General features: G+C 73.1%; 51 protein-coding genes (2 of these 51 running past the window's edge). 30 read left to right on the forward strand and 21 right to left on the reverse strand.

The features are described 5' to 3' along the window. The 3 genes in view from G5B56_RS07260 to G5B56_RS07270 are tightly spaced (each overlapping or abutting the next) and all read left to right on the forward strand, a layout consistent with a single transcriptional unit that may run on beyond the window. On the forward strand, positions 1–126 hold the 3' end of the coding sequence (locus G5B56_RS07260) for an ABC transporter ATP-binding protein (RefSeq protein ID WP_164962770.1). It extends 522 nt beyond the left edge of the window; the window shows 126 of its 648 coding nt (coding positions 523–648); its start codon lies beyond the left edge, outside the window; the stop codon is at positions 124–126. Then, positions 123–2,627, forward strand: a complete 2,505-nt coding sequence (locus G5B56_RS07265; protein ID WP_164962771.1) for an FtsX-like permease family protein — start codon at positions 123–125, stop codon at positions 2,625–2,627. The genes G5B56_RS07260 and G5B56_RS07265 overlap by 4 nt, the downstream gene beginning before the upstream one ends. Then, complete coding sequence (locus G5B56_RS07270) at positions 2,627–3,691, forward strand: lipocalin-like domain-containing protein (protein WP_164962772.1); 1,065 nt, start codon at positions 2,627–2,629, stop codon at positions 3,689–3,691. The genes G5B56_RS07265 and G5B56_RS07270 overlap by 1 nt, the downstream gene beginning before the upstream one ends. Here the strand turns inward: G5B56_RS07270 and G5B56_RS07275 are convergent, their stop codons facing one another. Next, positions 3,692–4,489: a GGDEF domain-containing protein gene (locus G5B56_RS07275; RefSeq protein ID WP_240920674.1), complete on the reverse strand. Its 798-nt coding sequence runs from the start codon at positions 4,487–4,489 to the stop codon at positions 3,692–3,694. It lies immediately after the preceding gene. Positions 4,490–4,652: 163 nt separating this feature from the next. On the opposite strand from G5B56_RS07275, the gene G5B56_RS07280 reads away from it, so the two are divergent. The 6 genes from G5B56_RS07280 to G5B56_RS07305 all read left to right on the forward strand — a co-directional run bounded on the left by G5B56_RS07280 (position 4,653) and on the right by G5B56_RS07305 (position 15,058). Then, complete coding sequence (locus tag G5B56_RS07280; protein WP_164962773.1) at positions 4,653–6,773, forward strand: acetyl-CoA hydrolase/transferase C-terminal domain-containing protein; 2,121 nt, start codon at positions 4,653–4,655, stop codon at positions 6,771–6,773. A 51-nt stretch (positions 6,774–6,824) separates the two neighbouring features. Then, positions 6,825–8,648 carry an ABC transporter transmembrane domain-containing protein gene (locus tag G5B56_RS07285; protein WP_009858124.1) on the forward strand — a complete coding sequence of 608 codons (1,824 nt, stop codon included), beginning with the start codon at positions 6,825–6,827 and terminating at the stop codon, positions 8,646–8,648. Positions 8,649–8,802: 154 nt separating this feature from the next. Then, positions 8,803–9,981 carry an HD-GYP domain-containing protein gene (locus G5B56_RS07290; protein ID WP_009858125.1) on the forward strand — a complete coding sequence of 393 codons (1,179 nt, stop codon included), beginning with the start codon at positions 8,803–8,805 and terminating at the stop codon, positions 9,979–9,981. Then, entirely contained in the window at positions 9,971–13,699 is a 3,729-nt protein-coding gene (locus G5B56_RS07295; protein ID WP_164962774.1) for a PAS domain-containing sensor histidine kinase, read from the forward strand. Before G5B56_RS07290 ends, G5B56_RS07295 begins: the two co-directional genes overlap by 11 nt. A 37-nt stretch (positions 13,700–13,736) precedes the next feature. Continuing rightward, a complete protein-coding gene (locus G5B56_RS07300; RefSeq protein ID WP_164962775.1) occupies positions 13,737–14,558 on the forward strand; it encodes a thymidylate synthase in 822 nt (273 codons plus the stop codon). A gap of 2 nt (positions 14,559–14,560) precedes the next feature. Continuing rightward, positions 14,561–15,058, forward strand: a complete 498-nt coding sequence (locus tag G5B56_RS07305; protein WP_009858128.1) for a dihydrofolate reductase — start codon at positions 14,561–14,563, stop codon at positions 15,056–15,058. A 191-nt stretch (positions 15,059–15,249) separates the two neighbouring features. On the opposite strand, the gene xth is transcribed toward G5B56_RS07305, so the two are convergent. The 11 genes from xth to G5B56_RS07360 all read right to left on the reverse strand — a co-directional run bounded on the left by xth (position 15,250) and on the right by G5B56_RS07360 (position 27,024). Then, complete coding sequence (gene xth / locus G5B56_RS07310; protein ID WP_206023493.1) at positions 15,250–16,026, reverse strand: exodeoxyribonuclease III; 777 nt, start codon at positions 16,024–16,026, stop codon at positions 15,250–15,252. A 47-nt stretch (positions 16,027–16,073) separates the two neighbouring features. After that, positions 16,074–16,967, reverse strand: coding sequence for a hypothetical protein (locus G5B56_RS07315; protein ID WP_164962889.1), 894 nt, complete (start codon positions 16,965–16,967; stop codon positions 16,074–16,076). 5 nt (positions 16,968–16,972) lie between these two features. Further along, the gene (locus G5B56_RS07320) at positions 16,973–18,499 is read right to left on the reverse strand and encodes a WG repeat-containing protein (protein ID WP_164962776.1); all 1,527 of its coding nucleotides are present in this window, start codon (positions 18,497–18,499) and stop codon (positions 16,973–16,975) included. Between the two features lie 57 nt (positions 18,500–18,556). After that, a complete protein-coding gene (locus tag G5B56_RS07325) occupies positions 18,557–19,279 on the reverse strand; it encodes a hypothetical protein (protein ID WP_164962777.1) in 723 nt (240 codons plus the stop codon). 315 nt (positions 19,280–19,594) lie between these two features. Next, positions 19,595–21,064: a nitrogen regulation protein NR(I) gene (gene ntrC / locus G5B56_RS07330; RefSeq protein ID WP_009858578.1), complete on the reverse strand. Its 1,470-nt coding sequence runs from the start codon at positions 21,062–21,064 to the stop codon at positions 19,595–19,597. Between the two features lie 132 nt (positions 21,065–21,196). Beyond that, positions 21,197–22,222, reverse strand: a complete 1,026-nt coding sequence (gene glnL / locus G5B56_RS07335; protein WP_206026560.1) for a nitrogen regulation protein NR(II) — start codon at positions 22,220–22,222, stop codon at positions 21,197–21,199. A 53-nt stretch (positions 22,223–22,275) separates the two neighbouring features. Next, complete coding sequence (locus tag G5B56_RS07340) at positions 22,276–22,773, reverse strand: hypothetical protein (protein WP_009858576.1); 498 nt, start codon at positions 22,771–22,773, stop codon at positions 22,276–22,278. Positions 22,774–22,872: 99 nt separating this feature from the next. Then, positions 22,873–24,288, reverse strand: coding sequence for a type I glutamate--ammonia ligase (gene glnA, locus G5B56_RS07345; RefSeq protein ID WP_164962778.1), 1,416 nt, complete (start codon positions 24,286–24,288; stop codon positions 22,873–22,875). A 222-nt stretch (positions 24,289–24,510) separates the two neighbouring features. After that, positions 24,511–25,305, reverse strand: coding sequence for a molybdopterin-binding protein (locus G5B56_RS07350; RefSeq protein WP_009858574.1), 795 nt, complete (start codon positions 25,303–25,305; stop codon positions 24,511–24,513). Continuing rightward, on the reverse strand, positions 25,302–26,165 hold the full coding sequence (locus G5B56_RS07355) for an EI24 domain-containing protein (protein ID WP_009858573.1): 864 nt from the start codon (positions 26,163–26,165) through the stop codon (positions 25,302–25,304). Before G5B56_RS07355 ends, G5B56_RS07350 begins: the two co-directional genes overlap by 4 nt. A 43-nt stretch (positions 26,166–26,208) precedes the next feature. Continuing rightward, positions 26,209–27,024: a TIGR00266 family protein gene (locus G5B56_RS07360; protein ID WP_029718753.1), complete on the reverse strand. Its 816-nt coding sequence runs from the start codon at positions 27,022–27,024 to the stop codon at positions 26,209–26,211. Positions 27,025–27,166: 142 nt separating this feature from the next. On the opposite strand from G5B56_RS07360, the gene crcB reads away from it, so the two are divergent. Then, entirely contained in the window at positions 27,167–27,538 is a 372-nt protein-coding gene (gene crcB / locus G5B56_RS07365; RefSeq protein ID WP_009858571.1) for a fluoride efflux transporter CrcB, read from the forward strand. 16 nt (positions 27,539–27,554) lie between these two features. Here crcB and gshA read toward each other — a convergent pair whose 3' ends face one another. Both gshA and aroQ read right to left on the reverse strand, forming a co-directional pair. Beyond that, the gene (gshA, locus tag G5B56_RS07370) at positions 27,555–29,066 is read right to left on the reverse strand and encodes a glutamate--cysteine ligase (RefSeq protein WP_029718755.1); all 1,512 of its coding nucleotides are present in this window, start codon (positions 29,064–29,066) and stop codon (positions 27,555–27,557) included. Between the two features lie 122 nt (positions 29,067–29,188). Further along, a complete protein-coding gene (gene aroQ / locus G5B56_RS07375; RefSeq protein ID WP_009858569.1) occupies positions 29,189–29,641 on the reverse strand; it encodes a type II 3-dehydroquinate dehydratase in 453 nt (150 codons plus the stop codon). A 48-nt stretch (positions 29,642–29,689) separates the two neighbouring features. On the opposite strand from aroQ, the gene G5B56_RS07380 reads away from it, so the two are divergent. Beyond that, entirely contained in the window at positions 29,690–30,214 is a 525-nt protein-coding gene (locus tag G5B56_RS07380) for a hypothetical protein (RefSeq protein WP_009858568.1), read from the forward strand. Positions 30,215–30,286: 72 nt separating this feature from the next. After that, positions 30,287–31,513: an MFS transporter gene (locus G5B56_RS07385; RefSeq protein ID WP_164962779.1), complete on the forward strand. Its 1,227-nt coding sequence runs from the start codon at positions 30,287–30,289 to the stop codon at positions 31,511–31,513. Positions 31,514–31,516: 3 nt separating this feature from the next. On the opposite strand, the gene G5B56_RS07390 is transcribed toward G5B56_RS07385, so the two are convergent. Both G5B56_RS07390 and rsgA read right to left on the reverse strand, forming a co-directional pair. Continuing rightward, on the reverse strand, positions 31,517–32,755 hold the full coding sequence (locus G5B56_RS07390; protein ID WP_164962780.1) for an alpha/beta hydrolase: 1,239 nt from the start codon (positions 32,753–32,755) through the stop codon (positions 31,517–31,519). A 62-nt stretch (positions 32,756–32,817) separates the two neighbouring features. Beyond that, entirely contained in the window at positions 32,818–33,897 is a 1,080-nt protein-coding gene (gene rsgA / locus G5B56_RS07395) for a ribosome small subunit-dependent GTPase A (RefSeq protein ID WP_164962781.1), read from the reverse strand. A 341-nt stretch (positions 33,898–34,238) separates the two neighbouring features. On the opposite strand from rsgA, the gene G5B56_RS07400 reads away from it, so the two are divergent. After that, the gene (locus G5B56_RS07400) at positions 34,239–34,871 is read left to right on the forward strand and encodes a pseudouridine synthase (protein WP_009858564.1); all 633 of its coding nucleotides are present in this window, start codon (positions 34,239–34,241) and stop codon (positions 34,869–34,871) included. Between the two features lie 11 nt (positions 34,872–34,882). Continuing rightward, positions 34,883–35,455: a flavin reductase family protein gene (locus G5B56_RS07405; protein WP_164962782.1), complete on the forward strand. Its 573-nt coding sequence runs from the start codon at positions 34,883–34,885 to the stop codon at positions 35,453–35,455. Here the strand turns inward: G5B56_RS07405 and G5B56_RS07410 are convergent. Continuing rightward, positions 35,415–36,131, reverse strand: a complete 717-nt coding sequence (locus G5B56_RS07410; protein WP_164962783.1) for a hypothetical protein — start codon at positions 36,129–36,131, stop codon at positions 35,415–35,417. The two genes, G5B56_RS07405 and G5B56_RS07410, sit on opposite strands and share 41 nt — an antisense overlap. A gap of 13 nt (positions 36,132–36,144) precedes the next feature. On the opposite strand from G5B56_RS07410, the gene G5B56_RS07415 reads away from it, so the two are divergent. After that, positions 36,145–36,894, forward strand: coding sequence for an SDR family NAD(P)-dependent oxidoreductase (locus G5B56_RS07415; protein ID WP_164962890.1), 750 nt, complete (start codon positions 36,145–36,147; stop codon positions 36,892–36,894). Between the two features lie 139 nt (positions 36,895–37,033). Further along, positions 37,034–37,510, forward strand: coding sequence for a cupin domain-containing protein (locus G5B56_RS07420; protein WP_164962784.1), 477 nt, complete (start codon positions 37,034–37,036; stop codon positions 37,508–37,510). Here the strand turns inward: G5B56_RS07420 and G5B56_RS07425 are convergent, their stop codons facing one another. Then, a complete protein-coding gene (locus G5B56_RS07425; protein WP_009858559.1) occupies positions 37,511–38,575 on the reverse strand; it encodes a 6-phosphofructokinase in 1,065 nt (354 codons plus the stop codon). A gap of 7 nt (positions 38,576–38,582) precedes the next feature. Then, the gene (locus G5B56_RS07430) at positions 38,583–40,070 is read right to left on the reverse strand and encodes a S10 family peptidase (protein WP_164962785.1); all 1,488 of its coding nucleotides are present in this window, start codon (positions 40,068–40,070) and stop codon (positions 38,583–38,585) included. Positions 40,071–40,327: 257 nt separating this feature from the next. Between G5B56_RS07430 and G5B56_RS07435 the strand changes: the two genes are divergently transcribed. From G5B56_RS07435 to G5B56_RS07465, 7 genes are all read left to right on the forward strand, one after another. Beyond that, entirely contained in the window at positions 40,328–40,561 is a 234-nt protein-coding gene (locus tag G5B56_RS07435) for a hypothetical protein (protein WP_009858557.1), read from the forward strand. 64 nt (positions 40,562–40,625) lie between these two features. Then, positions 40,626–41,780 (forward strand): lipopolysaccharide assembly protein LapB, encoded by a 1,155-nt coding sequence (locus tag G5B56_RS07440; protein WP_164962786.1) that lies wholly within the window; start codon positions 40,626–40,628, stop codon positions 41,778–41,780. Positions 41,781–41,875: 95 nt separating this feature from the next. After that, complete coding sequence (locus G5B56_RS07445; RefSeq protein ID WP_009858555.1) at positions 41,876–43,090, forward strand: Coenzyme F420 hydrogenase/dehydrogenase, beta subunit C-terminal domain; 1,215 nt, start codon at positions 41,876–41,878, stop codon at positions 43,088–43,090. 48 nt (positions 43,091–43,138) lie between these two features. Further along, complete coding sequence (locus G5B56_RS07450) at positions 43,139–43,696, forward strand: hypothetical protein (protein WP_240920675.1); 558 nt, start codon at positions 43,139–43,141, stop codon at positions 43,694–43,696. Then, positions 43,666–45,963, forward strand: coding sequence for an ATP-binding protein (locus tag G5B56_RS07455; RefSeq protein ID WP_240920676.1), 2,298 nt, complete (start codon positions 43,666–43,668; stop codon positions 45,961–45,963). Before G5B56_RS07450 ends, G5B56_RS07455 begins: the two co-directional genes overlap by 31 nt. A 209-nt stretch (positions 45,964–46,172) precedes the next feature. Next, positions 46,173–46,541 carry a hypothetical protein gene (locus tag G5B56_RS07460; RefSeq protein ID WP_009858552.1) on the forward strand — a complete coding sequence of 123 codons (369 nt, stop codon included), beginning with the start codon at positions 46,173–46,175 and terminating at the stop codon, positions 46,539–46,541. Continuing rightward, positions 46,538–47,410: a ZIP family metal transporter gene (locus G5B56_RS07465; protein WP_164962787.1), complete on the forward strand. Its 873-nt coding sequence runs from the start codon at positions 46,538–46,540 to the stop codon at positions 47,408–47,410. The genes G5B56_RS07460 and G5B56_RS07465 overlap by 4 nt, the downstream gene beginning before the upstream one ends. Positions 47,411–47,422: 12 nt before the next feature. Here G5B56_RS07465 and murB read toward each other — a convergent pair whose 3' ends face one another. Further along, positions 47,423–48,460, reverse strand: coding sequence for a UDP-N-acetylmuramate dehydrogenase (gene murB, locus G5B56_RS07470; protein ID WP_206023494.1), 1,038 nt, complete (start codon positions 48,458–48,460; stop codon positions 47,423–47,425). Between the two features lie 14 nt (positions 48,461–48,474). Here murB and G5B56_RS07475 point away from each other — a divergent pair, with 14 nt between their 5' ends. From G5B56_RS07475 to G5B56_RS07505, 7 genes are all read left to right on the forward strand, one after another. Beyond that, positions 48,475–48,978 carry a YajQ family cyclic di-GMP-binding protein gene (locus G5B56_RS07475; RefSeq protein WP_009858549.1) on the forward strand — a complete coding sequence of 168 codons (504 nt, stop codon included), beginning with the start codon at positions 48,475–48,477 and terminating at the stop codon, positions 48,976–48,978. Beyond that, complete coding sequence (locus G5B56_RS07480) at positions 48,978–49,637, forward strand: TIGR02281 family clan AA aspartic protease (RefSeq protein WP_164962788.1); 660 nt, start codon at positions 48,978–48,980, stop codon at positions 49,635–49,637. Before G5B56_RS07475 ends, G5B56_RS07480 begins: the two co-directional genes overlap by 1 nt. A gap of 96 nt (positions 49,638–49,733) precedes the next feature. Continuing rightward, positions 49,734–50,906 carry an acyl-CoA dehydrogenase family protein gene (locus tag G5B56_RS07485; protein ID WP_164962789.1) on the forward strand — a complete coding sequence of 391 codons (1,173 nt, stop codon included), beginning with the start codon at positions 49,734–49,736 and terminating at the stop codon, positions 50,904–50,906. A gap of 5 nt (positions 50,907–50,911) precedes the next feature. After that, positions 50,912–52,039 carry an acyl-CoA dehydrogenase family protein gene (locus tag G5B56_RS07490; protein ID WP_164962790.1) on the forward strand — a complete coding sequence of 376 codons (1,128 nt, stop codon included), beginning with the start codon at positions 50,912–50,914 and terminating at the stop codon, positions 52,037–52,039. A 40-nt stretch (positions 52,040–52,079) separates the two neighbouring features. Then, positions 52,080–53,057, forward strand: a complete 978-nt coding sequence (locus tag G5B56_RS07495) for a P1 family peptidase (RefSeq protein WP_164962791.1) — start codon at positions 52,080–52,082, stop codon at positions 53,055–53,057. Then, the gene (locus tag G5B56_RS07500; RefSeq protein ID WP_164962792.1) at positions 53,057–53,755 is read left to right on the forward strand and encodes a 16S rRNA pseudouridine(516) synthase; all 699 of its coding nucleotides are present in this window, start codon (positions 53,057–53,059) and stop codon (positions 53,753–53,755) included. The genes G5B56_RS07495 and G5B56_RS07500 overlap by 1 nt, the downstream gene beginning before the upstream one ends. 16 nt (positions 53,756–53,771) lie before the next feature. Further along, positions 53,772–54,734 (forward strand): bifunctional riboflavin kinase/FAD synthetase, encoded by a 963-nt coding sequence (locus G5B56_RS07505; RefSeq protein ID WP_009858543.1) that lies wholly within the window; start codon positions 53,772–53,774, stop codon positions 54,732–54,734. A 1-nt stretch (position 54,735) separates the two neighbouring features. Here G5B56_RS07505 and G5B56_RS07510 read toward each other — a convergent pair whose 3' ends face one another. Beyond that, a protein-coding gene (locus tag G5B56_RS07510; protein ID WP_164962793.1) for a MipA/OmpV family protein crosses the window boundary here: on the reverse strand, positions 54,736–55,407 show its 3' portion. Its footprint extends 186 nt past the window's final position; 672 of the gene's 858 nt are visible here — the last part of the coding sequence; its start codon lies beyond the right edge, outside the window; the stop codon is at positions 54,736–54,738.

The raw sequence follows: 55,407 nt of genomic DNA on the forward strand, positions 1-55,407 counted from the left end.
GGCGTGCTGCTCGCGCAGGTGCGCGAGGCCGGCGCCGCCTGCCTGCTGGTGACGCACTCCGAAGCCGCCGCGGCGCGCGCCGACCGCGTGCTGCGCCTCACCGCGCACGGCATCGTGGCGCGATGAACCGCCACCTGCTGGCCAGCCTGCTGTGGCGCGAGTGGCGCCACCACCCCTGGCGCCACGGCGTCGCGCTGCTGGCGGTGGCGCTGGGTGTCGCGCTGGCGTACTCGGTGCATCTGATCAACACCTCGGCGCTGGCGGAGTTCTCGGCCGCGGTGCGTGCCGCCAACGGCGAGCCCGACCTGACGATCCGCGGCCAGCGCGAGGGTTTCGACGACGCGCTGTTCGACCGTGTCGCGACCGACGCCGCGGTCGAGCTCGCCAGCCCGGTGGTCGAGTTCGAGACCTACGCCACCGCCGCCGACGGCCGGCGTGTCGCGCTGCGCATCGTCGGCCTGGACGTGCTGCGCATCGCGCCGGTGGCCGCGACGCTGCTGCCGCGCCCGGCCGACGACAGCCGCCCGATGGCCGGGCTCGACCCGTCGCTGGTCTTCCTCAACAGCGCGGCGCGCCAGCAGACCGGCGCCGCCGACGGCGCGGTGCTGGCGCTGCAGTCGGGCACCGCGTGGCAGCGCTTCGAGGTCGCCGGCAGCGTCGCCGCCGGCGGCCTGGCGATGGCGGTGATGGACGTCGCCGCGGCGCAGACGCGTTTCGGCTACGACGGCCGGCTGACGCGCATCGACCTGCGGCTGGCACCGGGCACGGACCGCGCGGCGCTGGTCGCGCGGCTGGCGCTGCCGGCCGGTGTCGAGGCCGTCGCGCCGGGCGAAGCCGAGCAGCGCATCTCCAACCTGTCGCGTGCCTACCGCGTCAACCTGACGGTGCTGGCGCTGGTAGCGCTGTTCGTCGGCGCCTTCCTCGTGTTCTCGGTCGTCTCGCTGTCGGTGGCGCAGCGCACGCCGAGCTTCGCGCTGTTGGGCGTGCTCGGGCTCACCGCCGGCGAGCGCCGCGGCCTGGTGCTGGCCGAATGCGCAGTGCTGGGTGCCGCCGGCAGCGCGGCCGGGCTGGTGATGGGCGCCGGCATGGCGGTGCTGGCGCTGCGCTGGATGTCGGGCGACCTGGGCGGCGGTTACTTCCCCGGCATCGCGCCGACGGTGCGTTTCGGCGTCGGCGGCGCGCTGGCCTTCCTGGCGCTGGGCACGGTGTCGGCGCTGATCGGCGGCTGGTGGCCGGCGAAACAGGCCGAACGCCTGGCGCCGGCGATGGCGCTCAAGGGCCTGGGCGCGCCGCACCAGCCGGCGCCGCCGGCCCTGCCCGGCCTCTTGCTGCTGGCCGCCGGCGTGGCGCTGGCCTTCGCGCCGCCGATCGCCGGGCTGCCGCTGGCGGCTTACGTCGCCGTCGCGGCGCTGCTGTTCGGCGGTGTCGCGCTGGTGCCGGCGGTCGTGCACGCGCTGCTCGGGGGGATCGCCACACCGCGTTCGGCGCTGGCGCTGCTGGCCCTGCAGCGGGCGCGGTTCCAGCGTGCCACCGCGACGGCCGCGGTGTCGGGCGTCGTCGCCAGCCTGGCGCTGTCGGTGGCGCTGACGGTGATGGTGGCCAGCTTCCGCGACGGCGTCTCGCAGTGGCTGGACGCGATGCTGCCGGCCGACCTGTACGCGCGCAGCGCCGCCACCGGCGGCACCACCGACCAGGCCTGGCTGCCGCCGGACTTCCTCGCCGCCGCGGCCAGCGTGCCCGGCGTCGCCCGCGTGGCGGCGACGCGCCACCGCGCGCTGCAGATGGCCGAAGGCCGGCCAGCGGTGATGCTGATGGCGCGGCCGGTGGCCGACGCGGCCGGCGAGTTGCCGCTGGTCGGTACGGCGCTGCCGCCGCGGGCGGGCGAGACCGGCGTCTGGGTCAGCGAGGCCATGGTCGACCTCTACGGCGCCCGGGTCGGCGGCACGCTGGTGCTGCCGCTGGCCGGCGGCACGACGGTGCGTGTGCTCGGCGTCTGGCGCGACTACGCACGCCAGTTCGGCAGTCTGGTGATGGACGCCGCCGACTACCGCCGCCTCACCGGCGACGAACGCATCAACGATCTGGCGCTGTGGCTAGCGCCCGGCGCCGAGATCGCCGCGGTGCAGACGCGGCTGCGCGCGCTGCTGCCCGACCCGGCGATGCTGGAGTTCGCCGCCACCGGCGAGCTGCGTGTGATGTCGCTGCGCATCTTCGACCGCAGCTTCGCCGTCACCTACTACCTGCAGGCGGTGGCGATCGGCATCGGCCTGGTCGGCATCGCCGCCAGCCTGTCGGCGCAGGTGCTGGCGCGGCGCAAGGAGTTCGGCCTGCTGGCGCACCTGGGGCTGACACGCGGCGAGGTGATCGCCATCGTCGCCGGTGAAGGCGCGGCCTGGCTGGCCGCCGGTGTCGTCGTCGGGCTGGCGTTGGGGCTGGCGGTGAGCGCGGTGCTGGTCTTCGTCGTCAACCCGCAGAGCTTTCACTGGACGATGGAACTCGTCGTGCCGACGGTGCGGCTGGCGGCGCTGGCCGCGGCGGTGTTCGCCGCCGGCATCGCCACCGCGGCGTTCAGCGCGCGCAGCGCCGCCGGGCGTTCCGCCGTGATGTCGGTGAAGGAGGACTGGTGATGCGCCGCCGCCATCTGCTGTGGCTCGCCGGCGCCGCCGCGCTGCCGGTGCAGGCCGAGATCCGCCGCCGGCCGCTGGTCTTCCCGCGCGACCACGGCGCGCACCCGGACACCCGCACCGAGTGGTGGTACGCCACCGGCTGGGCCGGCACGCCGGAGGCGCCGCGCTGGGGTTACCAGCTGACCTTCTTCCGCAGCCGAACCGGACTGGCCGAGGATCTGCAGAGCCGCTTCGCGCCGCGCCAGATCCTGTTCGCGCACGCCGCGCTGACCGACCTGGACGCCCGCCGCCACCACCACGCGCAGCGCATCGCGCGCTGGTCGGGCGACACGGCCGAAGGCCCGGCCTGGGCCAGGACCGACGACGTCGGCGTGCGCCTGGGCGACTGGTGGCTGGAACGTTCCGGCCCCGGCTACCGCGCCCGGCTGCCGGCAGCCGGCTTCGGCCTCGACCTGACGCTGGCGCCGACGCAGCCGCTGCTGCTGCAGGGCGACGCCGGTTTCTCGCGCAAAGGCCCGGAGGAACGCCAGGCCAGCCACTACGTGAGCGAGCCCCAACTCGCGGCAACGTGCCGGTTCAACGCCGACGGCCGCCCGGTCGAGGCGCGCGGCGTCGCCTGGATGGACCACGAGTGGAGCGACGAGATCCTGCACCCCGAGGCCGTCGGCTGGGACTGGATCGGCATCAACCTGTTCGACGGCGGCGCGCTGACCGCCTTCCGTCTGCGCCGCGCCGACGGGAGCGCGCTGTGGGCTGGCGGCAGCTGGCGCAAGGCCGGTGGCGCGGCCGCGGCCTTCGCGCCCGCCGACGTGGTCTTCACGCCAGGCCGGCGCTGGGCGAGCCCGGCGACCCGCGCCGAGTACCCGGTCGAATGGCAGGTCGACACGCCGGCCGGGCGCTGGCGCGTGCGCGCGCTGCTCGACGGCCAGGAACTCGACAGCCGCGGCGGCACCGGCGCGGTCTACTGGGAAGGCCTGAGCGAGCTGCTCGACGAACGCGGGCGCCGCGTCGGCCTGGGTTACCTGGAGATGACGGGCTACGCCAGCCGGCTGCGGTTGGGCTGATCAGGGCGGCGGCGCGTCGGCGCGGCGGCGGCGCAGGTCCACCGGCGCGGCACGCACGCAGTTGCCGCCGGCCTGCTGGGCGGCGGCCAGCGCGGCGTCGACGTCGTCGATCAGCGCCGACAGGTTCTGGTGCGCCAGCCGCAGCGCGGCGACGCCGACACTCACCGTGACGCGCAGCGGGTGCGCGCCGCAGGGGATCTCCATCTGCTCGGAGCGCTCGCGGATGCGCTCGGCGACGTCGAGCGCGCCGGTCGGGTCGGCATGCACCAGCCAGACGGCGAACTGGGTGTCGCCGAAACGGGCGATCAGGTCGCCGCCGCGCAGCGTCTGCTCGGTGTCGCGCGCCAGCGCGCGCAGCACGGTCTCGGCGGCGGCGATGCCGCGGCCCTCGACCAGGCGCGCGACCTGGTCGACCTCGACGACCAGCAGCGCCGCGCCAGTGCCGTAGCGCCGCGCCCGCGACCATTCGCGCTCGGCCGAGGCCAGGAAGTTGGGGCGGTTGGTGATGCCGGTGGCCGGGTCGACGGTCTCCAGCCGCGCCAGCGCGGCGCGCGTGCAGTCCAGCGCCCGCAGCAGGTGCAGCAGCCACAGCACCAGCGGCACGCCGACGCCGGCGGCGGCCAGCGCCGCAGCCGCCGGCGCGGCCAGCGGCCCGAGGCCGCCGAACAGCCGCGCCAGCCCCCAGCCGGCGGCGGCCATCGACACGACCAGCAGCACGCCGAGCGCCACCCCGGTCGCCAGCCGGCGACGCGGGGGCAGCGTCTCGTCGGGAATGGGGATCGTCGGAACGTTCAGCATCGGCGCACCGCCGCCGGTATTCGACCACAACCGGGGACGACTGAAGCAGGGGCTCGTGACCCCCTAGACAGCGGGCCCTTGGCGCTTGCTCTGCGTCAAGCGACCAGCCCGAACCACGGTCGATGCTGGTCAGCACAAGACAGACCACACGATGGAGACAGACATGGGTGCGCCGAAGTTCGTCGACTCGATCGAGGCCGCGGTCGACCTGGTGCTGGACACGGTCGAAGGCGACATCGTGCTCGGCATCCCGCTGGGCGTCGGCAAGCCCAACCCCTTCGTCAACGCGCTGTACCGCCGGCTGCGCGACGACCCGTCGCGGCGGCTGCGCATCGTCACCGCGCTGTCGCTGCAGAAGCCGGTCGGCAAGTCCGACATCGAGCGCCACTTCCTCGAGCCGCTGGTGGCGCGTGTCTTCGAGGACTACCCTGACCTGGACTACGTCGTCGACCTGCGCGCCGGCCGGCTGCCGAGCAACGTCGAGGTGCGCGAGTTCTTCATGAAGACCGGCGACTACCTCGGCAACGCCACGGCGCAGCAGAACTACATCTCGACCAACTACACCTTCGTCGCGCGCGACATGGCGGTGCAGGGCATGAACGTCATCGCCCAGGCGGTGGCCGCACGCGGCACCGGCGCGGCGATGCGGCTGTCGCTGTCGTCCAACCCCGACGTCAGCGCCGAGATCATCGAGCGTGTGCACGCCAGCGGCCGCAAGGTGATGACGGTCGGCGTCGTCAACCAGAAGATGCCGTTCATGCCCAACGGCGCCGAGGTCGACCCGGGGCTGTTCGACCTCGTCGTCACCGACCCGCGCGGCACGCACGCCGTGTTCGCGCCGCCGAACAACAAGGTCTCGTTCGCCGACTACGCGATCGGCCTGCACGCGTCGAGCTTCGTCGTCGACGGCGGCACGCTGCAGATCGGCATCGGCTCGCTGGGCGACGCGATCGCGCAGGCGCTGATCGTGCGCGACCGCCACGGCAGCGAGTACCGCCGCATCCTCGAGTCGCTGACCGGCGGCGACCTGTCCGGGCGCGAGACCGGGCGTTTCGACACCGGGCTCTACGGCTGCTCGGAGATGTTCGTCAACGGCTTCCTGAAGCTCATCGAGGCCGGCATCGTGCGCCGCGAGGTCTACGCCGACGCGGTGCTGCAGCGCCTGCTCAACGAGGGCCGCATCGCCGACGCGACGGTGCGCCCGCAGACCCTGGCCGCGCTGCTGGAGGCCGGCCGCGTGCGCGCGCCGCTGGACGCGCGTGACCTGGCCTTCCTGCAGAGGTTCGGCGTGCTGCGCGCCGAGGTGCGGCTGGACGGCAGCGACCTCGTCTGCGGCGAGCGCCGCTGCAGCGCCGACCTGCGCGACGCCGCCGCCCTCGACACCGTCTGCACGGCGATGCTCGGGCCGCGGCTGCTCGGCGGCGTGTTCATGCACGGCGGCTTCTTCATCGGCCCGCGCGACTTCTACGAGCGCCTGCGCACGATGCCGCCGCAGGAGCTGGCGAAGATCGACATGACGCGCATCGACTTCATCAACCAGCTCTACGGCGACGACGAGTTGAAGCGCCAGCAGCGCCGCCGCGCGCGTTTCATGAACACGACGATGGTCGTCACGCTGCTCGGTGCGGCGGCCAGCGACGCGCTGGAGAACGGGCAGGTGGTCAGCGGCGTCGGCGGCCAGTACAACTTCGTCGCGATGTCGCACGCCCTGCCCGACGCGCGCCTGGTGATGATGCTGCGCTCGACGCACGCCACGAAACAGGGCCTGACCAGCAGCATCGTCTGGAGCTACGGCAACGTGACGATCCCGCGCCATCTGCGCGACATCGTCGTCACCGAGTACGGCGTCGCCGACCTGCGCGGGCAGTCCGACGGCGAGGTCGTCAAGCGGCTGATCGCGGTGGCCGACTCGCGCTTCCAGGACGAACTGGTGCGCCAGGCGCAGGCCCACGGCAAGCTCGAGGCCGGCTACGCCGTGCCCGAGCACCAGCGCCACAACCTGCCGCAGAGGCTGGAAGACCAGCTTCAGCCCTGGGCCACGGCCGGTCTGCTGCCCGAGTTCCCGTTCGGCACCGACCTCACCGACGACGAGATCCGCATCGTGCGTGCGCTGAAGAAGCTCAAGCACGCCAGCGAACACCCGGCCGAGCTGCTGCAGATGACGCTCAAGAGCCTCTGGGAAGGCCGCGAGGCACCGCGCCCCTACCTCGAACGCCTGGGCCTGGCCGACGCACACGGCCTGCGCGACCTGCTGGTGCGCCGGCTGCTGGCCAACAACCTGTAGCGCCGCCCCGCCGCGAGCGCCGTTCGGCGGCGCTGCCTACACTGCGCGGCGATGGCTTCCACCCCCACCTCCCCGGCGGCGCGTGCCGCCGACGACGCGGCGCCGGCGCGCCGCGTGCGTTCGCTCTCCGGGCTGCTGCCCTTCGTGCGGCCGTACCGCGGCCGCGTCGCGCTCGCCGGGCTGTTCCTGGTGCTCGCCGCGGCCAGCACGCTGGCCTTCCCGGTGGCGCTGAAGTCGCTGATCGACCAGGGGCTGGTCGCCGCGGACCCCGGTGAACGCGTGATGGCGCTGCGCGGGCACTTCCTGGCGCTGTTCGCCGTCGGCGGCGCGCTGGGGCTGTTCTCGGCGCTGCGTTTCTACATGGTCACCTGGCTGGGCGAACGCATCACCGCCGACCTGCGCAACGCGGTCTACGCCCACGTCGTGCGCCAGAGCCCCGAGTTCTTCGAGACCACCCAGACCGGCGAGGTGCTCAGCCGCCTGACGACCGACACGACGCTGGTGCAGACCGTCGTCGGCTCCAGCCTCAGCCTGGGCCTGCGCAACACGGTGATGGGGCTGGGCGCGCTGACCGCGCTGGTCGTCACCAACCCCTGGGTCATGACCCAGGTGCTGGGCATCCTGGTGCTGGTCGTGCTGCCGTCGATCTACTTCGGCCGCCGCGTGCGCAAGTTGAGCCGCGCCAGCCAGGACCGCGTCGCCGACTCCAGCGCCATCGCCGCCGAGGTGCTGAACGCGATCCCCGTCGTGCAGGGCTACGTGCAGGAGCGGCGCGAGTCGGCGCGTTTCGACGCCGCCACCGAGAGCGCCTTCGACACCGCGCGCCGGCGCACCGTCGTGCGCTCGCTGCTCGTCGGCTTCATGATCACCGCGACCTTCGGCGCGCTGGTCTGGGGCCTGTACCAGGGCACGCAGGCGGTCATCGAAGGCCGCATCAGCGCCGGCCACCTCGGCCAGACGGTGGTTTTCGTCATCATCTTCGTCGGCGCGGTGGCGGTGCTGTCCGAGGTCTGGGGCGAGCTGCTGCGCGCCGCCGGCGCGACCGAGCGGCTGATGGAGCTGCTGGCGGCGCGTTCGCCGGTCGCCGACCCGCCGCGGCCGCGTGCGCTTCCGCCGACCTCGGGCGGCTCGGCGGTGCGGCTGGACGGCGTCACCTTCTGCTACCCGTCGCGGCCCGGCCAGCCCTCGCTGGCGGAGTTCTCGCTGGACGTGCGGCCCGGCGAGACGGTGGCCCTGGTCGGCCCCAGCGGCGCCGGCAAGAGCACGGTGCTGCAGCTGCTGCTGCGTTTCTACGACGCCCAGGCCGGGCGCGTGTCGGTCGACGGCGTCGACGTGCGCGAGGCGGCGCTGGCCGATCTGCGCGGGCGCATCGGCATCGTGCCGCAGGACAGCACGGTGTTCTCGGCGTCGGCGCTGGAGAACATCCGCTATGGCCGCCCCGACGCCAGCGACGCCGAGGTCATCGCCGCGGCGCGCGCCGCGCACGCCCACGAGTTCATCGAGCGCCTGCCCGAGGGTTACGCCAGCTTCCTCGGCGAACGCGGCGTGCGCCTGTCCGGCGGCCAGCGCCAGCGCGTGGCGATCGCACGCGCGATGCTGAAGAACCCGCCGCTGCTGCTGCTCGACGAGGCGACCAGCGCGCTGGACGCCGAGAGCGAGCGCATGGTGCAGGCGGCGCTGGAGACGGCGATGGCCGGGCGCACGACGATCGTCATCGCCCACCGCCTGGCCACCGTGCTGCGCGCCGACCGCATCGTGGTGATGGACGGCGGGCGCATCGTCGACGTCGGCACGCACGCCGAGCTGGTGGCGCGCGGCGGGCTGTACGCGCGGCTGGCGGCGATGCAGTTCGAACTGGCGCCGGCCTCGGTCTGATGGAGGGGGAACGCCGGTTGCGGACGGACGCCGCCAGGGCAAGAATGCGGCGAGCTCCCGAAACGCAGGTCTTTTGCCCCGACCGGCAGCGACCGTTAGCCCCTAAGCTGCCGGCAGTGCCCGCACCGAGCGCCCTGCCCGAGAGGAATCCGACTTGCCTGCCGCCCTGTCCCCGCCGTCCGGCCCGGAGACGATCCTCATCGTCGACGACGAGCCGGCCAACCTGAAGATCCTGGCCACGATCCTCGGCGACAAGGGTTACCGCGTCATCGCGGCGTCCAACGGCGAGACCGCGCTGCGCCTGGCCGAGCGCCCGCCGCTGCCGTCGCTGATCCTGCTCGACGTGATGATGCCGGACATGAGCGGCATGGTCGTGCTCGAGAAGCTGCGCGAGAACCCGGCCACACGCGCCATTCCGGTCGTGATGGTCACCGCGCTGGGCAAGGAGCGCGACGAGGAAACCGGCCTGAAGGCCGGCGCCTCCGACTACATCAAGAAGCCCTTCAGCCCGCTGATCCTGCTGGCGCGCGTGCGCTCGCAGCTCGACGCGGCGCGCCTGCGCGGCCTGCTGCGCGACGAGCTGCAGCGCGAGAAGCAGCTGCGCGACCTGGAAGGCGACCTGATGCAGACGGTCGTCATCCGCGCGCTGGCCCACCTGGCCGAGACCCGCGACCTGGAGACCGGCAACCACATCCTGCGCACCCAGAAGTACGTGCGCGTGCTCGCCGAGGACCTGCGCAGCCACGGCTGGGACCTGTCGGACTCGACGATCTCGCTGCTGGAGCGCTCGGCACCGCTGCACGACATCGGCAAGGTCGGCATCCCCGACGAGGTGCTGCTGAAGAAGGGCAAGCTGACGCCGGACGAGTGGGTGACGATGAAGCGGCATGCCGCCATCGGCGCCGACGCGATCACGCGCGCCGAGGAAGACGTGCAGCAGGAGGTGCGCCAGCGCTGGCAGGACGGCGAGATCGACGACAAGACACGCAACCTGCTCGACTGCCTGCGCATCGCCAAGGAGATCGCCCACCGCCACCACGAGCGCTGGGACGGCAGCGGCTACCCCGACGGCCTGGCCGGCGAGCAGATCCCGCGTTCGGCGCGGCTGATGGCGCTGGCCGACGTCTTCGACGCGCTGATCTCCAAGCGCTGCTACAAGGACGCTTGGGACTACGGCCAGGCGCGCGCGGTGATCCTCGAAGGCCGCGGCACGCACTTCGACCCGGCGGTCGTCGAGGCTTTCGAGCGCTGCTACGACGAGTTCTGCCGCATCGCGACGACCTTCGCCGACCCGAAGGACGCTCAGGACGAAGCCGCGGATCGTGCCCCCTGAAGGTTCCGGGATCGCCGGCGCGCGGCGCCGCTCGCGCGTGACGGCGCTGCGCACCGCGCTCGTCTACGCCGGGCTGGCCTCGCTGTGGATCCTGCTGTCGGACCGCTGGGTCGAGCGCCTGATGTCCGACCCCGAGGCCCGCACGCTGGCCAGCATCACCAAGGGCTGGGTCTTCGTCGCCGTCACCTCGCTGCTGCTGTACGTGCTGGTGCGGCGGCTCGCGCCGGCCGGAGACACCCGGCGCCCGCCCGGCAGCCGGGGCGATCGCCGGCTCGCGCTGATCGTCGGGGCGACCGTCGCGGTGCTCGCCGCGGCCGGCCTGGCGCTGTCGCTGCGGCAGCAGCAGCACGCCGCCGTGCAGGCCCTGCACTCGGTCGCCGAACTGCGCAGCGCCCAGGCCGCGACCTGGGCCGCGGCGCGTCTGGCCGACGGCGACCGGGTGCGCGAGATGCAGCCGTCCCGGCTGAAGGAACGGCTGAAGCTGCTGCAGGAGGAACGCGGCTACGTGGCCGCCGCGCTGCTGGACCCGCAGTGGCGTGTCGTCTGGAGCTCCGGCGCGACGCCGGACGCGCCGCAGGACACGCCGGCCGCAACACAAGACCGCCCACGGCTGCTGGGTCCTCAGCTGGACGCCGAGGGCGGGCCGCACCTGACGCTGCTGGTGCCGCTGGCGCCCGGCCAGGCCCCGCCGGGCGGCTTCGCGATGCTGCAGCTGGCCGCAGCCGACCTGCCGCCGCTGGCCCTGGGCACCGGCAGCACGTCGGCGGACGGCATCTCGACGGTGCTGGTGCGCCGCGACGGCGCCGACCTGGTCTATTTCGGCTCGCCGTCGCGCAAGGGCTTCTCCGTCTGGCGGCGCCCGGCCGAGGCCGGCGCGATCGCGGCGGCCCCGGTGCCCGCCGGGACTGTGCTGGAGGGCAGCGACGAACGCGGCTCGCCCGCGCTGGGACTGCTCGCGCCGATCGCCGGAACCCCGTGGAGCCTGCTGACGCGGCTGGACCGCACGACGCTCGAGCGCCAGCGCTGGCAGGCGGCCTCGGGCGTCCTGCTGGCCGCACTGCTGGCCGGCTTCGGCGCCGCGGCACTGCTGGCGCTGCGGCGCCAGCGCGAGGCCCTCGAACGCCACGAGTCCGAACGCCGCCGCCAGGCCGAACGCATGGAGGCGCTGGCCGTCGTCGAGGCGATCACCGACAGCTCGCCCGACATGATCTTCGCCAAGGACCTGCAGGGGCGTTACCTGCTGTTCAACCGCGCCGCCGAGCGCCTGACCGGCCACGCCCGCGAGCAGGTGCTGGGGCGCGACGACTCGGTCGTGTTCCCGCCCGAGGTCGTCGACCGCCTGCAGGCCGACGACCGGCGCGCCCACCAGGGGCCCATCGAGTTCGACGAGGTCCTGCCGACGGTGCAGGGACCGCGCGAGATGACCGTCACCAAGGGCCCGCTGCGCAACCGCGGCGGCGAGCTGATCGGCGTGTTCGGGATCACGCGCGACATCACCGAGCTGAAGAAGGACCGCGCGCTGCTGGCCGAGAGCAGCCGCATCGCGCGCATCGGCGGCTGGAGCTACGACGGCGACAGCCGGTCCATCATCTGGACCGACGAGATCCGGCACATCGCCGAGGTCGACGGCGACATCCCGCCCGACCTCGCGTTCACGATGCAGTTCCTGGGCACCGAGGCGCGCGAGCAGCTCGAGGCCGCGCTGACGGCCAACCGCGACCGCGGCACGCCCTTCGACGTCGAGCTGCCGGTGCGCACCGCGCGCGGCCGCGAGCGCTGGGTGCGCATCGTCGGCCAGCCCGAGTTCGACGGCCGGCGCGTGCTGGCGGCACAGGGCTTCGTGCAGGACATCACCGAGGCCAAGACACTGCGGCTGGAGCTGGACCGCCACCGTGCCGAGCTCGAACGCCAGGTGCACGAGCGCACCGCCGACCTGGAGATCGCACGCGCCCGCGCCGAGGCCGGCATGCGCGCGCGCGACGCCTTCATCCGCATCATCAGCCACGAGCTGCGCACGCCGCTGCACCAGATCCTGAACCTGGCGCCGCACCTGCACCGTGGCGACGGCAGCCCCGAGGAGCCCTTCGTCGAGGCCGCCGACCGCCTGGCCGAGATCCTGGAGGACGTGCTGACGCTGTCGGAGCTGGAGGCCGGCGGCGTCGTGCCGCGCGTGCAGGACTTCGAGCTCGGCGCGCTGCTGCACCAGACACGCGAGCAGGTCGAGGCCGAGGCGCGGCGCAAGGGCCTGGCGCTGACGGTGGACGCCGGCAGCGCGCCGCTGTGGCTGCGCGGCGACCCGGCGATGCTCGGCCGGGCGCTGGGCAACTACGTCAAGAACGCGGTCAAGTTCACCGCCGAGGGCAGCGTGCAGGTCGTCGCGCGCCGTGTCGCCGAGGACGCCGAGGGCGTGACGCTGCTGCTGGAGGTGCGCGACACCGGCCCGGGCATCGACGCGGCGCTGCAGCCGCGGCTGTTCGGGGCCTTCGAGCCCGGCGACGTCTCGATGACGCGCCGCCACGGCGGCGCCGGCCTGGGGCTGGCGCTGACGCGGCGCCTGGCCGAGTTGATGAAGGGCCAGGTCGGCGTCAACAGCCGGCCCGGCAAGGGCAGCCGCTTCTGGCTGCGCCTGCACCTGCCGCGTGGCCGCGACGCCAGCGCACGGCCGGTCGGGCAGCTGTCGGTCGAGGCCATGCTGCGCGCCCGCCACGCCGGCGCGAAGGTGCTGGTGGTCGACGACGACCCGGTCAACCGCGAGAGCGCCTCGGCGCTGCTCGGCGCCGTCGGCCTGCAGGTGCTGCTGGCCGAGAACGGCCGCGAGGCGGTGGAACGCACGCTGGCCGACAGGCCGGCGCTGGTGCTGCTGGACCTGCAGATGCCCGAGGTCGACGGCCTCAGCGCGGCGCGCGAGATCCGCCGCCGCGGCGCGACGATGCCGATCCTGGCGCTGACCGCCTCCGACGTCGAGGACACGCTGGCCGAGTGCCTGGCCGCCGGCATGGATCACCACGTGCACAAGCCGGTCGAGCCGCGGACGCTGTACGCCACCCTGCTGCACTGGCTGGGCAGCGGCGGGCCGGTGGCCGCGGCGGCGGCGGCGAGCGCTGCGGCAGGCGACGGCGACGCGGCGGCGACACCGCCGGACTCCTGGCCGCTGCTGCCGGGTGTCGACGGCCCCGACGCGCTGGAGCGCTGCGGCGGCAACGTCGGGCGTGCGCTGTCGCTGCTGCGGCTGTTCGTGCGCACGCACGCCGACGACGCCGAGCGGCTGCAGGCCCTGTGCGAGGCCGGCCGCTGGTCCGAGCTGCGCCAGCTGTCGCACGCGCTGCGCGGCGCGGCGGGCAACGTCGGCGCACGCGACGTCCACCTGAGCGCGACCCGGCTGGAGAGCCTGCTCGACGAACGCGCCCCGGTGGCGGCGCGGGGCGACGCGACCCGCGGGCTCGCCGACGCGCTGCGGACGCTGGTCGCCGGCGTGCGCGCCGTGCCCGACGCGGCCGCCGCACCGCCACCGCCGCCGCCGACGTTCGACTCGGCGATCGCCGTGTCCGGGCTGGCGCTGCTGCTGGCCTCGGGCGACACGGCCTGCGCCGGCTACATGGCCGAGCACGAAGCCGAGCTGCGCCAGTCGCTGGGCGCCGAGTTCGACCGCCTGGCCGACCTCGTCGAGACCTTCCGCTTCGACGAGGCGGCGACGCTGCTGGCCCAGCGGGCGAACTGAGCCAGGCGCCGCGGCCGCGGCGCGGATAATCGGCGCCATGACCGTCAAGACCCAGCGCCCGGTGCGCTCCCAGTACGAGGATTTCATGCGCCACGTCGACACGACGGGCGTGCACAAGAGCGACCGCACCGGCACCGGCACGAAGAGCGTCTTCGGCCACCAGATGCGTTTCGACCTGTCCGAAGGCTTCCCGCTGGTGACGACCAAGAAGGTCCACCTGAAGAGCATCATCCTCGAGCTGCTGTGGTTCCTGCGCGGCGACGGCAACGCGCGCTGGCTGCAGGAGCGCGGCGTGACGATCTGGGACGAGTGGGCGCGCGAGGACGGCGACCTGGGGCCGGTCTACGGCGTGCAGTGGCGCAGCTGGCCGACGGCCGACGGCGGCACCATCGACCAGATCGCCGAGGCCGTGCGGCTGCTGAAGACCGACCCGGACTCGCGCCGCATCGTCGTCAGCGCCTGGAACGTCGCCGAGCTGCCGAAGATGGCGCTGATGCCCTGCCACGCCTTCTTCCAGTTCTACGTCGCCGACGGCCGGCTCAGCTGCCAGCTCTACCAGCGCAGCGCCGACATCTTCCTCGGCGTGCCGTTCAACATCGCCAGCTACGCGCTGCTGACGATGATGATGGCCCAGCAGTGCGACCTGCAGCTCGGCGACTTCATCTGGACCGGCGGCGACTGCCACCTCTACAGCAACCACGCCGAGCAGGTGCGGACCCAGCTCGCGCGCACGCCCTTCCCCTACCCGACGATGGAGATCCGCCGCCGCCCGGCGTCGATCTTCGACTACGAGTACGAGGACTTCGTGCTGCACGACTACCAGCACCATCCCGCCATCAAGGCACCGGTCGCGGTCTGACGATGACGACGCTGGTTCTGGTCGCCGCCGTCGCGCGCAACGGCGTCATCGGCCGCGACGGCGTGATGCCCTGGCATCTGCCCGAGGATCTGGCGCATTTCCGGCGCACGACGCAGGGGCTGCCGGTGCTGATGGGCCGGCGCACCTGGGAGTCGCTGCCGGAGCGGTTCCGCCCGCTGCCGGGGCGGCGCAACATCGTCGTCACGCGCCAGGCCGGCTGGGTGGCGCCGGGTGCTGAAGTGGCGGCGTCGCCCGAGGCAGCGCTGGCGCTGATGGCCGACGCGCCGCGGGCCTGTGTCATCGGCGGCGGCGAGCTGTACGCGGCGCTGCTGCCGCGCGTAGACGAGCTGGTGCTGACCGAGATCGACGCCGACTTCGACGGCGACACCCGGCTGCCCGCGACGCTGCGCGACGGCTTCACCGAGGTCGCGCGCGAGGCGCACCAGGCGGCGGCACCGAACGACTTCGGCTACGCCTTCGTCACCTACCGCCGCGGCTGAGGCATGCGGGGAATGCTGGGGTCAGGTCTCGCAAGGAATGCTGGGGTCAGGTCTCGCAAGACCTGACCCCGTCTTTACGGCGGCGGAGGAAAGCTGAGACCTCTCGAAAGCTGGGGTCAGAAAGCTGGAGAAAGCTGGGGTCAGGTCTCTCGAGACCTGACCCCGCCTTCGCTGCCCCCGCCTTCGCGCCGTCAGCCGAGCTCGACCCAGACCGGCGCGTGGTCGCTGGGCTTTTCGCGGCCGCGGATGAAGCGGTCGACCTCGGCGGCCTTGAGCCGCGCGGTGGCCGGCGCGTTGAGCAGCAGGTGGTCGATGCGCAGTCCGGCGTTGCGCTCCCAGCGCTGGCGGAAGTAGTCCCAGTAGGTGTACATCGCCGCGTCGCCGTGCAGCGTGGCCAGGGCGTCGGTGAAACCCAGTTCCAGCAGGCGCTGGTACGCCTGGCGCGACTCGGGCTGCAGCAGCGCGTCGTTCTGCCAGCCCTTGGGCGAATAGATGTCGCGCACCGCGTCGGTCGGCACGACGTTGTAGTCGCCGGCCAGCACCACCGGCGCGTCCAGGCTCACGAGCGTCGCCGCGTGCTCGTGCAGGCGCTGCATCCACTTCAGCTTGTAGTCGAACTTCGGCCCCGGCTGCGGGTTGCCGTTGGGCAGGTAGAGCGCACCGACGATCAACTCGCCGACCTGGGCCTCCAGGTAGCGGCTGTGCGTGTCGTCAGGGTCGCCGGGCAGGCCGCGAAGGCGCTCGACCGGCTGCTGCCCGCGCGCCAGGACGGCGACGCCGTTGAAGCCCTTCTGGCCATGCCAGATCGCGCCATAGCCGGCGGCCTCGATCGCCTGCAGCGGAAAGGTCTCGTCGGAGGTCTTCAGTTCCTGCAGACAGGCGACGTCGGGGGCGGACTCGGCCAGCCATTCGAGCAGCCGCGGCAGGCGCGCGGTGATGCCGTTGACGTTGAACGTGGCGATCTTCATGCGGGCGATCGTAGCGAGTCCGCGCCACGCGCGTCCGCGCAGCGACGTCAGCGTGCCGGTGCCGAGGCCTTCAGCCAGCGCCGCGCCGCCTCGGCGTCGGGCCCCTGCGCGCCGGCCTGCTTCAGGTAGGCCTGCAGCCTGGCGCGGCCGTCCGCGGTGCGGCCGGCCTTCATCAGGCTCAGGCCCCAGCGGTAGGTGAAGACCGCGGGCAGCGGCTCGCCGACGGCGGCGATCTTCTCGAACAGCGGCAGCGCGCCGGCATGGTCCTCGGCCAGCAGCCGGGCCTTCAGTTCCTCGCGATAGACGGCGAGGCGCGCGGCCGGGGCCATCCAGCGCGGCGTGCGCGCGGCCAGCGCCGCGAACTGCTCCGGGCTCGGCTTGATGCCGGCCGGCCCGTCGGCGCGCGGCAGGGTCAGCACCAGACGCACGGTGGCCGGCTGCGGCGTGCCCTCGGGCAGGCGCTCCAGCAGCGGCAGCAGCGCCACCGAGACCGTGCCGCCGCGCACTGGCACGACGGTGGCGACGCTGGCGATCGTCGCGCCGGCCGCGTCCAGCGCCTGCAGCGAAGCCGGCGCATCGAAGCTCTCGGAGCTCGCCACCGACTGCCAGCGCGTGCGCCCGGTCGGCTCCTCCTCGTAGCGCGTGCGGCCCAGGTCGGGGATCCGCGGGCGGTCGCCGCTGCAGCCGCCGTCCGGCGCGTTGCAGGTCCATTCGAAGCGGTAGCGCGTGCGCTCGGACTCCTGCTCCAGCCGCCTCTCGACGACGACGGCCGACACCGTGTCGCCGTCCAGGTGACGCCGGTCCAGCGCCAGCGGATACGGGCCCTTCACGGCCTCCCAGCGGCTCTCGGTGCCCTTGGGCACCCACATCGGCAGGTAGTCGGCGGCCACCGCCGGTGCGGCGGCGGCCAGCAGGATCAGCGGCGACAGCAGGCGACGCATCGTCTTCACCGGCTCAGGCAGAACTCGCCGCGTTCGGTCCAGGTCCGAACGGTGCGCAGCTCGCGGCCCTGGCGGTCGATCTCGAGCTGCTCCCAGTCCTCGCGGTAGCTGTCGCAGCGCCCGCTGCGGCCGGCCAGCCGCGTCACGCGTGCGACGCCGGCGGCGAACGGCTCGGCACGCCGGTAGCGTGCCGGCACCACGACCCGGCCCTGGGCATCGACATACCCCCAGGCACCACGTTCCGCGAACGCGGCCAGACCGTCGGAGAACTCCGCCAGGTCGTCGTAGCGCGGCGCGAGCACCCAGCGGCCGTCGGCGTCGACCAGGCCCCAGCGCTCGCCGTCGCTGGCCGGCGCCAGGCCCTCGGCAAAGCGGCGCAGCGCCTTCCAGCGGCCTTCGCCGACGATCTGCCCGTCGCGGTCGACGAGCCGCCAGACCTTGCCGTCGTGCACGCCGCCGCGGCCGTCGGCGAAGGGCAGCACGGCCTGCCAGCGCGGCTCGACTCGGGTCTCGCCCGACGGAGCGCGGTAGCCCCAGCGGCCGCTCGCGGCATCGCGGAAGGCCTCCAGGCGGCCGACGCAGCGCTGCGCCGTTGCCAGCGCCGCCGCCGCGGCGGCAGCGAAGCTCGCACCACCGGAGTCGAGGTCGCGTGCGCCCGCGCAGCGCAGGCGCTCGACCTGCTGCCGACGGGCCTCGGCGCGTTCGGCCTGCTGGCGGTCGGCGGCATCGTCGCGTTCGCGCGCCACCGCCTGGCGGCGCGGCAGCACCTCGGCGTCGACCTCGTCGAACATCGCGCTCATCGGGTCGGCGGCGGCAGCAGCGCGGCGCCCCTGGCGGCGGCGCTCCAGCTCGCGCGCCTCCTCGTCGGCCAGCACGCGTTCATCGAAGGCCCGCAACGCATCGACGTCCAGCGTCAGCCGCAGGGTGTCGAGCTGATGGGCGCTGGCGCGCAAGGTCGTGCCAGGGTCGGCCAGGAAACGGCGCGCTTCGTCGGCCGGCAGCCAGTGGTCGGCGCCTTGCAGCGCCTTGTCGCCGTCGAGCCCCGGCACGCGGTTCAGCAGCAGGCGCCCCCACGGCGGACTGCCGGGCACGTTGAACGACGGCCGCGGGTCACCCTCGGGGTAGGCGGCGCCGATGTCGCAGACGATCCAGGCCGTGTCGACGCGGCCACCGCCCAGCCGTCGGTCCAGCGGCACGACGAAGCGTGCCTCGGTGAGCGCGACACGCTTCCAGGCGGCCGCCGGCGTGTTGGAGCGGATGTGGTCGAAGACGCGGTCACCGCTGCGCGGCGTCTTCAGCTGCACGGTGCCGAGCTTCCAGGTGGCCGTGCAGAAGACCACCGGTTCGCCCATCAGCGTCCAGACGCGCGCGTTCAGGTCCAGGCGCACCGTCGCCCAGCTGCCGTCGTCCAGCCGCGGCGCGAGCTCCAGGCGCCAGCTGCGCTCGAGGTCGACGACGGGGCCGGTGGGTGCGGCGGAGGCGGCAGCACCGCAGCTCAGCAGGGTCAGCAGCAAGGCCAGGCGCGGGCGCATGGCCGGATTCTTCGCACCCGGCCGGCGCGGCGCCCTGACCTGCCGCAGGCCGGGGCGTCAGCGAGGCTCGGGAATCAGCGCGAGCGCGCTGAGCGCGTCGGCCATCGACTTGTCGATCCGACGCAGCAGCCCCAGCCGGATCCCCTCGCGTTGCTCGGCGCTGTAGTACTCCAGCCCCGGGAGGAAGGGCAACTGCGGCGTCTCGCCGTACTCGCACGGGAAGTCGCCGCCCCACTCCCAGGCGATCTCCTGGCCGGTCTTCACGTCCAGGACGTCGATGCGATAGGCCGCGTAGACGCAGCGCCGCATCAGGTTGAGGAACGAGCGCTCCATCATCCCGTAGCCGGGCGCGAAGAGGACACGCTCCTGCGACGTGGCGGTGCCCGGACGGATGACCAGCAGGCGATCGACACCCTGGCGCGCGGCGATCGCCAGCAGTTGCTGCGGGCCGTCGACCCGCAGGCGCTCGATGACGAGGTCGCGACGGTCCAGCGCCGTGGCTTCGAATCTCGACCGCTGACGCAGCAGCTCGATGGCCTTGTCGGTGGCGTACGCATCGATCTGCCACTCGGGAACCTTGACGCTGTAGCGCGCGTTCTGGAACACCGTCGTGCCGATGCGCAGGCCATGGAACTCGTCGCCCAGCAGCGAGACGACACCGATGCGCCGAGTCTGGGTCAGGTCCTCTCCGGAGACGGGGCGCTTGCCGCCGAGTGCGGCGCAGCCGGAAAGAAGCGAGACGAGAGCCCAGCAGGCAAGCAGTTGCAGCGAGCGACGCATGGCGGCGTGACGAGTGAGATGCCGAGGAGGCCGGCATGATCGCCTCCCGAACGGTCCTGCCGATCGCGGGGTGGCGACGGCATCCACCGCCGGACGGACCCCGCCGCTGACCTCGCGCGTGAAATCGCGCTCGGGCCTGAATGAGGCGTAGCAGGCCTTCCGGCCATCAGCATTCAGCCCTCGCGCGTGAAATCGCGCTCGGGCCTGAATGAGGCGTAGCAGGCCTTCCGGCCGTCAGCATTCAGCCCTCGCGCGTGAAATCGCGCTCGGGCCTGAATGAGGCGTAGCAGGCCTTCCGGCCTGCTACGTCCTCATTCAGTCCTCCAGGCCGAGTTCCTGGATCTTGCGGGTGATCGTGTTGCGGCCGATGCCCAGCTTCTGCGCCGCCTCGATGCGGCGGCCGCGCGTGAGGTCCAGCGCGGTCTGGATCAGCCGGCCCTCGAACTGGCGCGTCAGCACGTCCCAGACCTCGGGTTCGCCGGACTCGAGCCGGCGGCGCGCCTCGCGCTCCAGGTCGGCCAGCCAGCCCGGCGTCGTGGCCTCGACGACCGGCGGCGCGGCCGTGGGCACCGGTGCCGCCGGCACGGCCCCGTCAGGAGCCACCGCCGCCACCACCGCGGACCGCAGATCGGGGCCGGCCAGCAGCTCCGGCGGCAGGTCCTTGGCCTCGACGACCTGCGCCGGCGCCATCACCGTCAGCCAGTGGCAGACGTTCTCGAGCTGGCGCACGTTGCCGGGGAAGTCGAACCCCTGCAGCCGCGCCACCGCCGAGTCGGTGATGCGCTTGGCCTCGACGCCGAGTTCACGCGCGCTCTTCTGCAGGAAGAAGCGGGTGAGCATCGGGATGTCCTCGCGGCGCTCGCGCAGCGCCGGCAGGCGCAGCCGGATGACGTTCAGGCGGTGGTAGAGGTCTTCGCGGAAGACGCCGTCCTTGACGCGCTGCTCGAGGTTCTGGTGCGTCGCGGCGATCACGCGCACGTTGGTCTTCAGCGGCTGGTGGCCGCCGACGCGGTAGAACTGGCCGTCCGACAGCACGCGCAAGAGCCGCGTCTGCAGGTCGAACGGCATGTCGCCGATCTCGTCGAGGAACAGCGTGCCGCCGTCGGCCTGCTCGAAGCGGCCGCGGCGCATGGTCTGCGCGCCGGTGAAGGCGCCGCGTTCGTGGCCGAAGAGCTCGCTTTCCAGCAGGTCCTTGGGGATGGCCGCGGTGTTGATCGCGACGAACGGACCCTGGCCGCGCGGGCTGTGCTTGTGCAGCGCGCGCGCCACCAGCTCCTTGCCCGAGCCGCTCTCGCCGGTGATCAGCACCGTGACGTTGCTCTGGCTGAGCCGGCCGATGGCGCGGAACACGTCCTGCATCGCCGGCGCCTGGCCCAGCATCTCGGGCACGGCCTTGTCCACCGTCTCGCGGACCTCGTCGCGCAGGCTCTCGTCGACGGCGCGGCGGATCAGCTCGACGGCCTTGGTCAGGTCGAAGGGCTTGGGCAGGTACTCGAAGGCGCCGCCCTGGAAGGCCGAGACGGCGCTGTCCAGGTCGGAGTAGGCGGTCATGATGATGACCGGCAGCCCGGGCAGCCGCGCCTTCACCTTGGACAGCAGGTCGATGCCCGAGCCGCCGGGCATGCGGATGTCGCTGACCAGGACCTGCGGCTCGTCGTCGTCGAGCGCGGCGAGCACGTCGCGTGCGCCGCAGAAGCTGCGCACGGCGAACTGCTCGCGCACCAGCGCCTTCTCCAGCACGAAGCGGATCGACTGGTCGTCGTCCACGATCCAGATCGGTTTCATAGACCCCCCCGTAGCGCCTTCGGCGCCCCCCCCCCGAGGGGGGGCGCCGCCAGCGGACCGGCGGAGCCGGATCCGCGGCGGCAGCTTGACCACGTGACATGCGTGAGACGGGCAAGGATCATCGAGTCGGACTCAGGGCAGAGGAATCAGCAGCTTGAACACGGTCCGGCCCGGAACGCTGTCGCATTCGATCGTGCCCTGATGCTGCTGCACGAAGGTCTGCGCCAGCGTCAGCCCGAGGCCGGAGCCGTTCTCGCGTCCCGACACCAGCGGGTGGAAGATGCGATCGCGGATGTCCTCGGGCACGCCCGGCCCGTTGTCCTGGATATGCAATTCGAGTGCCAGCCGGAAGCGCTTGCGCCCGAAGGTGACCTGGCGCGCGACGCGGGTGCGCAGCACGATCTCGGCGTCGCCGGCGGCGATGCGCTCGGCCAGCGCCTGCGTCGCGTTGTGGGCGATGTTCAGCACCGCCTGGATCAGCTGCTCGCGGTCGCCGCGGAACTCGGGGATCGAGGTGTCGTAGTCGCGCTCGACGGTCAGCCCGCGGGGGTACTCGGCCATCACCAGCGAGCGCACGCGCTCGCAGATCTCGTGGATGTTGACGTCGCCGACGACGTGCGGCCGGCGGTGCGGCGCGAGCAGCCGGTCGACGAGCGCCTGCAGCCGGTCGGCCTCGTGGATGATGACCTGGGTGTACTCGGTCAGCTCCCTGGACTGCACGTCCATCGCCAGCAGCTGCGCCGCGCCGCGGATGCCGCCCAGCGGGTTCTTGATCTCGTGCGCCAGGTTGCGCACCAGTTCCTTGTTGGCCTGCGCCAGCCCGTGGGCACGCTCCTCGCGGTCCAGCCGGGTCTGCTGCTCGACCTCGATCAGCTCGATCAGCACGCGCTCGGCATGGTCCATCTGGCCGACGATGACGTGCACCGGCAGCTCGGCCGCCGGCCCCAGCGAGGCCGGACGCTTGAGCACGGCGTCGAAGCGGCCGCAGGAGACCTCGCCGCGCACCACCGACTCCAGCGTCTCGCGCAGCCGCGTCGGGTCGACGAGCCAGTCGAAGACGCTGCCGCGGCGCAGCGTGCGCCGCGACTGGCCGATCAGGTTCTCCAGCGTCGAGTTGACGAACAGGCAGCGGCCGTCGGCCGCGCCGATGCCGACCATCGTCGCCAGGTAGTCGAAGGCATCGAAGCCTTCGAGCGCCTCGTGCTCGCCGCTCACGGCAGCGAGACCTTGTTGAGCTCGCGCCGGATCGCCGCGAGGTCTTCTTCCTTGCGCTCGATCTGGGCCTTCAGCGAAGCGGTGCGGTCCAGGTACTTCTGGTAGTTGCGCTCGTCGCCGCGGCGCTCGGGCTGGCCGTCGTTGTATTCCTTGCGCAGCTCGGCCAGGCGCTGCTCCTCGCGCTGCAGTTCCTCCTGCAGGATGCGGCGCGCGTCGCTGTCGCGGGCGCGCTGCTCGGCGGGGTCGACGCGGCTGTCGGCCGGCCGGGCGGTGGACGCCGCCGCCGCGGGCGCGGGCCGGCGGGTCTGCACGATCGTGATCGGCGAGCCGTCGATCGTGCGGCAGCCACGGTCCTTGGCCTGCTGCGGCGTCAGCATGTTGGTGTAGCTCTCGGGATTGCCGGGGCAGCGGTAGACGGGGCCGCTGTCGCCTTGCGCGAACGCGGCCGCCGACGTCAGCAGCAGCGCGAGGCCGGCACCTGGCCGACGGAACATGGGCATTACCTCCGTGCGATGGATTGTGGCGCGCCCAAACGAAGAAGGGACGGCAAGCCGTCCCTTCCGCAGACCGTGACGCGCGAGCGCCGCCGGACTTTAGATGCTGTAGTACATGTCGAACTCGACCGGATGGGTCGTCATGCGGAAGCGCGTGACTTCCTGCATCTTCAGGTCGATGTAGGCGTCGATGTACGAATCGGTGAACACGCCGCCCTTGGTCAGGAAGGCGCGGTCCTTGTCGAGGTACTCGAGGGCCTGGTCGAGGCTGTGGCAGACGGTCGGGATCTTCGCGTCCTCTTCCGGCGGCAGGTGGTACAGATCCTTGGTGGCGGCTTCGCCCGGGTGGATCTTGTTCTCGACGCCGTCCAGGCCGGCCATCAGCAGCGCGGCGAAGCCCAGGTACGGGTTCATCAGCGGATCCGGGAAACGCGCTTCGATGCGGCGGCCCTTCGGGTTGCTGACGAACGGGATGCGGATCGAGGCCGAGCGGTTGCGGGCCGAGTAGGCCAGCTTGACCGGCGCTTCGAAGCCCGGCACCAGACGCTCGTAGCTGTTGGTGCCCGGGTTCGTGATCGCGTTCAGCGCACGGGCATGCTTGATGATGCCGCCGATGTAGTACAGCGCGAACTCGGACAGGCCGCCGTAGCCGTCGCCGGCGAACAGGTTCTTGCCGTCCTTCCAGACCGACTGGTGCACGTGCATGCCGGAGCCGTTGTCACCGACGACGGGCTTGGGCATGAAGGTCGCGGTCTTGCCGTAGGCGTGCGCGACGTTGTGGATCACGTACTTCTGCAGCTGCAGCCAGTCGGCGCGCTCGACGAGCGTGCTGAACTTGGTGCCGATCTCGTTCTGGCCCGGGGCCGCCACTTCGTGGTGGTGGACTTCGACCGGGATGCCCAGCGACTCGAGGATCAGGCACATCTCCGAGCGCATGTCCTGGAAGCTGTCGACCGGGGGCACCGGGAAGTAGCCGCCCTTGACCGCCGGACGGTGACCCATGTTGCCGCCGTCGAGCTCCTTGCTCGTCGACCACGGGGCTTCTTCCGACGTGATCTTCACGTGGCTGCCGTCCATGCCGACGTGCCAGTGGACCTGGTCGAAGATGAAGAACTCGGGTTCCGGACCGAAGAAGGCGGTGTCGCCCAGGCCGCTGCTCTTCAGGTAGGCCTCGGCACGCTTGGCCAGCGAACGCGGGTCGCGGTCGTAGGGCTTGCCGTCACCCGGCTCGAGCACGTCGCAGGTCAGGATCAGCGTCGGCTCTTCGTAGAACGGGTCGATGTTGGCGCTGCTGGGATCGGGCATCAGCAGCATGTCGGACGCTTCGATGCCCTTCCAGCCGGCGATCGAGGAGCCGTCGAAGGCATGACCGGCGGTGAACTTGTCTTCGTCGAAAGCGGAAACGGGCACCGAGACGTGCTGTTCCTTGCCGCGGGTGTCGGTGAAGCGGAAGTCGACGAACTTGACTTCGTTCTCCTTCACCAGCTTCATCACGTCGGCAACGGTCTTTGCCATTCAGATCTCCTAGCGGGGGCTCGTGGAAAGGGTTTGGTCTGATCGGGGCGACCTCTCGGTACTTACCCCGAAAGGCGCGCACCAATGTAGCAGAAGGTGTGCCAGCCACCAGGGGGCCGGCGCAGGCCTGAAGCAGGCCGAGGGGCGCGCCACGACGGGGTCACCGACGGTGCACCGCCACGGAATCGCCGAGCGCACCACCAAGGTGCACACCTTGGTGCATCAACGCACCATTTCGTCGCCAAGGCGTGCACCATGGGCCACGGCGCCGGCGCGCAGGGCCTCGAAGGCGGCGTCGACGATCTCGCCGCGGCCCTTGACGCCCAGCTCGATGTGGCGCCCGTGCAGAGGGTGGTCGACGCTCGGCAGGCTGAAGACCTTGACCGGCGCGAAGCGGGTCTCGATCTCTTCCATCAGCGGCGTCAGCGTCGACTCCATCGACCCGAAGACGAGCACCGAACGCTCGCGCAGCGCCACATCCTGGTGCAGATGGGCATAACGCCCGTCGAGCACCGACTCGACCATCGGCCAGGCCATCACCGGGAAGCCGGGCACGAAGTGCACGTGGCCGACCGAGAAGCCGGGAATCTTGTTGTACGGATTGGGAATGATCGCCGCACCGGCCGGGAACACGCCCATGTTCAGCCGGCGGGCGTTGTCGGGGCGGTCGGGCTCGTAGGGCTCACCCTGCTCGGCGGCCATCTCGCGGATGCGCGCGAGGATCAGGTCGCGCGCGTCGGGGTGCAGCGACAGCGGCACGCCGAGCGCGTCGGCGGCGGCCTGGCGCGTGTGGTCGTCGGGCGTCGCGCCGATGCCGCCGAACGAGAACACCAGGTCGCCGCTGGCGAAAGCCTGGGCCAGCGTCTCGCTGATGCGCGCGCGGTCGTCGCCGACGTAGCGCGCCCAGGCGAGCGCCAGGCCGCGTGCGGCCAGCATCTCGATCAGCCTGGCCAGGTGCTGGTCGCGGCGTTTTCCCGAGAGGATCTCGTCGCCGATGATGACGGTGCCGATGTTCATGGCGGTGGCAGCGGGGCGGGGTTGACGGGCACCGGCGGCTCGGCCACCGGCAGGTCGAGGGCGGCGGACTCGCGCCGCAGCCGGTCCAGCGCGTCGAGCGCGAAGTGCGCGAACCAGGCCGATGCGAACGCGAACACCAGCGTGTACAGCCAGACCGAGGCGACGATCAGCACCGGCGCCAGGATCAGCGTCGCGGCGCTGACCGCCCACAGCAGCGTTGGCGCCGCGCCGAGGTAGCCGCAGACGACGCCGATGGCCAGCAGCGGCCAGCGCTGCCCGGCCATGATGCGGCGGCGCTCGTCGGCGTCGGCGTGCGCGGCCAGCACGTCGAAGGTGTAGACGCGGTAGGTCAGCCAGCCCCAGATCAGCGGCGGCAGCACCAGCGCCAGCGGCGGCAGCAGCCACAGCGGCAGGCTCGCCAGCAGCGCGACGACGGCGACCAGCGTCGCCCACAGCGACCAGCCCAGCCCCTGCCACCAGCGCCCGCCGCGGCGGCGCTCCAGCGCCGGGAAACGCCGCGCCGCGACCAGGTCGACGATCGCCGGCGTCACCAGCAGTGCCACCAGCAGCAGCGTGACGACGATCAGCGCCGGCACCGCCAGCGCGACGACGACCAGCGGCGCCACCAGCGCATGCAGGCCCTGGCCGCCCATCGAGTCCAGCCAGCTCAGCGCCGCCGACACCAGTGCCCACTGCTCCAGCGTCGCACGCACCGCGTCGACCGCCGGCTCCCAGAACGCCCAGCCGGCGAACCCGGCGGCGCCGCCGGCGATCAGCAGCGGCAGCAGCGACCAGAGGATGACGCGCGGATGCAGGCAGTAGGCTGCCGCCCGCCAGAAGGCGTCGAGCAGCCGCGTCATCGGGCGGCCCGGGAGTCGGTGGACGGGCGCGGCTGCACGGCGTTTACTCCTCGTCGCCGCCGAAGATGCCGCCGAGCACGCCGCCGGCGGCGGCGAACGGCAGCACCGAGCCTTCCTCGCGCGAGCCGCCGCGCTGGGGCGCCGCGGCGAAGATGCGCGAGGCCAGGCGCGAGAACGGCAGGCTCTGCAGCCAGACCGTGCCCGGGCCGGTCATCTTGGCCAGGAACAGGCCTTCGCCGCCGAACAGCGCGGTCTTGATCTTGCCGACGTACTGGATCTCGAAGTCCACGCCCGGCGTGTAGGCGACGACGCAGCCGGTGTCGACGAGCAGCGTCTGGCCGGCCTGCAGCTCGCGGCGAACCACGGTGCCGCCGGCGTGCACGAAGGCCAGGCCGTCACCGTCCAGGCGCTGCATGATGAAGCCCTCGCCGCCGAAGAAGCCGGTCGACAGCTTCTGCTGCAGCGCGATGCCCAGCGACACGCCGCGCGCGGCGCAGAGGAAGGCGTCCTTCTGGCAGATCAGCGTGCCGCCCATCTTGGACAGGTCCATCGGCAGGATCTTGCCCGGGTAGGGCGCGGCGAACGCCACCCGCTGCTTGCCGGCGCCCTGGTTGGTGTAGACGGTGGTGAACAGCGACTCGCCGGTGACCAGGCGCTTGCCCGCCGACAGCAGCTTGCCGAACAGCCCGCCGCCGGCGTTCTGGCGGCCGTCGCCGAACACCGTGTCCATCGTGATGCCGGCATCCATGAACATCATGCTGCCCGCTTCGCCGACCGCCGCTTCGCCGGGATCGAGCTCGATCTCGACGAACTGCATCTCCGAGCCCTTGATCTCGAAGTCGACGACGTCCATTGCCATGGTGGATTCCTCTCGGGAACGATAAGAGTTGATTCGGCGGCGATGGTACCGAAGCGCCTGCGGCGGCAGCTTGACGCCCCCGGGCACGCCGATAATGCGCCGCCATGTCCGCGCCCGCCCTGCCTCGCCGATGATCGGCTCGATGCTCTCGATCGCGCTCGGCGCCGCGCTCGGCGCGCTGCTGCGCTGGTGGCTGGGGCTGGCGCTCAACGGCCTGTTCCCGACGCTGCCGCCGGGCACGCTGGCGGCCAACCTGCTGGGCGGCTACCTGATCGGCGTGGCGCTGGCGCTGTTCGCGCACCACGTCACGCTGCCGCCGGAGTGGCGGCTGTTCGCGATCACCGGCTTCCTCGGCGGGCTGACGACCTTCTCGACCTTCTCGGCCGAGGTCGTCGTGCTGCTGCAGCAGGGTCGGCTGGCCTGGGCCGGCGCGACGGTGGCGGTGCACGTCATCGGCTCGGTGCTGATGACGCTGGGCGGCTTCGCCACCTACGAGGCGCTGCGCCGCGCCTGAGCGCGCGGCCGGCGCTTCAGCCGCCGACGGTCAGCCGCCCGGGCGACAGGTAGTCGACGCGGTAGTCCTCGAAGGACAGCGTGTCGGCGGCCTCGATGCGGCGCTGCTCCTCCAGCGACGCCAGGGCCTCGGCGCGGAACGCGGCCTCGGTCTCGGCGGCGAACGGCAGCGCCCGCAGCGCGCCCTTGGCCTGCTCGGACTGGGCGAGCACGAAGTCGCAGAACGAACCGCCGAAGTCCGAACGCGCGGCGGCGAGCACCCGCGCCGACGGCGTCGTCTGCAGCCAGCGCAGGCGCTCGTCGGCCTGGGCGACGGCGCGCGCGTAGGCGTCGCCGCCGAGCACCGCGTCGACCTGCTGCGCCAGCGGCAGGCAGCCGGCGACGATCTCGGCGGCCCAGTCGGCCAGCGCCACCGAGCGGCCGCCGCGCTCCAGCCGCAGCCCGGGCTGGCGGCCGGCGGTGGCCACCAGGTTCTGGTTGCGCTTGAGCTCGGCGATCTCGGCCGGCGTGTCCTCGGGGCTGGCGCTGGTCAGGCAGTGCAGCAGGAAGACGTCGATGAAGCGCATCGTCGGCGCGCCGATGCCCAGCGGCTCGAACGGGTCGAGGTCCATGCAGCGCACCTCGACGTACTCGACGCCGCGCGCGCGCAGCGCGTGCAGCGGGCGCTCGCCCGCCTGGATCGTGCGCTTGGGGCGGATCGTGCCGTAGAACTCGTTCTCGATCTGCAGCAGCGTCGTCGACAGCTGGTTGTACTCGCCGCCGGGGTTGCGCACGCCGACCGCCTCGTAGGCCGGGTACGGCCGCGTCAGCGCCTCGTGCAGCGACGCGGCGTAACTCTCCAGGCTGTTGTAGCTGGCCGAGATCGAGGCCTGGGCGTCGCTCTGGTAGCCCAGCCGCCCCATGCGCAGCGAGGTCGCGTGCGGCAGGTGCAGCGAGCCCGGGCCCAGCGGCTCGAGGCCGTGCTCGCGGCCCTCGACGAAACACGCGCCCAGCGCCGGCGAGGCGCCGAACAGCAGCAGCAGCAGGAAGGAGTGGCGGCGGAAGTTGCGGATCAGCGCGAAGTAGTCGTCGTCGTCCAGCCCGGGCAGCGACCAGTTGTAGTGGATGCCGGAGATGGTCTGCATGCGCCGGCCGTAGCGGTGGCCCAGGCCCATGCGGTAGACGCTCTTGGCACGGCCGACGTTGGACGAGCCGTAGCGGCCGATCGGGATGTTCTCGTCGGCCGGCAGCCGGCACGGCATGCTGGCGACCCAGAGCACGTCGTCGCCGATCTCGCGGTAGACGAACTGGTGCACGCGGCGCAGTTCGTCGAGGCAGTCCTCGACGCCGGCGTGCACGCCGGTGATCAGCTCCAGCTGCGACTCGCTGAAGTCGGTGGTGATGTGCGGATGCGTCAGCGCCGAACCCAGCGCTTGCGGGTGCGGCGTCATCGCCAGCGCGCCGTGGCGGTCGGCGCGCAGGCTTTCCTTCTCGATGCCGCGGCGCATGCCACGCAGGCGCTCGGGCGTCAGGGAAATCGGTCGGGACATGGGCGGGCCGGTCTTCTTGCGGAAACGGATTGTCGGCCAAGGACATCATCCCTGCTGGCCGGGGGCGCCCATGGCCGCCGGGGACGGCGGGCGGGCGACGGCGGAAATGGCGGCGCGGGGCGTCAGCCGCGGCGCTGGCGCACCAGGCCTTCGATCGCGAGGCGGTAGCCGTCGACGCCGAAGCCGACGACGATGCCGGCGGCCGCCGGCGAGACGTAGCTGTGGTGGCGGAAGGCCTCGCGGGCGTGCACGTTCGAGATGTGGACCTCGATCACCGGCAGCTCCGCGCCCTTGATCGCGTCGAACAGCGCCACCGAGGTGTGGGTGTAGGCGCCCGGGTTGAACACCACGCCGAGCAGCGCGCCGGCCTTCACCGCGCGGCCGGCCTCGTGCAGCGCGTCGATCAGCACGCCCTCGTGGTTGCTCTGGCGGCACTCGACCTCGACACCCAGCCGCGCGCCAGCGTCGCGGCACAGCGCCTCGACGTCGGCCAGCGTCGTGCGGCCGTAGACCTCCGGCTCGCGCTGGCCGAGCAGGTTCAGGTTCGGGCCGTTGAGGACGAGGATCTTGGGCATGACGCGATCCTAACCTCAGGCCGGCCCGATCCTTGCCTGTGCCCGCGCATGACGCCCGCCCCCGCCCCGCCTGCCGTCGCCACGCTGCCCTGCGTGCTCGACGTCGAGGCCTCGGGCTTCGGCCGCGCCAGCTACCCGATCGAGGTCGGCTACGTGCTGCCCGACGGCCGCGCGCGCTGCACGCTGATCCGCCCGGCCGCCGGCTGGACGCACTGGGACGAACGCGCCGCCGGCGTGCACGGCATCGCGCGCGAGACGCTGGAGCGCTGCGGCCGCCCGGCGGCCGAGGTCGCGGCGATGCTCAACGTCGACCTCGCCGGCCGCACCGTCTACTGCGACGGCTGGGCGCACGACTACGCCTGGCTGGGCGCGCTGTTCGAGGAGGCCGGCGTGCCGCCGTCGTTCCGGCTGGAAACCGTGGCCCGGCTGCTCGACGAGGCCACGCTGGCCCGCCTCGGCGACACGCGACGCGGCGTCGTCGGCGAGCTCGGCCTGCAGCGGCACCGGGCAAGCAGCGACGCGCGCGCGCTGCAGCTCGCGCTCGGACGCCTGGGCGCCGTGCCGGCGGACTGATGGCGGACTGACGGCGGGCCGCCGGTGCTATGGTCCTGCGCCGCGCCGCCCTTCCCCTGCCGTCTGACTGTCTTGAGCCCCGCCTCCGAATCGCTGCTCGCCCACCGCGGCTTCATCCTGTTCTGGTTCGCGCGCCTGGCCGGCACTGCGGCCGCGCAGATGGCCATGGTCGCGGTCGGCTGGCAGATGTACGACCTGACCGGCTCGGCCTGGGACCTGGGGCTCGTCGGCCTGCTGCAGTTCGCCCCGGCGATGCTGCTGGCGCTGCCGGCCGGCCAGCTGATCGACCGCTGGCACCGCGCGCGCATCGTCGCCGCCTGCCTGGGCACCTCGGCCGCCGTCGCGGCGCTGCTGTGGGCGGCCAGCGCCGGGGGCTGGGCGAACCGCGAGCTGCTGCTGGCGATCTCGGTCGCGCTCGGCGCAGTGCGCGCCTTCCAGATGCCGGCGCAGCAGGCGCTGACGCCGTCGCTGGTGCCGCAGGCGATGCTGCCGCGCGCGCTGGCCTTCTCGTCGGCCGGCATGCAGGCGGCGATCATCGCCGGGCCGGCGATCGGCGGCGTGGTCTACGTCGCCGGGGCGGCCGCGGTCTACGCCGCCTGCGCTGCGCTGTTCGGCCTGGGCACGGCGCTGGCGCTGGCGGTGCGCTACGAACACGCGCCGCCGCCGGCCGCGCCGGTGACGCGCGAGACGCTGCTCGCCGGCGTGCGTTTCGTCTGGCAGAAGAAGCCGGTGCTGGGCGCGATCTCGCTGGACCTGTTCGCGGTGCTGCTGGGCGGGGCGACGGCGCTGCTGCCGATGTTCGCCAAGGACATCCTGCACGTCGGCCCCTGGGGGCTGGGGCTGCTGCGCAGCGCGCCGGCGGTCGGCGCGCTGGCGATGTCCATCCTGCTGACACGCTGGCCGGTGCGCCGGCGCACCGGGCGTGTGCTGCTCGGCGCGGTGGCGGTCTACGGCGTCGCGCAGCTCGTCTTCGGGCTGTCGAGCTCGTTCACGCTGTCGATGCTGGCGCTGGGCGTGGGCGGTGCCGCCGACATGGTCAGCGTCGTCATCCGCCAGACCCTGGTGCAGCTGGAGACGCCCGACGAGATGCGCGGGCGCGTCAGCGCCGTCAACTCGATCTTCATCGGCGCGTCCAACCAGTTGGGCGAGTTCGAGTCGGGCGCGACGGCGGCGCTGCTCGGGCCGGTGGGCTCGGTGGTGCTGGGCGGTGTCGGCACGCTGCTCGTCGCCGCGGCCTGGTTCAGGCTGTTCCCGGCGCTGGCCGATCGTGACGAACTCGTGGCCGCGCCGGCCCGCTGAAGCTCAGGCCAGCCAGCCGCACAGCGCCTCGCTGACCTCGGCGCGGTCCAGCAGGTCCCAGTGGCCGGCCTGGGTGACGAGGCGCTTGCGGCTCGCCGGCACAGCCAGCGCCAGCGCCGGGTCGCGGTGCTCGCCCCAGGCGCTGGCCACCGTCACCAGCCCGTCGCCGACCAGCGCGTGGCGCAGACCGCGCGGCTGGGCGACCGTCGTCGCCGCCACCAGGTAGACCGGCACGCCGGCGGGCAGCGGCGTCGGCACGCGGTGGTCGCGGGCCGGGCCGTCGGGGCCGTGGCCGCACCAGTCCTCGTCGCGCACGTGGCCCCAGCGCAGGTCGTTGATGCCGGCGCTGCGCACGCCCAGCAGGCGCGCGAACGGCGCCAGATACGGGCTGGCGCCGAGCACCGAGTCGACCAGATGCCCGGCGCGTTCGAGCAGCGCGCCGTGGTGCGGCGTGCCCAGGCAGGCCAGCGCCTGCAGCCGCGAGCGCCAGACCAGGCCGTGCTGCTCGGCGTGCACGATCGCGCTGCGTGCGACCAGCCCGCCCATGCTGTGGCCGACGATCACCAGCCGCGACAGCGGCACCGGCCAGTCGCGCACCAGGCGCTCCAGCAGCGCCGAGAAACGTGCGCCGTTGTGCGAGACGTGCAGGCCGGTGTTGTAGTGCAGGGCCAGCACCGGGCAGCCCAGCGCCCGCGCCAGCGCCCAGCCGTGGTGGTGGCCCTGGCGCTGCCACTGCAGGTCGTTCATGCACAGCCCGTGCACCAGCACGACGACGCGGTCGCCGGCGTCGGGAAAGGCCGCCGCCAGCGCGTCGCGGCCCGGCGCCAGGCGGTGGCCGGCGTGGCGCAGGCTCATCGGGATTGCCAGCGGGTTGCCGGAGGCGGCGAGGTGGTCGCCCCACAAGCCGTTGACCGCCGCCAGCACCGCTTCGCGCGAGGCCGCGGTGGCCTCGGGCGGCTCGGCCTCCAGGCGCTTGAGCACGCCGTCGACGCCGCGGCCGACGAGGCGCATGCCGCCGCGCACGTTGCGGTAGACGAAGCCGGTGAGCCCGCGAGTGCCGTCCTCGTGCGGCACGCCCAGCGGCGCGCGCCGCGCCAGGATCGTGCCGTGCAGCTGCTCGGCGATCCCGGCGACGCCGATGCCGGCATCGACACCCAGCTGCACCAGCCCGCGCAGGTCGGCGAGCGTCAGCGCCGGGCGATGCGGCGTGTGCAGCACGGCGATGCTGCCGGCTTCGGACATGGGCGGCTCCGGGCGGTGGTGACGGCCCACTGTGCGCCCGGTGCCGCCCCGGTGCAAGGCGATCAGCCGCGTTTGGCACGGATGTTCGCCCGGCCGATGCGGCTGCGCGCCTTCCACTGCGCGACCTGCTCGCGCCGCTGCAGCGCGCTCATCGAGTCGCGCTGTGCCTCGCGCACCAGCTTGCCGAAGCTCTTCAGCCGCTCGGGTGCGACCGTGCCGCGCACCGCGCAGCCGGGTTCGCCCTCGTGGCGGCAGTCGCGGAAGCGGCACTGCGCGGCCAGCGCCGTGATGTCGTCGAAGGCGCCGGCGACGTCGCCCGCGTCGCCGTCCAGGCGCAGCGAACGCAGCCCCGGCGTGTCGACGATGCAGGCGCCGCCGGGCAGCGGGTGCAGCGTGCGCACCGTCGTCGTGTGGCGGCCGCGGCCGTCGCCGCGGCGCGTGCCGCCGGTCGCGGCCACGGCCTCGCCGCACAAGGCGTTGGCCAGCGTGCTCTTGCCGGCGCCGCTGGAGCCCAGCAGCACCAGCGTCTGCCCCGGCGCGAGCCAGGGCGCGAGCGGCGCGGCGACGTCGTCGTGCAGCGAGTCCAGCGCCAGCACCTCGACGCCGGCCGGCACCAGCGTGCGCGCGTCGCGCAGCCGCCGGGCCAGGTCGACGCAGAGGTCGGCCTTGCTCAGCACGACCACGGCGCCGACACCGGCCAGGCGCACCAGCGCGAGGTAACGCTCCAGCCGGCGCAGGTTGAAGTCGTGGTCCAGGCCCATGACCAGCAGCGCGGTGTCGACGTTGCTCGCCAGCACCACACGCTCGACCTTCTCGCGGCCGTCGTGCAGTCGGCGCGCGAGCTGCGTGCGCGGCGGCACGCGTGCGTCGACCCACCATTCGCCGAAGGTGTTGCGTTCGGCACGCACCCAGTCGCCGACGGCCAGCGCGTCGGCGTCGGCGGCCAGCGCCTGCAGCAGCGCCGGGCGGGCGCGTGCCGGCGCGGTGGCCTCGCCGTCGTGCAGCACGAGGCCGTCGCGGTGCACCTCGGCGACGCGCATCAGCGCGGCATCACCTTCGGGCAGCGGAAACGGCAGGGAGGAAAGAAGCTGCGGCGTCAGGCCGATGGCCTGCAGCCGCTCGTACGGGGAAACAAGAGACATGATGAACTGAAGTCCCGTGGCGCGGCCGGCGGCCGCGCGTGACCGGTCCGCCGGCGCATGAGGCCGGGCGGGGCTCGATGGGGAGGGCCTGTCGGCGCGCCGGGGGCCGGCGGGCGGAGGACTTCAGCAGCCCGGCGTGGCCGGGCGGGAGATCCGGAACTCGCGCGTCAGCGCGCGGCGCGGCGAAGGCCGTGAACGGCAAGGTCCCGATGTTCCATGGCAGCCTCCTGTGTGGCGAGTGGATGGCAGCCGCGCACTGTGCGCCGCGCGATCTGGAGGCGTCAACCCAGGCGCCCCCGGCTGCGGCGTGCACGCCACGGCGCTCGTTATGCTCGCGGCCGATGTTGCCACCCGACTGCCTGTACGCCGACGAGCATTGCCTGGTGCTGGCCAAACCCGCCGGGCTGCTGGCCGTGCCCGGGCGCGGCCCCGACAAGCAGGACTGCCTGGTCGCACGCGCCCAGGCCTGCTGGCCCGACGCGCTGACCGTGCACCGGCTGGACATGGCGACCTCGGGGCTGATGGTCTACGGCCGCGGCGCGGCGGCGCAGCGCACGCTGTCGATCGCGTTCGCCGAGCGCCGCGTCGACAAACGTTACGTCGCCGTCGTCGCCGGGCTGATCGCCGAGGACACCGGCGAGGTCGACGCGCCGCTGATCTGCGACTGGCCCAACCGGCCACGGCAGAAGGTCTGCCACGAGCACGGCAAACCTTCGCTGACCCGCTGGCGCGTGCTGGCACGCGACCGCGCGGCCGGGCGCACGCGGGTCGAACTCGAGCCCGTCACCGGGCGCTCGCACCAGCTGCGCCTGCACCTGGCGACGATCGGCCACCCGATGCTCGGCGACGACCTCTACGCACCGCCCGAACTCGCGGCCGCGGCGCCGCGGTTGCTGCTGCACGCCGAGCGCCTGGCCTTCCCGCATCCCGTCACCGGCGAACGCCTCGCCTTCGAGCGCGCGGCCGACTTCTGAAGCCCGAGACGATGAGACAAGACGTCGATCTGAAACACGCCTACCGCTTGCTGAACCACGGCCCGACGGTGCTCGTCAGCGCGGCCCACGGCGGACGGCGCAACGTGATGGCCGCGGCCTGGGCGATGCCGCTGGACTTCGACCCGCCCAAGGTCGCCGTCGTGCTCGACAAGAGCACGTTCACGCGCACGCTGCTCGACGCCGCCGGCGAGTTCGCGCTCAGCATCCCCTGCGTCGCGCTGGCCGACACCACGCTGACGGTGGGCAACACCAGCGGCCACGACGGTGTCGACAAGTTCGAGCGTCATGGCCTGGGCGCCTTCGCCGGCCGCGCGACCGGCGCGCCGCTGGTCGAAGGCTGCGTCGGCTGGCTCGAATGCCGGCTGCTGCGCGAGCCGCACCTCGAGCAGACCTACGACCTGTTCCTCGCCGAGGTCGTCGCGGCGCAGGCCGATGCACGCGTGTTCCGCGCCGGGCGCTGGGAGTTCGCGCCCGAGCACGAGGCCCTGCGCACGATCCACCACGTCGCCGGCGGCGCGTTCTTCAGCGTGGGGCCGATGCTGCAGGCGAAGCCGCTGCCTTGAGCGGCGCCCGCAGCCGGCGCTCGAAGTCGGCCGGCGCGACGACCTGCAGCAGCTCGCGGCCTTCGGCGTCGACGGCGATCGCCAGGCCCCGCGCCGGGTACAGCCAGTGCTCGAGCCGGCCGCCCGGGGCGATGATCTCGTCGGGCTCGCCGAAACGCTGGCGCAGCGTCTGCGCATCGAGGTTGGCCGCCGGGATGAAGCTCAGGCCGACCAGCGGCGCGGCGCCCAGCGCCAGGCGCTCGCTGGCGCGCAGCGGGTAGCGCCACAGCGTGCCGCCGGCGGGTTGACGCTCGGCGGCGGTCTGCTGCAGGCGCAGCAGCTCGGCGTCGTCCAGCGCCGTGGCCAGCAGCAGCCGGCCGCCGACACCGCCGCTGTCGAAACGCTCGACATAACCTTCCAGCGCCCCGGGCTGGCCGGTTTCGGCCATCACCGCGAGCTGCAGGCCTTCGCCCCAGCGGCGCTCGGCGTCGGCCAGCGTGCTGCCGGGCAGCTGCAGGCCGAAAGCGGAAACGCTGTCGCCGCGGGCGGCGATGCTCCACGGCGCCTCGGGCGCGGACACCGGCGCCGTGCTGCTGCCGCGCAGCACCTGCCAGAACGCGGGCACGAAGGCGATGACGAGAACGACGACGCCGGCCAGCAGCGCGACGAGGAACGGGCTTTTCAGGACACGATTCATGGGCGGCGCCAGTATGCTCGAAGCGATGAAGACCTCCCTCACCCTCGTCACCGGTGGCTCGCGCGGGCTGGGCCTGGCGCTGGTGCAGCAGCTGCTCGAACGCGGCGACCGCGTGCTGACGCTGGCCCGGCGGGCGCCGCCGCTCGAACACCCGGCGCTGATCGCCTGGACCGTCGACCTCGCCGACCCGGCACCGGCCGCACGCCGGCTGTCGGCCTGGCTCGACGCGCAGGACCCGGGCGTGCTCGCCTCGGTGACGCTGGTCAACAACGCCGGCGTGATCTCCGAGCTGGCGGCGCTGGGCGAGGTCGGCGCGGCCGACCTGTCCAACGCGCTGCGTGTCGGCCTGGAGGCGCCGATGCTGCTGGCCTCGGCCTTCCTGCGCAGCACCGCGGCCTGGAACGTGCCACGCAAGCTGCTGTTCGTGTCCTCGGGCCTGGGCCGCCGCGCAATGGCCGGCAGCGCCTCGTACTGCGCCGCCAAGGCCGGCATGGACCACCTGGCGCGCGCGATCGCGCTCGAAGAGGCGGCACGGCCCAACGGCGCGCGGGTCGTGTCGCTGGCGCCAGGTGTCATCGACACCGACATGCAGGTGCAGCTGCGCAGCGCCGACCCGACACGCTTCACCGACCGCGGACGTTTCGTCGGCCTGCACGAAGGCGGCATGCTCGAAACCCCGGAGACCGCCGCCGCCAAGCTGCTGCGCTACCTGGAGCGCGCCGACTTCGGCCAGCAGCCGGTGGCCGACGTGAGGGATGCATGAGCGCTCAGGACTTGTCCGGCGCTCATTCCCGCGTGGCGGGACCGGCCGCCAGGCCGAAGGGTGCCCCAATGAGCGCTCAGGACTTGTCCGTCGCTCAGTCCCGCGTGGCGGGACCGGCCGCAGGCCGAAGGGTGCTCCAGTGAGCGATCTGCCGGAACGCGCCCAGGCGCTGATCGACCAGCTGAAGCTGCAGCCGCACCCCGAGGGCGGCCACTACGCCGAGCTCTACCGCTCGCAGCAGACCGTCGCCACGGCGCGCGGCGAGCGCCGCGGCCTGACGACGATCGACTTCCTGCTCGTGCACGGCGAACACTCGGCCTGGCACCGCGTGCGCTCCTGCGAGGTCTGGCACCTGCTGGAAGGCGGGCCGCTGACGCTGTGGCTGCTGTCGCCGGACCTGCAGACGCTCGAACACGTCGTGCTCGACACCAACCGCCGGCGCCACGTCGTGCCGGCCGACTGGTGGCAGACCGCCGAGCCGGTGGGCGACTACGCCTATTGCGGCGCGACGGTCGGCCCGGGTTTCGAGTTCCAGGACTTCGACTTCGGCCGCGACGACGCGGCGCTGCGTTCGGCGGTCGGGCGCCTGGCGCCCGACCTGCACCGGCTGCTGTAGTTACTGCTCGCCGAGCGAGACGCCGATGCCGCGTGCGGCGCGCACGAGCTCGTGGTCGCGCGGCACGAGGCGGTTCTTGCCGGCCACCTCGGAGATCGGCACGCTGACGACGGCGTCGCCCTGCAGCGCGACCATGCGGCCGTACTGCCCGGCCTCGACGAGCTGCGCCGCGTGGTAGCCGAAACGCGTGGCCAGCACGCGGTCGAACGGCGTCGGCGAACCGCCGCGCTGGATGTGGCCCAGCAGCGTCGTGCGCACCTCGCAGTCGACCCGCGGCTCCAGCTGCTGCTGCAGCCAGTTGCCGACGCCGCCCAGGCGCAGCGGGTCAGGGCTGTCGGCGATCGTGCGCTGCACGGTCAGCCCGCCGCCTTCGGGCGCGGCGCCTTCGGCGATCGAGATGATCGTCGACAGCCCGTGTGCGGCACGCTCGCGGCAGCGCTGGGCCACGGCCTCGACGCTGAACGGGATCTCGGGGATCAGGATGACCTCGGCGCCGCCGGCCATGCCGCCTTCGAGCGCGATCCAGCCGGCGTAGCGGCCCATCGTCTCGGCGATCATCACCCGGCCGTGGCTGCGGCCGGTGGTCGCCAGGCGGTCCAGCGCCTCGGCGACGACGGCCACCGCGCTGTCGAAGCCGAAGGTGCGTTCGGTGCAGAACAGGTCGTTGTCGATGGTCTTGGGCACGCCGACGACCGGCAGCCCCAGCGCCTCGAACTTGTGCGCGATGGCCATCGTGCCGTCGCCGCCGATGGCCACCAGCGCGTCCAGGCCGAGCTCGCGCACGTAGTCCATCGCCTGGGCGGAGCAGTCCGCCCCGCCGGCACCGAAGTAGTGGAACGGGTCGCACTTGTTGTGCGTGCCGAGGATCGTGCCGCCTTCGGCCAGGATGCCGGCGACGGCGGCGGTGTCCAGCGGCCGCGACGAACGTGTCAGCAGGCCGAGGAAACCGCGTTCGATGCCGGTGACCCGGGCACCGCACTCGTTGATCAGCGACAGCGTCACCGCGCGGATGACGGCGTTGAGGCCGGGGCAGTCGCCCCCGCCGGTCAGGATTCCGATGTGCATGAGTCGATCATCCAAGCCAGTGGGCGATGTCGGACTTGAGTTTGGTCAAGTCCTCTTCCCGGGTGTACATCATGTGCCCGGCATCGTAGTAGTGATGCTGGATGCGTGCCAGCACCTCGGGCGGCGCGTCGAGCTGGGCCAGCGACCAGTCGCTGGCGCTGTACGGCGTGCCCAGGTCGTAGCGGCCGCTGGCGACGAAGACCTTGAGCTGCGGGTTGCGGCGCAGCGCACGCGCGAGGTCGCGGCTGGTGCTGGCGTAGGCGTTGCCCTGGGCCTCGCCGCGGTTCCAGTTCCAGGCCAGGTGGGCCTCGTGCGACAGGGTCTCGTAACGCTGCTCGGTCGTCAGGCCGAGCTCGCCGAAATAGGCCATCGCGGCCATCGTGTACGGCGCGGCGATGGCCTCGATGCCGGGGTCGAACTCCCAGTCGCGCGTGCGGCGCGCGGCCATCGGGCCGGTCACGCGGGCGTCGAGCCGGCCGACCTGGCGGCCCTGGGCGCGCATCGCCTCGAAGAAGTAGTCCTGGTCGGCGATGCGCAGGTTCTTCTCCTCGACCAGCGCGCGCGGCAGGCCGGTGAGTTCGGCGACGCGGCGGGCGACGGCGGCGCGGCGCTTGTCCGACAGCCGCGCGCCGGCCAGCAGCGCGGCGGCGTAGTCCTCGTCGACGAAGGCTTCGGCCGCGGCCTGCGCCGCTTCGCGCGACGCGCCCAGCGGCCCCTTCAGCAGGCCGTGGTACTGCGAAACGACGGCATAGGCCGGCAGGAACAGCGTGTACGGCAGGTCGTTGCCCGGGTCGAAGGACAGGCTCTGCAGGTCCATCGCGCAGGACACCAGCACCAGCCCGGCGAGTGCGACGCCGCCGTCCAGCAGCTTGTCGGCCAGCGCCGCACCGCGTGTCGTGCCGTAGCTCTCGCCGGCCAGGTAGACCGGCGAACCCCAGCGGCGGTGCCGCGTCAGCCAGGTGCGCACGACCTCGGCCAGGGCCTTCACGTCGCCGTCGACCGACAGCAGCTTCTTGCGTGCGGCTTCGCTGGCGGTCGTCGACCAGCCGGTGTGCGGCGGGTCGACGAAGACCAGGTCGAAGTGCTCGAACCAGCTCAGCGGGTTGTCGCTGACGGTGTAGGGCGCCGCCGGCATGCTGCCGTCGGACGGCACGACCAGCCGCTTCGGCCCCAGCGCGCCCAGGTGCAGCCAGATCGACGCCGAACCCGGCCCGCCGTTGAAGGCGAAACACACCGGGCGGGAGCCGGCGGCGGCGCCCTGCAGCTGGTAGGCGGTGGTCATCACCGCGGCCTGCGGTTCGGCCAGCGCGCCGTCGAAACCTTCGCCGGCCACCGGGATGAACTCGGCGCTGACGGCGTAGTCCAGGCGCCGGTCGGCCAGCGCCAGCGTGCCGGCCGCACGCACCGGCGGGCGGGCGAGCAGCTGTTCGACACGCTCGCGGTGGCGGCGGTCGGAGGTCTTGTCGGGGTCGGGAGGAGTCGGGGTGTCGGCCATGGGATTCGTGATCGTTCTCGGCGGATGCCGCGGCGGCTGGCCGGCGGCGGCCGCAGCTTAACGCGCCGTCCGGCGGCGACGCTGTGGAGTCCGGACAACGTCCAGGCCCACGGAAACCGCGGAAAGTTCACCAGACGGAATTGGAGAGCCGACTCCAGCGATTGCCGGCCCGGCGGGCAGGCCGCGGCGCTATCGTGCAGGCGGCGCCCGACCGGTGCCGTGCGTCGAACGAACAGCCCACGAGGCGGGAGTGTGCGATGAATGCCGAAACCCAAGGCTCCGGGAGCTCGCTGGAGCTGGTCGACGTCATCGACCTCAAATGGCTGTTCGCCAACGAAGGCGTGTTCCTGCACGTCGAACGCCTGCAGCACGACGCCGACTACGCGCGCGGCCTGCTCGACCGCGCGGCAGCCTCCGCCAATCCCGAGCTGCGGGCCGCCGCGGCCCGCCTGAACGGCCAGATCGAGGCCGGCGACCCCGCGGCCGCGTGAACACGCGCCGGCCGACGGCGGCGTAGGATCACCGCGGCCGCGCTGCCGCGGCGGGAGCGTCACGATGCGCCCTACCCTCGCCCTGCTCCTCCTGGCCTGCACCGCCGTCGTCGGCTGCACGACGGTCGATGCGCTGCCGGCGCGCACGCCGCTGCCGACCCGCGACGCCGCCTTCGCGCCGCCGGCGCGCCTGCCCGACGCGGCCGCGGTGCTGGCCGTCGACGACGCGATGCGGGCCCACCTCGACGGCGCCGGGCTGCGCCACAGCGAGGACCCGCGCCGGGCGCTGGTCGAGCTGCTGTACAGCCGCCGCTCGCTGGCGCTGGACTACGAAGGGGTGACACGCACCGCCGCCGAGACCTTCGCGGCGCGCTCGGGCAACTGCCTGTCGCTGGTGGCGATGACCGCGGCCTTCGCGCGCGAGGCCGGCCTGCCGGTGCAGTTCCGCAGCGTCGCCGTCGACGAGAGCTGGAACCGCAGCGGCGACCTGCTGACCCTCAACGGCCACGTCAACGTGTCGCTGGGCTGGCCGGCCACCGCCGCGGGCCAGGTGCTGCGCAGCACCGACAGCGCGCTCGTCGTCGACTTCCTGCCCGGCGAGCAGGTCGCGGGCCTGCGCTGGCGCAGCATCTCCCAGGCCACCGTGCTGGCGATGTTCATGAACAACCGCGCCGCCGAGGCGCTGGCCGAAGGCCGGCTCGACGACGCCTACTGGCACGCCCGCGAGGCGCTGAACCAGGACCCGCACTTCTCGGCCGGCCACAACACGCTGGCCGTGGTCTACCGCCGCCGCGGCCTGGCCGACGCCGCGGAGTCGGTCTGGCGCACGCTGCTCGAGCGCGAACCGGCCAACCGCAGCGCGCTGGCCAACCTCGCGCAGCTGCTCGGGCAGCAGGGCCGCAAAACCGAGGCCGGCGCGCTGCAGGCGCGGCTGCAGGCGCTCGAGGAAGCGCCGCCGTTCCGCTGGTTCGACGCCGGCATCGAGGCCCTGCGCCGCGGCGACCTCGAAGGCGCCCGAGAGCTGTTCGCACGCGAGGTGGCGCGCGACGCCGGCTACCACGAGTTCCACTACTGGCTCGCGCGCACCGAGTTGCTGCTGGGCCGCCAGCGCCAGGCGCTGCGGCACCTCGAGGTCGCGCGCGAGACCAGTCCGACGCCGCAGGCGCAGGCGCTGTACGCGGCCAAGATCGAGCACCTGCGGGCCGAGCGCTCACGGTGACGGTGCCCGCCGCTGCGGGGGGTCTGCGTCAGGTCGGGTCGGCCGGGCCCGGCTTGGGCGATGATCGGGCGGTCCCGCGAACGAGCGCCCCTGCCTTGAAGTCCCCCATCCCCCACGACGCCGCCCCCACCCGCACGCTGTGCACCGACTGCGGCGTCTCGCGCAGCGCCGATCCGCGCCGCTGCGGCCGCGCCTGCCAGTTCATCCAGCCCGACTACGCCGCGATGGAGACCCGCGTGCACGGCCGTCCGCGCGACCCGGCGCGGGCCGACGAGCGGTACTTCGGCCCGTTCCGCCGCATGTGGCGCGCGGCGCTGAAGCGCCCGTCCGAGGGCGCGCAATGGACCGGCATCACGACGCGGCTGGCCGAGCGCCTGCTGGAGACCGGCGCCGTCGACGCCGTGCTGACGATGGCCCCCGACCCCGAGGACCGCTGGCGCCCGGTGCCCACGCTGGTGACGAAACCCGGCGACCTGGCGCGCTGCCGCGGCATGCGCATGGGCTACGCGCCGCTGCTGTCGCTGCTGGAGCCGGCGGTGGCCGCCGGCCACAAGCGGCTGGCGGTGATCGGCATCCCGTGCCAGGTCTACGCCTTGCGGGCGCTGGAGCAGGAGCTGGGGCTGGAGCAGCTCTACGTCATCGGCACGCCGTGTTCGGACAACACGACGACCGAGAACTTCCACCGTTTCCTCGGCCTGCTGACGCCGAAGCCGGAGTCGATCACCTACCTCGAGTTCCGCGCCGACTACCACGTCGAGATCCGCTTCGACGACGGCCGCCAGCGCCGCGTGCCCTTCCTGCAGCTGCCGCTGTCGCAGCTGCCGACCGACTTCTTCCCGCTGACCTGCCGCACCTGCGTCGACTACAGCAACGTGCTGGCCGACATCACCGTCGGCTACATGGGCGGCGAAGGCGAGCAGTGGCTGCTCGTGCGCAACGAACGCGGCGAGAAGATCCTCGGCCTGCTCGGCGACGAGGTGACGCTGGCCGAACCCGGCAGCGCCGGCAAGCGCGAAGGCCCGGTCAAGGGTTTCCTCGCCAACACCGAACGCGCCGCCGGCGGCCTGCCGCTGCGCCGCATGCCGGCCTGGCTGCGGCCCATCGTCGGCTGGCTGATGCCCAAGGTCGGCCCGCGCGGGCTGGAATTCGCACGCGCGCGGCTGGAGATGAAGGCCGTCGAGACCGTGCTGCACCTGCGCCGCGAGCAGCCGGCGAAGATGAAGAACATGGTGCCGCCGCACGTCTGGGAGCTGGTGCAGCCCTACGGCCTGACGCCGGCGCCGGGCGAGCGCAACGAAGTGCGCCGCTGATCCTTCGAAGAGGGGGTTCCGGGCGGACGATCCCCCTAGAATCCGGACGTGCCCGAACGCTCCGCCGTCGCCGCCTCGTCTGCCGCGACCTCGCACGACCGAGGGCGCCGCCGCGTGCTTGCCGCCGGTGCGGCGCTGGCGCTGGGCTCGTGGTGCGGCGTCGCGGCGGCCCTCGAGGCGCCCGCCGGCGAGGTGGTGCTGACGCTCACCGGGCGCGTGCTGTCGCCGAACGCCGGCACCCGCGCCGACTTCGACATGCCGATGCTCGAGCGTCTGCCGCAGACGAGCTTCGTGACCCGCACGCCCTGGTACTCGACGGCGCGCCGCTTCACCGGCCCGCTGCTGCGCGACGTTCTCGCCGCCGCCGCGGCACGCGGCAGCCGGATGCGCGCGATCGCGCTGAACGACTATTGGGTCGACATCCCGTTCGACGACGCCGCGCGCCATGACCTGATCGTCGCCCGGCTGCTCGACGACCGCCCGATGGCGGTGCGCGACAAGGGGCCGCTGTTCGTGATCTACCCGTTCGACTCGGACGAGGAGCTCCGCACGCCCGTCTACTACAGCCGTTCGGCATGGCAGCTGCGCACGATCGAGGTTCGCTAGAACCCACCGTGCCGCATGCGCGGCGCGGCCGCGCGACGTGGCTGGGCGTGCTCGGCGTCGGGCTGATCCTGGCCCTGCTGGCCGTGGCCTGGCTGCAGGTGCGCCAGGCCGCGCTGCTGCGCCAGGCGGTCGAGGTCGCCGACGACGATGCCGTGCTGCTCGTCTACCAGGCCGAGACCGAGTACCTGCGCCTGCGCGACGAATGGGGCCGCTCGGTCGACCCGCGCCGCGTGCTCGACCCGGCGGCGCTGCAGCTGCGCTACGACATCTGGATCAGCCGCGTCGGCCTGCTGCACAACGAGCGCATCGGCCGCATCCTGGCCGACGAGACCGAGTTCGCCGCCACGCTGGCCCGCATGGACGGCTTCATCCGCCGCGCCGACGCGGCCTTCGGCGCCGGCACCGCCGGCGGCCCGACTCGCGAGGCGCTGCGCGAGCTGGAATCCGAACTGGTCGCGATGGGCCCCGAGATCCACGGCCTGTCGCTGCGCGCCGCGCACCACGTCGGCGAACAGGTGGCGGCACGCAACGCCACGGTGCAGAAGCACAACATGGTCGGCATCGGGCTGACCGTGTCGCTGTCGGCGCTGACGCTGGCCTTCGCGCTGCTGGCGCTGCGCCAGATGCGCCAGCTCGACCGCCGCCGCGCCGCGCTGGAGGAGCTCGCCGAGCACCTGCGCCAGGCCCGGCGCGACGCCGAGGCGGCGAGCGAGGCCAAGAGCGCCTTCCTCGCCAACATGAGCCACGAGATCCGCACGCCGTTCCACGGCCTGCTGGGCATGCTGTCGCTGCTGCGCGAGACCGGGCTGAACCAGCAGCAGGTGAGCTATCTGCGCACCGCCACCGAGTCGGCCGACCATCTGCTGGCCATCCTCAACGACATCCTGGACATGTCGCAGCTCGAGTCCGGGCGCATGGTGCTGATGCCCGCGCCGGTGGAGCTGCGCGCGCTGCTGCGCGACGTCGAGGCGCTGATGCGGCCGCAGGCCCACGCCAAGTCACTGGCGCTGCACATCGCCGCCGACCCGGCGCTGCCCGAACGTGTGCTGTGCGACGCCACACGCGTCAAGCAGGTGCTGTTCAACCTGCTGTCCAACGCGATCAAGTTCTCCGACCAGGGCGCCGTCGTGCTTGACGTGCAGGCCGAGGGCGGCGACGGCGCGGCCGAGCTGGTGTTCACCGTCAGCGACCAGGGCGTGGGCATCGACGAGGCGACGCTGGCGACGCTGTTCCACCGCTTCGTGCAGGCCGACAGCTCGCGCTCGCGGCGCCACGGCGGCGCCGGGCTGGGGCTGGAGATCTCGCGCAACCTGGCGCGGCTGATGGGCGGCGACATCACCGTCACCAGCCAGCCCGGCCAGGGCAGCAGCTTCCGCCTGCGCATGCCGCTGAAGGCCGTGCCGGCCGGGGCGTCGCCGCGCCCGCTGCCCGGCGACGCGCCGCCGCCGCCGCGTCCGCTGCACGTGCTCGTCGCCGAGGACCACTTCGTCAACCGGCAGTACATGGCGGCGCTGCTCGAGCGCCTGGGGCATGGCGCGGTGTTCGCCACCAACGGCCACGAAGCCGTCGACGCGATGCGCGCCGCCGGCGCCAAACCCTTCGACGTCGTGCTGATGGACCTGCACATGCCCGAGATGGACGGCATCGCGGCCACGCGCGCGATCCGTGCGCTGCCCGATCCGGCCGCGGCCACGGTGCCCATCGTCGCGCTGACCGCCGACGCCTTCACCGAGACCCGCGACCGCTGCCTGGTCGCCGGCATGAACGACTTCCTGACCAAGCCGGTGAGCCCGCCCAAGCTCGCGGCCTCGCTGCGCCGGCTGTTCGGCAACGCGGGCACGGCCGACTTCGGGCCCGAGCCGTCGCCCGGCGAGGCCGAGACCCAGGCCGACGGCAGCCCGCCGCTGCTCGACGCCGCGGCGATGGCCCTGGCGCTGCAGGCGATGCCGCGCGAACGTTTCGCGGCGATGGTGCACGGCTTCCTCGACCAGGGGCCGCTGCTCGTGCAGCGGCTGCGCGCGGCGATCCGCGACGCCCAGCCGCTGGAGCTGCGGGTCAGCGCGCACGCGGCCCGCGGCGCGGCGCTGAACCTGGGGCTGGCCGCGCTGGCCTCGACCGCCGAGTCGCTGCACGAAGGTGCGACCCACCTGCCGGCGCACGAAATCGCGCGCCACGTGCAGCGCTTCGAGGAGCTGCTGCCGGCCACGCGCGAGGCGGTCATCGCCGCCGGTCTGGCGCAGCCCGCGGACGCCGACGCCAGCGCCTGACAGGCCGCCGACGCCGCGCGGGCGACGGATTCGCCCGCCTCTTGTTTTGCAAATGCGACTTATTCTCATGTAGCATGGTTCATGGCGTCACCGAAGCCGCCAACCCGAACCCTGCCCGCCGGCGTCCAGGCCGGCCCGGTGCCCACCCGCCGAGGAGCCCGCGATGAGCGCATCCGCTTTCCCCACCATCCCACGCCGGAGCCGCTGAGATGTGCCCGGCCGAAACCCAGGCCGCGCTGCGGCATTGGCAGCGCATCGCGATGCACATCCGCCTCGGCCTCGAGCCCGACGAGCCGCGTCTGCTGTGCGCCTTCCACCACCAGGGCGAGCGCCTGGTGGCGGCCTACGGCCAGCGCGCCTTCACGGTGCACGAGCGCATGCTGCGGCTGCTGCTGGACAGCGCCGAGGACACGCTGCTGCCGGTGTGCTGGCGCCTGACCTGCCTGGACGCCGCGAGCCGCCCGCTGGCGCGCCTGGGGCCGCTGGTGGCCGACGACGAGCAAGCCGTGCGGCTGCAGACGCTTGCCGCACGGCTGGCGCGCTTCACGCTGCGGCCCCTGGACCGGGCCGAGCCGTGAACAGGGCCGGCACGCGCAGGCTGCTGCGGCCGGCGCAGTGGCTGGGCGTCGTGCTCTGCGCCGCGGGCGCGGCCATCGAGCTGGCCGACGTCTGGCACGCGTTGGCCACGGTGCCGGCGGTCGCCCACGCCGGTGCGCTGGGTGCCGCCGCGGCGCTGGCCACCGCGCTCGGCGCGATGCCGCTGCTGCTGGCCCGCGCGCCGGCCCAGCGCACGCAGGACACGCTGCTCGGCTTCGGCGCCGGCGTGATGCTGGCCGCCACCTGCTTCTCGCTGCTGAACCCGGCGCTGGACGCGGCGCAGGCCGCCGGCCTCGCCCCCGGGCCGCGGGCTGCGGGCATCGGCCTGGCGCTGCTGGGCGGCGCCGCCGTGCTGATGCTGCTGGAACACCTGCTGCCGCACGCCCACGCGCTGGGCCGCGACGCACGCCCGCGCCGGGTGCTGCTGTTCGTGCTGGCGATCGTGCTGCACAACATCCCCGAAGGCCTGGCGATCGGTGTCGCCGCGGTCGGCGCCGAGGCGGCACGTGCCACCGCGCTGGCCGGCGGCATCGCGCTCCAGGACGTGGCCGAAGGCCTGGTCGTCGCGCTGGCGCTGCACGCCGCCGGCATGGGGCGAGGGCGCGCCGCGCTGCTGGGTGCGGCCTCCGGCCTCGTCGAGCCGGTGGCCGCCGTGGCGGGCGCCGCGGCGGTGGCCGGCGCCGCCATGCTGCTGCCCTGGGCGCTGGCGTTCGCCGCCGGGGCGATGCTGTTCGTCGTCAGCCACGAGGTCATCCCCGAGTCGCACCGCCAGGGCCACGAGCGCTGGGCGACCGCCGGGCTGATGCTCGGCTTCGTGCTGATGATGGGGCTGGACACGGCGCTCGCGTAGAGCGCCGGGCGTTCAGACGATGACCGGCTCGGGCTCCAGGCGGATGCCGAAGCGGCCGTAGACGCTCTCCTGAATCGCGCGCGCCAGCGTCACGACCTCGGCGCCGCTGGCGCCGCCGCGGTTGACGAGCACCAGCGCCTGGCGCTCGTAGACGCCGGCGCGGCCCACCGATTTGCCCTTCCAGCCGCAGGCGTCGATCAGCCAGCCGGCGGCCAGCTTGACGCTGCCGTCGGGCAGCGGGTAGTGCACGATCTCCGGGTCGCGGTCGATGATGTCGCGGCACTGCTCGGCGCTGACCACCGGGTTCTTGAAGAAGCTGCCGGCGTTGCCGATGGTCGCCGGATCGGGCAGCTTGGCGCGGCGGATGGCGCAGACCCAGTCGAAGATCGTGCGTGCGTCGGGGTGCGTGTTCCCGGTCTCGGCGATCTTGCGTTCCAGGTCCAGGTAGCCCAGCGCCGGCACCCAGGGCTTGGGCAGGCGCAGGCGCACGCGGGTGACGACGCTCTTGCCGGCCAGGGCCTGCTTGAAGATGCTGTCGCGGTAGCCGAAGCGGCACATCGCCGCGTCCAGCGTGACGCTGCGGCCGGTGACGAGGTCGACCGCGTCCAGCGAGTGGAAGCGGTCCTTCAGCTCGACGCCGTAGGCGCCGATGTTCTGCACCGGCGCCGCGCCCACCGTGCCCGGGATCAGCGCCAGGTTCTCCAGCCCGGGCAGGCCCTGCTCCAGCGTCCAGGCGACGAGGTCGTGCCAGCGTTCGCCGGCCCCGGCCTCGACGATCCAGGCGTCGTCGGTCTCGGCCACCAGGCGCCGGCCCTCGATCTCGATCTTCAGCACGACGGCGTCGACGTCTCGTGTCAGCACGAGGTTGCTGCCGCCGCCCAGGATCAGCTTGGGGGCACGGCCGAACTCGGGGTGGTCGACGACACGGCGCACGTCGGCCTCGCTGCGCACGCGCACCAGGGTGCGGGCGACGGCGGGCAGACCGAAGCTGTTGTGCTCGCGCAGCGACACGCGCGACTCGATCTGCAGCGGGGAGGCGACGGGTGACATGGCAGAATTTTCCCATGCCCAGCTTTGATACCGTCCTCGAGCCCGATCTGGTCGAACTGCGCAACGCACTCGACCAGGCGAACAAGGAAATCGGCAACCGCTTCGACTTCAAGGGGTCGAGCGCGAAGGTCGAACTCACCGAGAAGTCGGCCAAGGAGCGCGAACTCGTGCTCTACGCCGACAGCGACTTCCAGATCGAACAGGTGCGCGACGTGCTGCTCTCGCGCCTGGCCAAGCGCAACGTCGACGTGCGTTTCCTCGACCTCACGGCCAAGCCGCAGAAGCTCGGCGGCGACAAGCTCAAGCTCGCCGTCAAGGTCAAGGCCGGCATCGACGCCGAACACGCGAAGAAGATCCAGCAGGCGCTCAAGGCCAGCAAGCTGAAGGTGCAGGGCGCGATCCAGGGCGACGCGGTGCGCGTCTCGGGCGCGAAGCGGGACGACCTCCAGGCGGCGATCGCGCTGCTGAAGAAGGAAATCTCGGACTTGCCGCTGACCTTCAACAACTTCCGCGACTGATGAACGCCGCCGGCCGTCGCCAGGCGCTGCGCATCGCGGCAACGATCCTGGCCGCGGCCGTGCTGCCGGCCGCGGCGCAGGACGTCTCGCTGGCCGGCCAGATGGGGCGCAAGGCGCTGCTCGTCATCGGCGGCCAGCCGGTGACGCTGGCCGTCGGCGAGAGCGCGCGCGGCGTCAAGCTGCTGCAGCTGGACGCCGACGGCGCGGTCGTCGAAGCCGGCGGCCAGCGCCTGGTGCTGCGCCCCGGCGGCGGCACCTCGCGTGTGGCCGGCAGCGGCGGTGTCGTCTCCGGCGCGCGCGAGATCGTCATCCCCGCCGGCCCCGGCGGGCATTTCGTCACCCAGGGCGCGATCAACGGCCGCCCGGTGAACTTCATGGTCGACACCGGCGCGACGCTGATCGCGCTCGGCCAGGCCGACGCCGAGCGCCTGGGCATCGCCTGGCGCAACGGCGAGCCCGGCCTGGTGCAGACCGCCAACGGCACCGCCACCGCGCACCGCGTGACGCTGTCGCGGGTGCGTGTCGGCGAGGTCGAGATCACCCACGTGCAGGCCGTCGTCGTGCCGCAGGCGATGCCGATGGTGCTGCTCGGCAACAGCTTCCTGTCGCGCTTCAAGATGCAGCGCGACAGCGACGTGCTGCGCCTCGAGGCCCGCTGACCGCGCTGTCCCGGCAGGGACAAGGCGGCCCGAAACCCGCGTGCTACAACGAGCCGGCCACGAGAGCCGGCCGTTCACGGCCGCGAGGAGACGACGATGGACCTCGATTTCACCGAGGAAGAACAGGCCTTCCGCCAGGAGGTGCGCGCCTGGGTCGGCGAGCACCTGCCGGCGGACATCCGCGACAAGGTGCGCGCCGCGCGGGCGCTGACACGCGAGGACAACCAGCGCTGGGCCCGGATCCTGGGCCAGAAGGGCTGGCTGGCCGCCGGCTGGCCGCGCGCCTTCGGCGGGCCGGGCTGGACGGCGGTGCAGAAGCACCTGTTCGAGGAGGAATGTGCGCTCGCCGGCGCGCCGCGCATCCTGCCCTTCGGCCCGGTGATGGTCGCGCCGGTCATCATGGCCTTCGGCACGCCCGAGCAGCAGCGACGCTTCCTGCCGGCCATCGCCAGCGGCGAGGTCTGGTGGAGCCAGGGTTACAGCGAGCCCGGCGCAGGCTCCGACCTGGCGTCGCTGAAGACACGCGCCGAGCGCCGCGGCGACCACTACGTCGTCAACGGCCAGAAGACCTGGACGACGCTCGCCCAGCACGGCGACTGGATCTTCTGCCTGGTGCGCACCGCCAGCGACGGCAAGCCGCAGGCCGGCATCAGCTTCCTGCTGATCGACATGAAGAGCCCCGGCGTCAGCGTGCGGCCCATCGTCATGCTCGACGGCGAGCCCGAGGTCAACGAGGTCTTCTTCGACAACGTCGAGGTGCCCGCCGCCAACCTGATCGGCGAGGAGAACAAGGGCTGGTCCTACGCCAAGCTGCTGCTGGCGCACGAGCGCACCAACATCGCCGAGGTCAACCGCTCCAAGCGCGAACTCGAACGGCTGAAGGCGCTGGCCAGGGCCGAAGGCGTCTGGCACGACGCCCGGCTGCGCGACCAGATCGCGCTGCTGGAGGTCGACATCGTCGCGCTGGAGATGCTGGTGCTGCGCGTGCTGTCGGCCGAGAAGAGCGGCAAGCAGAGCCTGGACATCGCCGGCCTGCTGAAGATCCGCGGCAGCGAGATCCAGCAGCGCGCGGCCGAACTGCTGATGCTCGCCGGCGGCCCCGGCACCGTGGCGCGCCGCGACGAGGCCGCCGACACCGCGGCGGCCGGCTGGCAGCACGACGCGCTGGCACCGCTGATGGGCAGCTACTTCAACCTGCGCAAGACGACGATCTACGGCGGCTCCAACGAGGTGCAGCGCAACATCGTCGCCCAAACCGTGCTGGGGTGAACTCCATGGACTTCGATATCACCGACGACCAGCAGGCGCTGCGCGAAGCCGTTCGGCGCTGGGTGGACAAGGGTTTCGCCTTCGAACGCCGGCACGCGCTGGCCAAGGCCGGCGGCCATTCGCGTGCCGTCTGGGGCGAACTGGCCGAACTCGGGCTCGCCGGGCTGGCGGTGCCCGAGGCCCACGGAGGGCTGGGCCTGGGCCCGGTCGAGGCGATGCTCGTCAACGAGGAACTCGGCCGCGGCCTGGTGCACGCGCCGTGGACCAACGCCGCGCTCGCCGTGCCGGCGCTGCTGGCCGCCGCGCCCGAGGCGCTGCAGGGCGAGTGGCTGCCGCGCATCGCCGACGGCTCGGCGCTGGTCGTGCTGGCGCAGCAGGAGCGCGCCGCACGCTGGGCGCTGGATCGGCCGGCGACGCGCGCCGAACGCCGCGGCGACGGCTGGGTGGTCACCGGCACCAAGATCGTCGTGCCGGCCGGCGACGAGGCCGACGCCTTCGTCGTGCCGGCGCGCATCGCCGGCGCCGACGGCGAGCGCACCGGCATCGGCCTGTTCGTCGTCGAAGCCGGCGCCGCGGCGATCACGCCCTACCCGACGCAGGACGGCGCACGCGCCGCCGACCTGCGCTTCGACGCCACACCGGCCGCACTGATCGCCGAAGACGGCCTCGAGCGCCTGGAACACGCGGTCGACATCGCGCTGGCCGGCATCGCCGCCGAAGGTGTCGGCCTGATGGACCGGCTGCTGGCGATGACCGTCGAGTACCTGAACACGCGCCGTCAGTTCGGCGTGCCGATCGCCAGCTTCCAGGCGCTGCGCCACCGCGTCGCCGACGCCAAGATGCAGCTCGAACTCGCACGCTCGATGAGCTACTACGCGACGCTGAAGCTCGGCGCGCCGGCGGCCGAACGCCGCCGCGCCGTCGCCCAGGCACGTGTGCAGTTGGGCCAGGCGATGCGTTTCGTCGGCCAGCAGTGCATCCAGATGCACGGCGGCATCGGCGTCACCGACGAATACGCCGGCAGCCACTACTTCAAGCGCCTGACGGTGCTGGAGCTGGCCTTCGGCGACACGCTGCACCACCTCGGCGAAGTCGCCGCACGCATGGAAGACACGGCTGGCGTCTTCGTCTGAAGCGCCGGGGCGCCGGCGGGCCGGCCGCTACAGTCGCGCCATGCCCGCGCCCCTCGACACGCTCGACGCCCTGACCGACGTCGCCGGCCTCGCCGTCGGCCACCACACGCTGGCCGACGGCCTGAGCGGCTGCAGCGTCGTGCTCTGCCCTGAAGGCTCGGTGGCCGGCGCCGACGTGCGCGGTGCCGCGCCGGGCACGCGCGAGACCGACCTGCTGCGCCCGGAGAACACCGTCGAGGCCGTGCACGCGCTGCTGCTGTCCGGCGGCAGCGCCTACGGTCTGGACGCCGCCGGCGGCGTGATGCGCTGGCTGGAGGAACGCGGCCGCGGCGTCGCCGTCGGCCCGGCCATCGTGCCCATCGTGCCGGCGGCGGTGCTGTTCGATTTGTGGCTGCGCCCGGCCGCGCGCCCCGACGCGGCGGCGGGTTACGCCGCCTGCGAGGCGGCGGTGGCCGGCGCCTTCGAGCGTGGCAGCGTCGGCGCCGGAGCCGGCGCGACGGTCGGCAAGCTCTTCGGGCCGCAGCATGCGATGAAAGGCGGCATCGGCACCGCGTCGCGCCGCGCCGGTGGCGTGACGGTGGCGGCGCTCGTCGCCGTCAACGCCGTCGGCGACGTCGTCGATCCGGAGCGCGGCGGCCTCGTCGCCGGTGCCCGAAGCGACGACGGCCGCACGCTGCGCGACACCGTCGCCTGCTACCTCGCGGGCGAACACGCCGCCGCGCCGCTGGCCGGCGCGACGACGATCGGTGTCGTCGCCACCGACGCGCCGCTCACCAAGGCCCAGGCGCAGCGCCTGGCGACCGCCGGCCACGACGGCCTGGCGCGCACGATCCGCCCGGTGCACACCGCCAGCGACGGCGACACCCTGTTCGGCCTGTCCACCGGCCGCGGCCCGGCGGCGCCGGCCACGCTGCTGCACGTGCTGGCCGCCGAAGCGGTGGCCGCCGCGGTGCTCGACGCGCTGCTGTCGGCCACCGGCCGGCCCGGCCTGCCGTCGGCGCGAGAATTCGCCCCCTGATGAAACTCGAACAAATCCTCTTCACCCAGGGCTTCGGCACACGCCGCGTCTGCGCCGGGCTGGTCGACTGCGGCGCGGTGCGTGTCGGCGGCCAGGTCGTCGACGACCCGTCGGCCGACTTCGACACCGCCGGCCTCGTCTTCGAGGTCGACGGCCGCGAGTGGCCCTTCCGCCAGCCGGCGCTGGTGATGCTGCACAAGCCCGCCGGCTACGAGTGCTCGCAGAAGCCCCGCCACCACCCCAGCGTGATGAGCCTGCTGCCGCCGCCGCTGCGCACGCGCGGCGTGCAGCCGGTGGGCCGGCTCGACGAAGACACGACCGGGCTGCTGCTGTTCACCGACGACGGCAAGCTGATCCACCGCCTCACCAGCCCCAAGCACCATGTGCCCAAGGTCTACGAGGCGACGACCAAGCACCCCGTCGACGAGGCCGTCGTGCAGCGCCTGCTGGCCGGCGTCGTGCTCGACGACGACCCGCAGCCGGTGCGCGCGCTGGAGGCGCAGTGCACCGGCCCGAACGCGCTGCGCCTGGTGCTCGCCGAAGGCAAGTACCACCAGGTCAAGCGCATGGTCGCCGCCGCCGGCAACCGCGTCGAAGCGCTGCACCGCAGCGCCTTCGGCGCCCTGGTGCTGCCGGCCGACCTGGCGCCGGGTCGCTGGTGCTGGGTCGAGCCCGAGGCGATCTTCGCCGGCGCTTGAACGAGAATCCGCGGCCATGCGCGTTTTCAGAGGATTCGACCACCCCGGGCTGCGAGAGGCCGGCTGCGCGCTGACGATCGGCAACTTCGACGGCGTGCACCGCGGCCACCAGGCGATGCTCGCGATGCTGGTCAACGAGGCGCGGCATCGCGGCCTGGCCTCGTGCGTGATGACCTTCGAGCCGCATCCACGCGACTTCTTCGCCCGCCGCGCCGGCGACGCGTCGCGCGCGCCGGCGCGCATCGCGACGCTGCGCGACAAGCTGGCCGAACTGGAGCGCTGCGGCGTCGACCACGTCGTCGTCGCGCGTTTCGACGAGCGCCTGGCGTCTCTGGCGCCCGAGGCCTTCGTCGAGCAGGTGCTGCAGAAAAACCTGAACGCACGCTACGTGCTGGTCGGCGACGACTTCCGTTTCGGCGCGCGCCGCGAAGGCACCTACGCGATGCTCGACGAGGCCGGCACGCGGCTGGGCTTCGACGTCGCGCGCATGCTGAGCTACGAGGTGCACGGCCTGCGGGTGTCGAGTTCGGCGGTGCGCGACGCGCTCGCTGCCGGCGACATGAAGCGCGCCGCGGTGCTGCTGGGGCGGCCGTACTCGATCAGCGGCCACGCGATCCACGGCCGCAAGCTCGGCCGCGAGCTGGGGTTCCGCACCCTGAACCTGCGTTTCCCGCACCCGCGGCCGGCGGCCGGCGGCATCTTCGTCGTGCGCGTGTACGGCCTGGCCGAACGCGCGCTGCCGGGTGTCGCCAGCCTGGGCACGCGGCCGACGGTCGAGAACGCCGGGCGTGTGCTGCTGGAGACGCACTGCCTCGAATGGCCGCTGGGCCCGGAGGCCGGCTACGGCCGCGTGCTGCGGGTCGAGCTGCTGCACAAGCTGCACGACGAGCGCCGCTACCCGTCGCTGGAGGCGCTGCGCGAGGGCATCGCCCAGGACGAGGCCGACGCCCGCGCCTGGTTCGCCGCCCAGCCGCGCTGACTCAGAAGCGCCGGCCGAGGCCGAAACCCAGGCTCCAGCCGGTCTTGTCGGTGACCGAGGGCCCGTCGGCCGCCGGCCCGAGCAGGCGCCTCAGCGACACCCCGGCCAGCGCCACCCAGTCCTCCGACAGTTGGTGGCGCAGCCCGAGCACGGCCTGCAGGTCGCGCAGCCCGGCGCCGGGCGTGTAGACCGGGTAGCCGCTGGTGGCGGCCTGCTGCTCGTCGATGCCGTAGTAGCTCTGCATGTAGCGGCGGTCGGCCGCCGTCAGCCGCAGCGACGCGTTCCAGCGTGTGCGCGGCGCCAGCGGGCGCTCGCGCGACAGGCCCAGGTCGACGAAGGACCCGCCGCCGCGGCCCAGCAGGTCGGGGCTCCAGCCGCCGGACAGGCGCCAGCCGTCGTCGAGCCGCCAGCTCGCGCCCAGCCGGGCCCGCACGGTCGCCCGCACGTCGCCCAGGCCTTCGAGCGCCGGTTCGTCGTCGTCGCGGCCGCGGTCGTAGCGCAGCGAGAGATGGGTGCGCAGCCGGCTGCCGCTCGTCAGGTCGAGCCCCAGGCCGCGTGTCACGTCGTCGGCGCGGCGGGCGGCGAAGGCGCCGGCGTTGCTGACGGTGAGCCGCCCCCAGCGCAGGTAGAAGCCGGGTTCGAGCGAAGCGTCGGGGCCGCCGCGGCCATGGTG

The sequence above is a fragment of the Rubrivivax sp. JA1026 genome (genome assembly GCF_011065555.1).
Taxonomy (GTDB): Bacteria; Pseudomonadota; Gammaproteobacteria; order Burkholderiales; family Burkholderiaceae_C; genus Rubrivivax; species Rubrivivax benzoatilyticus.

What these genes read in the sequence shown, in the direction of transcription:
- G5B56_RS07340 (WP_009858576.1), bottom strand. Translation starts at nt 22,773, where the DNA reads ATGTTCCGTCGGCCAGGTGCCGGCCTCGCGCTGCTGCTGACGTCGGCG.
- G5B56_RS07415 (WP_164962890.1), top strand. Translation starts at nt 36,145, where the DNA reads ATGCTCGAAGCGATGAAGACCTCCCTCACCCTCGTCACCGGTGGCTCG.
- G5B56_RS07390 (WP_164962780.1), bottom strand. Translation starts at nt 32,755, where the DNA reads ATGTCCGAAGCCGGCAGCATCGCCGTGCTGCACACGCCGCATCGCCCG.
- G5B56_RS07475 (WP_009858549.1), top strand. Translation starts at nt 48,475, where the DNA reads ATGCCCAGCTTTGATACCGTCCTCGAGCCCGATCTGGTCGAACTGCGC.
- G5B56_RS07380 (WP_009858568.1), top strand. Translation starts at nt 29,690, where the DNA reads ATGACGCCCGCCCCCGCCCCGCCTGCCGTCGCCACGCTGCCCTGCGTG.
- crcB (WP_009858571.1), top strand. Translation starts at nt 27,167, where the DNA reads ATGCTCTCGATCGCGCTCGGCGCCGCGCTCGGCGCGCTGCTGCGCTGG.
- G5B56_RS07360 (WP_029718753.1), bottom strand. Translation starts at nt 27,024, where the DNA reads ATGGCAATGGACGTCGTCGACTTCGAGATCAAGGGCTCGGAGATGCAG.
- G5B56_RS07300 (WP_164962775.1), top strand. Translation starts at nt 13,737, where the DNA reads ATGACCGTCAAGACCCAGCGCCCGGTGCGCTCCCAGTACGAGGATTTC.
- G5B56_RS07455 (WP_240920676.1), top strand. Translation starts at nt 43,666, where the DNA reads ATGGCAGCTGCGCACGATCGAGGTTCGCTAGAACCCACCGTGCCGCAT.
- gshA (WP_029718755.1), bottom strand. Translation starts at nt 29,066, where the DNA reads ATGTCCCGACCGATTTCCCTGACGCCCGAGCGCCTGCGTGGCATGCGC.
- aroQ (WP_009858569.1), bottom strand. Translation starts at nt 29,641, where the DNA reads ATGCCCAAGATCCTCGTCCTCAACGGCCCGAACCTGAACCTGCTCGGC.
- G5B56_RS07440 (WP_164962786.1), top strand. Translation starts at nt 40,626, where the DNA reads ATGCGCCCTACCCTCGCCCTGCTCCTCCTGGCCTGCACCGCCGTCGTC.
- G5B56_RS07460 (WP_009858552.1), top strand. Translation starts at nt 46,173, where the DNA reads ATGTGCCCGGCCGAAACCCAGGCCGCGCTGCGGCATTGGCAGCGCATC.
- G5B56_RS07410 (WP_164962783.1), bottom strand. Translation starts at nt 36,131, where the DNA reads ATGAATCGTGTCCTGAAAAGCCCGTTCCTCGTCGCGCTGCTGGCCGGC.
- G5B56_RS07490 (WP_164962790.1), top strand. Translation starts at nt 50,912, where the DNA reads ATGGACTTCGATATCACCGACGACCAGCAGGCGCTGCGCGAAGCCGTT.
- G5B56_RS07280 (WP_164962773.1), top strand. Translation starts at nt 4,653, where the DNA reads ATGGGTGCGCCGAAGTTCGTCGACTCGATCGAGGCCGCGGTCGACCTG.
- G5B56_RS07400 (WP_009858564.1), top strand. Translation starts at nt 34,239, where the DNA reads ATGTTGCCACCCGACTGCCTGTACGCCGACGAGCATTGCCTGGTGCTG.
- G5B56_RS07495 (WP_164962791.1), top strand. Translation starts at nt 52,080, where the DNA reads ATGCCCGCGCCCCTCGACACGCTCGACGCCCTGACCGACGTCGCCGGC.
- G5B56_RS07405 (WP_164962782.1), top strand. Translation starts at nt 34,883, where the DNA reads ATGAGACAAGACGTCGATCTGAAACACGCCTACCGCTTGCTGAACCAC.
- G5B56_RS07285 (WP_009858124.1), top strand. Translation starts at nt 6,825, where the DNA reads ATGGCTTCCACCCCCACCTCCCCGGCGGCGCGTGCCGCCGACGACGCG.
- G5B56_RS07350 (WP_009858574.1), bottom strand. Translation starts at nt 25,305, where the DNA reads ATGAACATCGGCACCGTCATCATCGGCGACGAGATCCTCTCGGGAAAA.
- G5B56_RS07315 (WP_164962889.1), bottom strand. Translation starts at nt 16,967, where the DNA reads ATGCGTCGCCTGCTGTCGCCGCTGATCCTGCTGGCCGCCGCCGCACCG.
- G5B56_RS07500 (WP_164962792.1), top strand. Translation starts at nt 53,057, where the DNA reads ATGAAACTCGAACAAATCCTCTTCACCCAGGGCTTCGGCACACGCCGC.
- G5B56_RS07270 (WP_164962772.1), top strand. Translation starts at nt 2,627, where the DNA reads ATGCGCCGCCGCCATCTGCTGTGGCTCGCCGGCGCCGCCGCGCTGCCG.
- ntrC (WP_009858578.1), bottom strand. Translation starts at nt 21,064, where the DNA reads ATGAAACCGATCTGGATCGTGGACGACGACCAGTCGATCCGCTTCGTG.
- G5B56_RS07355 (WP_009858573.1), bottom strand. Translation starts at nt 26,165, where the DNA reads ATGACGCGGCTGCTCGACGCCTTCTGGCGGGCGGCAGCCTACTGCCTG.
- G5B56_RS07480 (WP_164962788.1), top strand. Translation starts at nt 48,978, where the DNA reads ATGAACGCCGCCGGCCGTCGCCAGGCGCTGCGCATCGCGGCAACGATC.
- G5B56_RS07305 (WP_009858128.1), top strand. Translation starts at nt 14,561, where the DNA reads ATGACGACGCTGGTTCTGGTCGCCGCCGTCGCGCGCAACGGCGTCATC.
- G5B56_RS07265 (WP_164962771.1), top strand. Translation starts at nt 123, where the DNA reads ATGAACCGCCACCTGCTGGCCAGCCTGCTGTGGCGCGAGTGGCGCCAC.
- G5B56_RS07425 (WP_009858559.1), bottom strand. Translation starts at nt 38,575, where the DNA reads ATGCACATCGGAATCCTGACCGGCGGGGGCGACTGCCCCGGCCTCAAC.
- G5B56_RS07275 (WP_240920674.1), bottom strand. Translation starts at nt 4,489, where the DNA reads ATGCTGAACGTTCCGACGATCCCCATTCCCGACGAGACGCTGCCCCCG.
- G5B56_RS07325 (WP_164962777.1), bottom strand. Translation starts at nt 19,279, where the DNA reads ATGCGTCGCTCGCTGCAACTGCTTGCCTGCTGGGCTCTCGTCTCGCTT.
- G5B56_RS07505 (WP_009858543.1), top strand. Translation starts at nt 53,772, where the DNA reads ATGCGCGTTTTCAGAGGATTCGACCACCCCGGGCTGCGAGAGGCCGGC.
- rsgA (WP_164962781.1), bottom strand. Translation starts at nt 33,897, where the DNA reads ATGTCTCTTGTTTCCCCGTACGAGCGGCTGCAGGCCATCGGCCTGACG.
- G5B56_RS07320 (WP_164962776.1), bottom strand. Translation starts at nt 18,499, where the DNA reads ATGCGCCCGCGCCTGGCCTTGCTGCTGACCCTGCTGAGCTGCGGTGCT.
- xth (WP_206023493.1), bottom strand. Translation starts at nt 16,026, where the DNA reads ATGAAGATCGCCACGTTCAACGTCAACGGCATCACCGCGCGCCTGCCG.
- G5B56_RS07435 (WP_009858557.1), top strand. Translation starts at nt 40,328, where the DNA reads ATGAATGCCGAAACCCAAGGCTCCGGGAGCTCGCTGGAGCTGGTCGAC.
- G5B56_RS07430 (WP_164962785.1), bottom strand. Translation starts at nt 40,070, where the DNA reads ATGGCCGACACCCCGACTCCTCCCGACCCCGACAAGACCTCCGACCGC.
- murB (WP_206023494.1), bottom strand. Translation starts at nt 48,460, where the DNA reads ATGTCACCCGTCGCCTCCCCGCTGCAGATCGAGTCGCGCGTGTCGCTG.
- glnA (WP_164962778.1), bottom strand. Translation starts at nt 24,288, where the DNA reads ATGGCAAAGACCGTTGCCGACGTGATGAAGCTGGTGAAGGAGAACGAA.
- G5B56_RS07485 (WP_164962789.1), top strand. Translation starts at nt 49,734, where the DNA reads ATGGACCTCGATTTCACCGAGGAAGAACAGGCCTTCCGCCAGGAGGTG.
- glnL (WP_206026560.1), bottom strand. Translation starts at nt 22,222, where the DNA reads ATGGTCGGCATCGGCGCGGCCGACGGCCGCTGCCTGTTCGTCAACTCG.